This is a genomic window from Acinetobacter sp. OYA S30 (assembly GCF_033599315.1).
In the GTDB taxonomy this organism is placed as follows: domain Bacteria; phylum Pseudomonadota; class Gammaproteobacteria; order Pseudomonadales; family Moraxellaceae; genus Acinetobacter; species Acinetobacter baumannii.
Window position 1 is genome coordinate 57672 of sequence record NZ_JAWVAV010000001.1, and the last position, 57671, is coordinate 115342.

A 57671-nucleotide genomic window follows, 5' to 3' on the forward strand; every position below is an offset into this window, starting at 1 on the left:
ATGCCTTTACTAATCGGTCTGCGACAACCGGCTGGCAATGTAGGCCAGCAGGCGAAGGATAATCTGAGAGTTTAGAAGTGTCAATGTGGAATTTATGACAAGTTTTAAAAATTCTTATTATTTTTCATTAGATTAACTAAATTATTATTTTAGATATTATATCAAGTAGTATTTTATAAATTTAACCAAATATTTAGGTTAAACAAAATGAGCGCCTTGCGACTGAATCAGTTGCCCTACATTTACAGGCATACCCAACAAATAACCTTGGAACTGCTGACAGCCCAAGCGCGTTAAAATCTCAACTTGTTGCTGTGTTTCCACCCCTTCGGCTGTTACGGTTAAACCTAACTTTTTCGCCAAATGAATAATACTTTCTAAAATGACTTCTTCTTTTGAGCCTGGTTTTAAATCGACAATAAAACCACGGTCAATTTTAAGTTCATCAACTGGTAAATCTTTTAAATATAAGAAGCTTGAGTGCCCTGTCCCAAAGTCATCAATTGCCACCCGAATACCCATATCGCGCAGTCGTTCACAAGCACGAATGCTTAAGTCGATATGCCGCATTGCGGTTGATTCGGTAATTTCAATAATGAGGTGATGCGGCTGAATTTGGTATTTTTTTAATAAGCCTTCGAGAGTACTAAAGAGCTTTTTATTTTCGAACTGCAAGGCCGATAAATTGACTGCGATAGGATAAAACTGCGTATTGCTACGTTCCCATTCCTGAATTTGTTGGCAAGCTTGCTCAAGCGCCCAATATCCCATTGGAATAATTAAACCTGTTTTTTCCGCGCCACCAATAAACATATGCGGTGTCAGCATACCTAAAGACGGATGGTTCCAGCGAATGAGTGCTTCTACTCCACAAATCTCAAGATTGGTATTAAATTTTGGCTGGTAATAGAGAACAAATTGTTTTTCTTCGACTGCTTTGTATAAATCATTGATCAGTTTTGACTGACTTCTTGTTTCTTGTTGATGGGTAGAATAACTAAAGACGGTATAAGTATTGCGGCCCTGCTCCTTAGACATCAGCATGGCAGCATCGGCATTCATCAGCAGGTCTTGAACATTTTGCCCATGTTCAGGGAACAGTGCGATACCTAGACTTGCTGAAATATTAATTTCTTTACCGGAAATTTGGTAACTGTCTTGAATAAGATGTAATACTTTTTCAGCAAGTTGCATTGCCTCTTCAGTATCAGTGTTTTCAGCAATTAGTAAAAACTCATCCCCACCAATTCTAAGCAATTTACATTTTTCATTGAGTTGCCAATGTAAACGATTGGCCATTTGTATAAGCAGTTGATCACCAATGTGGTGTCCAAACGCATCATTTACCGATTTAAAACGGTCTAAATCAATATAGAGAAAAGCAATTTTTTGGTCTTTATAACGGTGATCTGACAGGAGGACTTCGGCGTAATCCACTAAATAAAGTCGGTTTGGTAATTTAGTTAAGTTATCTTGAATAGAAAGGTTGGCTAATTCTTTATTGGCTTTGCGCAGTTCTAGATTTCGCTGGTTCAGTCGTTGTTCCAGCACGGCAACAATAAAACTCGCGACCAGCACCAGACAGGTAACCAAAATAATTGTAAATAGCAGCAAGTCATGTTCAGCCTGATATTGGCTTACAAACTTATCGGTAATATTTGTCGAAATAAGTGCCGTATAGTGCATCCCCATAATACTTAGGGTCATCATCACTGCAAAGGCTAATTTTAAACTTATACGGTGACGTTCACTTTCTTTTAATTTATAGGCCAGCAAGAAAGCTAGCCCCGACCCGCTCATGGCAATTAAGACAGAAAATAAAATAAGAAAGGAAGTGTAGTCTTTCTTATAAATATCAATATTCCAGCCTAACATACTCACATAATAAGAAGCAGAAATTCCAATTCCCATAATGACTGAGCTTAAAATGAGTCTAAATATAGGAAGTGTAAAACGAGAAGTCAGCCAAATTGCGACACTTGAAAGTACAGCACTAATGCCAAAAGCCAGTGTAATTAAAGGAACGTTCGAGGAAGCTGCTTCAAATAAATGGTAAGCATGCATGCCGACAATATGGACAATACTAATCGCTGCTGCGAGTAATAATCCATTGAGTAATAAAATAAACGGCTCAATCTTTTTATAAGTTTGCTTAAATATTAACTGCTCCATGGAAATCACAATATAGCAAATAGCGCCAGCCGCAATAAAAGAGCCGACGATCAATGTGCTATCGTAATCAACATGACCCATATTGGACTTCCATGATTATTCAATACTTTTTTTTATTTTGTTCAACTCATTGCACAAAATACAATTAAACACGTTAAAGAAAAATTAGTAAATTCGACTTTTTTAGTCAGTTATAAACAATAACATTATCTAACATTTGGTCAAGTATTTTTTACTTTAGAAATCAATAAAGTAAACAAAAATTAAGCATCCAATTATATGAAAAATATAGGATTTCTTAAGTCTAGGTCAATTGACCTTAATGATGTTTTTTTAAACTTGTTTTAGGGGCTAATAAAATAAAAAACCCTGCATTTAGCAGGGTTCTTTTAAAAACAATAGAAAAGAGAATTAGTTTTTCTCTTTGTCTACGATCTTGTTCGCTTGAATCCAAGGCATCATCGCACGTAATTTAGCACCAGTTTGTTCAATACCATGTGCAGCATTTTGACGACGACGAGCTGTCATAGATGGGTAGTTCAATGCACCTTCTTGGATGAACATCTTCGCGTATTCACCAGATTGAATACGTTTTAATGCATTACGCATTGCTTCACGAGACTGTTCATTGATTACTTCAGGACCAGTTACGTATTCACCGTACTCAGCATTGTTAGAAACTGAGTAGTTCATGTCAGCGATACCGCCTTCGAACATCAAGTCAACGATTAACTTAAGTTCGTGTAAGCATTCGAAGTAAGCCATTTCTGGTGCATAACCAGCTTCAACCAAAGTTTCGAAGCCCATTTTCACAAGTTCAACTGCACCACCACAAAGAACTGCTTGCTCACCGAATAAGTCAGTTTCAGTTTCTTCACGGAATGAAGTTTCGATAATACCTGTACGGCCACCACCTACGCCAGAAGCGTAAGAAAGCGCAACATTACGTGCATTACCAGAAGCGTCTTGGTGAATTGCGATTAGGTCAGGAACACCTGAACCACGTTGGAATTCTGAACGTACAGTGTGACCAGGAGCTTTAGGCGCAACCATGATTACGTCTAAGTCTTTACGTGGAACAACTTGGTTATATAGAACAGAGAAACCATGAGCAAATGCTAAAGTCGCGCCTTCTTTGATGTTTGGCTCAATCACGTCACGGTAAAGTTGTGATTGGAATTCATCTGGAGTCAAAATCATTACGAGGTCAGCTTGCTTAACTGCTGCTGGGACTTCAGCAACTTTAAGACCAGCGTTTTCAGCTTTCTTCCAAGAAGCTGAACCAGCACGTAAACCTACAGTTACGTCTACACCTGAGTCTTTAAGGTTAAGTGCATGAGCATGACCTTGAGAACCGTAACCAATAATCGCAACTTTCTTGCTTTGGATGATTGATAAGTCACAGTCTTTATCGTAAAAAATTTGCATTTGTGTTCTCCGCTAAAATACTTTTTAAAAAATTAAATGGCTAAAACTTTTTCGCCACGGGCGATACCTGATACACCTGAACGAACGACTTCAAGAATGGTGTTTTCTGCAAGCGCATCGATAAAACCATCTAATTTTTCAGTTGTCCCTGCTATTTGAATGGTATAGGTCGTTGGTGTCACGTCTACAATTTGCGCACGGAAAATATCCGCAGTGCGTTTAATTTCAGCACGTGAAGCACCCAATGCTTTTACTTTGATTAGCATGAGTTCACGCTCAATGTGTGAACCTTCTGATAAATCAACTACTTTGACCACCTCAACAAGCTTGTTGAGCTGTTTCGTAATTTGTTCGATCTTATGGTCATCGCCATAAGTCGTTAACGTCAAACGCGATAATGTCGGATCTTCGGTTGGTGCAACATTAAGTGTTTCAATGTTGTAGTTACGTTGACTGAATAAGCCCACCAAACGAGAAAGCGCACCAGCTTCGTTTTCAACGAGTACAGAAATAATATGTCTCATTAAATGCGCTCCCCTTTAGAAATCCACATATCACGCATAGATTGACCTGCAACCTGCATTGGATAAACGTGTTCGCTACGGTCAACCATAACGTTGATAAATACGCATTTATCATTGATTGCCATTGCTTCTGCAAGCTTAGATTCAAGTTCATCGGCATGATTAATTTGAATGCCTACATGACCATAAGCTTCCATTAACTTGGCAAAGTCAGGTAGTGACTCAACATAAGAACTTGAATGACGACCTTCATAGTTCATATCTTGCCATTGTTTCACCATACCTAATGCACGGTTATTCAAGCACAAGATTTTTACGTTCAAGCCATATTGTTTACAGGTTGAAAGTTCCTGAATACACATCTGAATTGAAGCTTCACCCGTAATACAAACAACTTGCTGGTCTGGGAAAGCAAGCTTCGCAGCCATTGCATAAGGTAAACCAACACCCATGGTGCCAAGACCACCTGAGTTGATCCATTGGCGAGGACGTTTGTACTTATAATAAAGTGCACCAAACATCTGATGTTGACCTACGTCAGAAGTAATAATGGCATCGCCATTGGTCACTTTATATAAAGTTTCAACAACTTGCTGTGGCTTCATAGTGCCATCAGATGGATTTTCATATTTCAAACCATGAACTTTGCGCCATTCATTGATTTGAGACCACCAAGCTGCAATTGCTTCAGGATTTGGTTTAGACACATTTAATTGTTTTAACTGTGCCAACATTTCTTGAAGAACTGGCTCTACTGCACCAACGATCGGAATATGCGCCATAATCGTTTTTGAAATGGTTGCAGGGTCGATATCGACATGAATCACTTTTGAGTTCGGGCAGAACTTGGCTGGGTTATTTGTTACGCGGTCATCAAAACGCGCACCAATCGCCAAAATTACGTCTGCATGGTGCATTGCCATATTGGCTTCATATGTACCGTGCATACCTAACATGCCAATAAACTGTGGGTCATCGCCCGGGAATCCGCCTAACCCCATAAGTGTGTTAGTTACCGGATAACCAAGTAAATGTGCAAGTTCGGTTAATAACGCAGAAGCATTCCCTTGTACGACACCACCGCCTGTATAAATAACAGGACGTTTTGCAGTTAGTAATTCATCAATTGCTTTACGAATTTGACCAGAGTGGCCGCGTGAAGGTGGTTGATATGAACGCATCTTCACTTTTTCAGGGTATTCGTATGCAAACTTTTCTGCAGGGTTAGTCGCATCTTTAGGAATATCGACTACAACTGGACCAGGGCGCCCACTTGATGCGATATAGAATGCTTTTTTAATAATTGCAGGGATTTCACTTGCGTGGCGGACCTGAAAGCTGTGTTTCACGATAGGACGTGAAATACCAACCATGTCAGTTTCCTGGAAAGCGTCTTCACCAATCAGATGTGATGCAACCTGGCCAGACAAAACCACCATTGGGATTGAGTCCATATAAGCTGTTGCAATTGGAGTTACTGTATTGGTTGCGCCTGGACCAGAAGTGACCAGTACTACGCCAGTCTTACCTGTAGCACGCGAGTAGGCATCTGCCATATGACCAGCAGCTTGCTCATGGCGCACGAGGTAATGATTGATTTTGTCTTGTTGAAATAGCGCATCATAAATATGTAATACTGCGCCGCCTGGATAACCAAAAACATGTTCAACGCCTTCGTCCGCAAGAGCGCGAACGAGCATTTCACCACCAGATAAAAGTTCCAACGTGATTCACCCTAAAATCTTATATCACTATTTTATGGAAGGCATAAATAGTGTTTCATTCATTGAATTGTCTGCACTGTTATAGCACACATATTGTCTAGTTTTCGTTGCAATAGAAAAATTTCTGTTTTTCAGCCGTATAAGCTGTTTTAACATTAATAAAGCATGTCTGGATATACATACTTTAGTAAAATCAATCTCTCGGCTAGAGAGAATGTCTATTACAAAACATGACAGTTATTCGAAGGGTGATCGAGTAAATGCATATAAAACTAGAGAAAGCATTTTTGTTGTTTCTATATACAAAGTCAAGAATAAAGAAAAGGTTTTTCCATAAAAAAATTTAGCTGCTGCTTTTTTAATCTAATATTAAATCGTGAATTTACTCTTCTTAGCTCATTATTTATTAAAAATTCATTATTTTTATATAAAACGATCCATTCTAAATTGCTTATTTATAAAGTTTATTTAAATATAATCAGTTTACATTGGGGAAGAACTGATATGAATTTATCTTATTTAAAAACAAGCCCATATATAGCCGTTACAACAGCAATTTTACTTTGCTCGAGTCAAAGTCAGGCACAGCAATATTATAAATGGATGGATCAAAGTGGCTCGACACATTACACCATGACGCCACCACCTAAAGGAGCGAAACATTTGAACAAAGTTTCGACTTACGGCAGTCAACCATTGTTGAAAAATCCAACATCAAACTCAGAACATCCATCTCAGGATAAAGATAAAGTCGTGCAAGAAGTAACTAACGTAGCAGTGGAAAAAGGTGCACCTGCTGTCCAGGTCCCACCTGCCCCGTCTGTATCGGCACCAAGATAATTAAAATGAGAGTGGTGAATATTTTTACCACTCTTCGATTATTTAAAATAAACAAGAATAGATTGGGAAATTTTATAGCGCAGATTAAAAGATAAAATCCTGCTCTAAAAACTGACATTTTCCTCTATTTTGCGCTATGCTGTGCAGCAATCTTTCATTTCAATTTTCGTTGTATAGCTTACGTCTATGACTATTTCTCACATTGACCCAGAATATCAAGCAAACACGATTGAACCATCAGTCCAACAAGATTGGGAAAATCGTAAAGTCTTTAAAGTTGCCGACACTGTCGAAGGTAAACATCGCTACATCCTGTCAATGTTCCCTTACCCAAGTGGCAAACTGCACATGGGTCATGTGCGTAACTATACCATTGGCGATGTAATTAGCCGTTTTTACCGTTTAAAAGGCGAAACCGTATTACAACCTATGGGTTGGGATGCATTTGGTTTGCCAGCGGAAAACGCTGCAATTGCCCATAAAGTTGCTCCGGCAAAATGGACATTTGAAAACATCGCTTACATGCGTGACCAATTAAAAAAATTAGGTCTATCTGTAGATTGGGACCGTGAATTTGCAACGTGTACACCAGAGTACTATCACTGGGAACAATGGTTGTTCGTTCAGCTTTATAAAAAAGGTTTAATCTACCGTAAACTTTCAACAGTAAACTGGGACCCGGTTGACCAAACAGTTTTGGCAAACGAACAAGTTGAAAATGGTCGTGGCTGGCGTTCAGGTGCATTGGTTGAAAAACGCGATATTCCAATGTACTACTTCCGTATTACGGACTATGCACAAGAATTATTAGACGACCTAGACACTCTACAAGACGGCTGGCCTCAACAAGTGTTGACCATGCAGCGTAACTGGATTGGTCGTTCGACAGGTATGGAAATTACCTTCCCATCTGCCAATACTGAAATTTATGCTGACGGCTTAACTGTTTATACAACACGTGCCGACACACTTATGGGTGTGACGTACGTTGCCGTTGCAGCAGAACACCCTCTTGCGCTTAAAGCTGCTGAAAATAACCCTGAATTGGCTGCATTTATTGAAGAATGCCGCATGGGTTCAGTTGCAGAAGCTGACTTGGCTACAGCCGAGAAGAAAGGTATGGCAACAGGTTTGTTTGTAAAACACCCTGTAACTGGCGAAGAGCTTCCTGTCTGGATTGCGAACTACGTATTAATGTCTTACGGTTCTGGCGCAGTAATGGCTGTACCAGCACATGATGAACGTGACTTTGAATTTGCTAACAAGTTCAACTTGCCAATTAAGCAAGTCATTGATGCCAAAGGTGCTGACGATGCAGATTATTCTGCTACCGAGTGGCAAGAATGGTACGGTTCTAAAGAAGGTAAACTTGTTAACTCTGGCGAGTTTGACGGTCTAGAATTCCAAGCTGCATTCGATGCATTCCTTGCGAAATTAGAACCACAAGGTTTAGCAAATTCTAAAGTTCAATTCCGTTTACGTGACTGGGGTGTTTCTCGTCAACGTTACTGGGGTTGCCCAATTCCAATGATTAACTGTGATACTTGTGGTCAAGTCACAGTTCCTGAAGATCAACTTCCGGTTGTATTACCAACTGATGTTGTTCCAGATGGTTCAGGTAATCCACTAAATAAAATGCCTGAATTCTATGAAACTAAATGTCCTTGCTGTGGTGGCGATGCACGCCGTGAAACAGATACATTGGACACATTCGTAGAATCATCTTGGTACTACGCACGTTATGCATCTCCAGACTTTACTGGTGGTATGGTAAAACCTGAAGCAGCTAAAAACTGGCTTCCTGTAAACCAATATATTGGTGGTGTTGAACACGCGATTCTTCACTTACTTTATGCACGTTTCTTCCACAAATTAATGCGTGATGAAGGTGTTGTACAAGGTAATGAGCCATTTACCAACTTGTTAACTCAAGGCATGGTGCTTGCAGATACTTTCTATCGTGAAGCAGAAAATGGTAAGAAAACTTGGTTCAACCCTGCTGATATCGAATTAGAACGTGATGAGAAAGGTCGCATCATTTCTGCAAAATATTCAGGTGATGGTCAAGAAGTGATTATCGGCGGACAAGAAAAAATGTCCAAGTCGAAAAATAACGGTATTGACCCACAAGCCATTATTGATCAATACGGCGCAGATACAGCTCGTGTATTTATGATGTTTGCTGCTCCACCAGATCAATCTTTAGAATGGTCTGATGCAGGTGTTGAAGGTGCAAACCGTTTCTTGAAACGTGTATGGCGTCTGGTAGCAAGCTTCCTTGAAAAAGGAAACTCTGCAACAGCAATCGATAAAGCAAACTTGTCTAAAGATGCTCAAGATTTACGTCGTAAGACACACGAAACCATTCAAAAAGTAAGTGATGATATTGAGCGTCGTCATGCGTTCAATACTGCAATTGCTGCATTGATGGAATTGTTAAACGCAAGCAATAAGTTTGAAGCAAAAGATGACAATGACGTTGCTGTAGAACGTGAAGCAATCACCACATTGTTAACTTTACTTGCTCCATTTGCTCCGCATTTAAGCCAGACTTTATTGGCTCAGTTTGGTACGGACTTAACAGAAGCAACTTTCCCTGAAGTTGATGCTTCTGCATTAACCCGCAATACTCAAACGATTGTTGTACAAGTAAATGGTAAACTTCGCGGTAAACTTGAAGTTTCTGTTGATATTTCTAAAGATGAGTTATTAGCTCAAGCGAAAGCATTACCAGAAGTTCAGCAGTTCTTAACAGGACCAACCAAAAAAGAGATTGTGGTTCCAAACAAATTGGTTAACCTCGTGGTTTAATTACAGGTATTAATGAGAGGATCAAGCATGCACTTAGCCCAACGTTTAGCCGCTGTTGTTTTAACCTTAGGCCTTAGTGCAGGCTTAGTCGGGTGTGGTTTCCATTTAAAAGGAACCAACCCGACTGCGACTCCACTTGTTTATAAAAAATTAAGCCTTGAGTTACCGGCAAAAACCGATGACCTTGAAACACAATTAAAAGTGTATTTAACGGCAAATGGTGTTCAACTCAGCAATGACAACGACGCCTATGTTCTTCGTGTTTTAGAATACACGCCTCGTCGTCAGCTTCTAAATGGTAAACTTACAGAAGTGTTATTACGCTTGACTGTAACTTTCCAAATCGAAGATCGTCAAGGTAATAAAATTACAGAGCCGCGTACTTTAACCGCAGCTCGTAGTTATCAATATGATTTGGCAACGGTCAACACTGAGAACCAGCAAGAGAGTTACTTGCAACGTATTGTAATTGATGACCTTGCACAGCAAATTACTCGTCAAATTTCAGCCAATCGCTTACCAAAAGCTCAACCATAGACGTATCTTTTCTTAAGTAATGAAACTTGACTATTTACAAGCCCTCAAACGCATTCCGGAAGCTCGGGGTGCGTGGATCCTGCATGGACAGGAACCTTTATTAGAACAAAATTTACTCGACACTTTCCGCAAAAGCTGGCAGCAACAAGACATTGAAAGACAGCGCTACGATATTAGTAGTGTAAGTGACTGGAAAAATGTCTTTAATGCACTGAACAGCCTATCTTTATTTTCTCAGCAACTTGCGATTGAAGTTCACGGCAATATCAAGCCCGATGCCAATGGTTTAAAACAGCTAAAAAGTTATATCCAGCATAATGAAACTAACCTGCTGTTAATTGTTTTACCCAAACAAGACAGTAGCAGCTTAAAATCTGCTTTTTTCCAAGTTGTTGAAGCGAACGGTGTGGTGGTTGCCCTTACTGCTAACTATCCGCAAGACCGTCAACGAATATTAGCCGCTGAGGCTGAGAAGTTAGAAATTCAACTCGACAATGATGCTTGGCAGTGGCTCATGCAGCATCATGAGCATAACCTGCTCGCTGCTAAAAATAGCTTGATGCGGGTAAGAGATACTTTTCCAGACCAGAAACTAATTCAAATTGAACAGTTATATGCATGTCTACAAGATCAGTCTCGTTACACCACTTACGATTTAAGCGATGCGTTATTAGAAGGTAATCTTGCTCAGTCCATTAAGATCTTTCAATATTTAATCGGTTCCGGTGAACCGGAAAGCTTAATCTTATGGACATTAAGTAAAGAAATGCGTTTATTAATGCAGTTGTTTGAACAACCACATAATGCATTACAACTGGGTATATGGAAAACAAAAGTTAGCTTATACCAACAAGCATTAAGAAGACTCAATCCACAGCAATTTTTGGGATGGTCTGCCCTGCTTTTACAAATTGATGCCGCAATCAAAGGCATGTCCAATGAGAATGCCCAACATTTAATGCAACAAGCCATTGCCGAGCTGTGTGGAAAAACATTATTTATACATTAGGGCAGCCAAATCATTTGCCTGCTTTATTGAAATATCATAAAAATTCACGTTTTATCCTCATTTGACTCTTATACTAAGTTAAATTTTAGACTTTTCGACCTCTCGCCATGCCAAAAATAAAGCCAATTAAACTCGTAATTATTATCGTCTGTATCGCCATTATTGCTGTCTTAGCTTGGAAATTCTTAAAGCCTAAACAACAGCAACCTCAATATATTACAGCAGAGGTAACTCGCGGGGATATTGAGAATAATGTACTTGCAACCGGTACACTTGATGCAACCAAGCTTATTAGTGTGGGTGCTCAGGTATCTGGTCAGGTCAAAAAGATGTATGTACAGCTTGGTGATCAAGTAAAACAAGGTCAACTTATTGCACAAATTGACTCGACCACCCAAGAAAACAGTTTAAAAACATCTGATGCTAATATTAAAAATTTAGAGGCACAGCGTCTTCAGCAAATCGCTTCTTTAAACGAGAAACAACTCGAATATCGTCGTCAACAACAAATGTATGCTCAAGATGCAACACCTCGTGCAGATTTAGAGTCGGCTGAAGCTGCTTATAAAACAGCTCAGGCACAAGTTAAAGCATTAGATGCCCAAATTGAATCTGCAAAAATAACGCGTTCAACAGCACAAACTAATATTGGCTATACACGTATTGTTGCACCAACTGATGGTACGGTTGTTGCGATTGTGACTGAAGAAGGTCAAACGGTAAACGCAAACCAAAGTGCTCCTACTATCGTCAAAATTGCAAAACTTCAAAATATGACGATTAAAGCACAGGTGAGTGAAGCCGATATTATGAAAGTGGAAAAAGGTCAGCAGGTCTATTTCACGACCTTAGGTGATGAAACCAAGCGCTATGCAACCTTACGTCAAATTGAACCTGCTCCAGATTCGATCTCTAGTGAATCAAACAGCACCACAAGTTCAACAACAAGCTCAGCTGTTTACTACAACGCTTTATTTGATGTTCCAAATACGGACGGCAAATTGCGTATTGATATGACTGCACAAGTTTATATCGTATTAAATTCAGCAAAAAATGCCTTATTGGTTCCATCTTCTGCGTTAAGTAGCAAACAATTTTCTGGCCAAAGAAAACAGGGTCAATCGGCAGATAAAGCGAGTTCTACTCCAAGTGCAGAACGCAAGCATCAAGGTAATGGTGTTCGTTTAGAACGCTTAAATTTAACTCCTGAACAAAAACAACTTATTGAACAAGGCAAAGCAACACTAAGTGTAGTTCGCGTTTTACAAGCAGATGGTACGACTAAACCAACACAAATTTTGGTAGGTATTAATAACCGTGTAAATGCACAAGTACTTGCCGGATTAAAACAAGGTGACCAAGTTGTGATCGCTGATAGTTCAGAAAACTCTGCAGCTTCTGCAAACAGTGGTAATAACCGTCGCCGTAGCGGTCCAATGGGAATGTAAGCATGACAAAACAAGCTTTGCTTGAAGTCAGCAATCTGGTCCGGGAATTCCCTGCTGGCGAAAGCACGATTCAAATTTTAAAAGGCATTGACCTGACCATTTATGAGGGTGAGCTGGTTGCTATTGTTGGCCAGTCCGGCTCTGGTAAATCAACGCTCATGAATATTTTGGGCTGTCTGGACCGCCCAACAAGTGGTAGTTATAAGGTTAATGGTCAAGAAACCGGTAAGCTAGAGCCCGACCAGTTAGCGCAGTTACGCCGTGAATATTTTGGTTTTATTTTCCAGCGCTATCATTTACTGGGTGACTTATCAGCTGAAGGTAACGTTGAGGTTCCGGCTGTTTATGCTGGTGTTACTCCAGCAGACCGTAAACAGCGAGCTACTGCCCTGCTCACGGAGTTAGGTTTAGGTACTAAAACGCAAAACCGACCAAGCCAGCTTTCAGGTGGTCAACAGCAACGTGTATCAATTGCACGTGCCTTAATGAATGGCGGCGATGTGATCTTGGCCGACGAACCAACAGGGGCACTCGATTCACATAGCGGCGTTGAAGTGATGCGAATTTTGCGTGAACTCAACGCGGCTGGCCATACGATTATTTTGGTAACGCACGATATGCAAGTTGCAAAGAATGCAACGCGCATTATCGAAATTAGTGATGGGGAAATTATTAGTGACCGTCCTAATGTTCCAGACCAATCTTTAGAAGAAGTTAAATCTGATCCAGATGCAGCACCTGCTTTACAAAATAAGCAGAAAAAAGGCAAAAGTATTTCGGCTTGGCGTTCAACCCTAGATCGCTTATCCGAAGCCTTTCAAATGGCTTTACTGTCCATGAATGCCCACCGCATGCGTACTTTTTTAACTATGCTGGGGATCATTATTGGTATTGCCTCTGTCGTAACGGTGGTCGCACTGGGTAATGGCTCTCAACAACAGATTTTGAGCAACATTAGCAGTTTAGGCACCAACACAATTACGGTATTCCAAGGTCGTGGTTTTGGTGATAACTCCAAGACAGCCAATTTTAAAACGCTGGTTCCTGCCGACGCCGATGCATTAATGACACAACCTTATGTCAGTGCAGTCAGCCCGATGGTCAGTACATCCAAGACCATGCGTTATCAACAAAATGAAGCAAATGCGACTATTAACGGTGTAAGTAACGATTATTTCGATGTAAAAGGTCTAGTTTTTAAAGACGGCCAAACCTTTGATCAACGAAGTGTCCGCGACCGTTCGCAAGATGTAGTCATTGATACCAATACGCAAAAACAATTCTTTAGCGATGGTACTAACCCAATCGGGCAAGTCGTGTTACTGGGTAGCGTGCCAGCTCGTATTATCGGCATTGTAGAACCTCAGACCAGCGGAATGGGTTCGGATGACACGCTGAATGTATATATGCCTTATACCACGGTCATGAGCCGTATGTTAGGGCAAGCGCATGTCCGTAATATTATCGTACGTATTAATGATAAATACTCGACCAGTGCTGCTGAAAACGCCATCGTTAACTTATTAACCCAACGCCACGGTGCCCAAGATATTTTCACCATGAACAGTGACAGTATCCGACAAACCATTGAGAAAACCACAAGTACTATGACCCTCTTAGTATCAGCAATTGCTGTAATTTCTCTGGTAGTTGGTGGTATCGGTGTAATGAATATTATGCTGGTTTCGGTGACTGAACGTACGCAAGAAATTGGTGTGCGTATGGCTGTGGGTGCTCGACAAAGTGATATTTTGCAGCAGTTCCTGATTGAAGCAATTTTAGTATGTTTGATTGGTGGTGTACTTGGCGTACTGCTATCACTTGGCTTAGGACAACTGATTAATAAGTTTGCCGGTGGCAACTTTGCTGTCGCCTATTCAACCACGTCAATTGTTGCTGCGTTTGTGTGTTCAACATTGATTGGTGTCGTATTCGGCTTCTTACCTGCCAAGAATGCAGCAAAACTTGACCCTGTTGCAGCACTATCACGAGAATAAGGAAAACTGCATGTCTTTTTCTATGACTAAACTTAGCGCAGCACTTCTCCTCACTAGTTCTCTTGTGGGATGTGCCGCTGTAGTAAAAACACCTTACCAAGCACCAGCTGTACAAGTTCCGGGTAGTTTTCAGTACGATAAGGCTAAAGCTAAAACAGCATCGGTTGAGCAATATTCTGACCGTTGGTGGACATTGTTTAGAGATACACAGCTCAACCAACTCGTAACTAATGTTTTAGAGCGCAATAGTGATTTGGCTGTTGCGGGAATCACACTCAAGCAAGCACGCTTGCAAGCTGATTTAACCGCGAATAAACAAGGCTTACGGACCAACTCTAGTGTTTCTACAGGACATTCTTTCGACTTAAATTCGGGAGATGACAGCGCGAAAGGTTTATCAATGAGTGCTGGGGTGAGCTATGAACTTGATTTGTTTGGCAAGCTTGCTCGTCAAACTGAAGCAAGTAAATGGGAAGCCTTAGCAACCGAACAAGATCTTCAAGCTACTGGTCAAAGTCTGATTGCCACTACTGCGAAACTCTACTGGCAACTCGGCTATTTAAATGAACGTTATGCAACTGCGCAGCAAAGCTTAGCCACTTCGCAAAAGCTTTATCAATTGGTTCAAACTCAGTATAAAGCAGGTGCAGTTTCAGGCTTAGACCTTACGCAAGCCGAGCAGTCTGTTCAAAGCCAAAAAGCAAGTTTAAGCCAGATTGAGCAACAGCTTGTTGAAACGCGTACAGCCATTGCTGTGTTATTGCATGAGCCAGTACAGCAACTCAATATTCAAGAGCCACAGCGTTTACCACGTACAGCGCTGCCTGCTATTGGTGCGGGTTTACCAGCGGATATTTTGTCACGTCGCCCAGACTTGCAAGCAGCTGAGCTTCGCTTGAGAAAAGCACTAGCAACTAAAGATGCAACTAAAGCAAGCTACTACCCGTCAATTAGCTTAACCAGTAGTTTAGGTTCAAGCAGCACATCGTTAACGGAGTTATTACGTAACCCTGCCCTTACGCTTGGAGCGAGTTTAAGCCTACCGTTTTTGCAATATAACGATATGAAAAAAGATATCGCGATTAGCAACCTAGATTATGAAAAAGCGATTATTCAATATCGCCAAACGCTTTATCAGGCTTTTGCTGATGTAGAAAACGCGTTATCAAGCCGCACAGAACTCGACAAACAAGTAGCGTTACAAGAGCGTAATGTCGAACTTGCAGAAAAAACTGAACGTTTAACTGAAGTCCGCTACCGTTATGGCGCTGTTGCGTTAAAAACACTTCTTGATGCACAGCAAACTACACGTACTGCGCGCTTGAGTCTTGTTGAAACCAAACAAAGCCAATACAACGCTTATGTTACCCTTATGCAGGCATTAGGCGGTTCACCTGTAAAAGAACTGCCGCAATAACTTGCGCCCAGTAAAAAAGCCGTAGTCCTTCAACTACGGCTTTTTTTATGTCTGAATAAATCTTAAGACTTATTCATCATCCATCATAGATTGGCTCATACCTACAGTATTGAAACCAGCATCTACATATAGGATTTCACCAGTAATACCTGAAGCCCAAGGTGAGCATAGGAATAACGCTGCATTACCCACTTCTTCAATGGTTACGTTACGTTTTAATGGCGCAACTTTTTCGTTAGCATCTAGCATTTTACGGAAAGATTTAATACCAGAAGCAGCCAAAGTACGAATTGGACCCGCAGAAATTGCGTTTACACGGATACCGTCAACACCCAAACTTGATGCCAAGTAACGAACGCCAGCTTCTAAAGATGCTTTTGCCATACCCATTACGTTGTAGTTAGGCATAACGCGCTCAGAACCTTGGTAAGTCAAAGTTAATAAACAACCTTGGCGAGCTTGTAATAAAGGTTTTGCAGCACGTGCCATTGCAACAAAGCTGTATGCGCTAATGTCATGAGCAATTTTAAAACCGTCACGGTCAGTCACGTCAGTAAAGTCACCGTCAAGCGTGTGTGCAGGTGCAAAGCCGATTGAGTGCACAACACCGTCTACGCCGTCCCAATGTTTTGCAAGTTCCGCAAATGCATTATCAATTTCAGCATCAACGGCAACATCACATGGAAACACAAGCTTAGAACCGAATTGCTCAGCAAACTCATCTACACGTTTTTTTAATTTTTCGTTTGGATAAGTAAATGCAAGCTCAGCACCTTCACGGTGTAATGCTTGTGCAATACCATAAGCAATTGATAATTTACTAGCAACGCCTGCAATCAAAAAGCGTTTACCTGCTAAAAGTCCTTGTGTCATGCCGATCTCACTCAAAACAATTTTCAGCATAATGCCAATATTCAACGTTTTTCGAAATTGCATAATGCATCTTTTTTCAAAAATCGCACGAAAAAAAATCGCTCCGATTTAGGAGCGACTTTTTACCGACTCATTTCTAGTCGTCAGACAATAAGCCAAGTAAACGTAAGAAAGAGATATACATCCATACTAAAGTTGCAAGTAAGGCAATACCACACAACCATTCCATGAATTTTGGTGCACGATATGCTGCATTAGTTTCGATCAAATCAAAATCTAAAATTAGGTTCAGTGAAGCAATCACTGCAACAAAAGCAGCAAAACCAATACCTAACCAGTTGCTTTCAAAAATATAAGGAATGCTTGAGCCAAACGCTAAACGCATCACCATCTGCACGATAAATACAATAAAGATCGCCAGAGATGCAGAGATCACAACTGATTTGAACTTTTCAGTTGCGCGTATGATTTGAAACTTATATAGACCAAACATCACCAAAGTCGTGACGAAAGTTGCCAATAAAGCTTGAAGAGGAACGCCCGGATATTTCAACTGGAAAGTAAAAGAAATACCACCTAAGAAAGCCCCTTCAAATAAAGCATAAGGAATTGCCAAAGTTGGAGCAGTTGTTGGTTTAAAAGTCGTAATTAAAGCTAAAACCAAGCCGCCAATTGCACCCACAATTGAAGCCGCATAAGCAATACCAACATTTGCAGTAAAGGCTGCATAGAAAAATAAAGCGACACCCACTGCGGCTGCAATGATGGTCAACATCACAGATTTTTGAATCGCACCTTGCACGGTCATCGGTTGACTATAGTCACTGACCGTTTCAACGCGTGTCAGTATCGGGTTATTACTTTGCATAAATGCTCTCTTTTTATAATAAATAAACTTAAAACATCATTTTAAGCAAAATGAATATGAAAGCCAAATTCCCACTTGGCATTATTGTAACAATGTCCTTTAAACAATAAAAAAGGGAGCTTTCGCCCCCTTTTCTTCTTACTTGAATAACCTAATCAATCTTTACCGTCAGTATTCATAATGAAGAAGTATTCGCGGTAATACTTAAGCTCAGAAATAGAATCACGAATGTCATCCATCGCCAAATGTGATGCATTTTTTTTCAGACCACTCATAATTTCAGGACGCCAGCGTTTTGAGAGTTCTTTTACTGTAGATACGTCAAGATTACGATAGTGGAAATACTGTTCTAGTTCAGGCATAAGACGATGTAAGAAACGGCGATCCTGACAAATCGAGTTACCACACATTGGTGAAACTTTTGGATTTACCCATTTTTTTAGAAATTCTAAAGTCTGTAACTCAGCATCACGAGCTGTCAATTTACTACGACGAACTCGTTCAATTAAACCTGACTGGCCGTGCTGACGCGTATTCCACTCATCCATTGCATTTAAAATACGATCAGGTTGATGAATAGCCAAAACCGGACCTTCGGCAAGTACATTTAAATGATCATCTGTAATAATTGTTGCAATTTCAATAATCTGGTCGTTGTCGGTATCTAAACCTGTCATTTCCAGATCAATCCAAATTAATCGTGTATTTAAAGTACTGCTCATGAATGTACGTTCTAAAGTGCCGTAAAAACATCAATAGTAGCAAATTTCTTGCTTCTGCGCTGTAATTCCATACCAGCTTCGTGCTATTTTTGCGGTCTTCAAACAATGGTTTTTTTGGGATATGAATGGCTCTAATTCGTAAGCGTCGTTTAACTGAGCAACAGCAACGTCGTATTGAAAAACAGCATAAAACTCGCCAAGAAGAAGTCGATACTTCACAAGATCTAGATGGGCTGGTTGTACAGCACTATGGACGTCAACTTGAAGTACAGGCACTTTCTGTACCCGATCATCACCCAGAAAAACCGCAAGTCGCCGAAGGCGAACCAGAACCGTTTTGGAAACCCATTGAATTAAATAGCGTTTGGCGCTGTCACACCCGTACAAACCTTGAATTACTGGTCACTGGTGACCGAGTGAAGTGGCAAGCTGACCCTAATACAGGTTTAGGGATTATTACCGCAATTCATCCACGTACTTCATTACTTACACGCCCGGATCGCTATCACAAAGTAAAACCTGTAGCTGCGAATATCAGCTTAATCGTTATTGTTTTTGCCCCACTGCCAGAACCGGCACCTACTTTGATTGACCGCTACTTAGTGGCATGTGCAGATGCGAATATTCCGGCTCTTTTAGTGCTTAATAAATCAGATTTACTCACTGAAAATGATCCGATTCTCGACATGCTCAAAGAGTATGAAAATTTAGGCTATGAAGTCATGATTTGTCATTCTAAAGGTGACATCTCAGCATTGTCCCAGCGTCTTGATGGCGAGACAGTAGCTTTTGTAGGTCAGTCAGGAGTTGGGAAAAGCTCACTTATTAATGTGCTCATTCCAGATGCTGAACAAAAAACCAATATCATTTCTGAAAACTCAGCACTTGGACAGCACACCACGACTTCTACTCGTTTAATCAACTTTGGTAGAAATGGCGCCTTAATTGATTCACCGGGAATTCGCGAGTTTGGGCTTTGGCATCTCGATTTAGATAAAATTCGTATGGGCTTCCCTGAAATCGAAGCACATTTAGGTTCGTGTCAGTTCCGTAATTGCACTCATACTCATGAAAAGAACTGTGGCTTAAAACAGGCTGTTGAAGCAGGTGAAATTTTACCACGCCGCCTAGACAGCTTTTTACGTTTAATCGATGAGATTCAAGAAGCGCAGCAAAAAAACTAATTTTCTGCCCCATTTGCCCTTGAAGTGGTGATTTTGATCACCATCTATATACGCTATACTCTAGGTCAATTTTGTTTTTAATTTTTTAGGTGACTTGTGGAACGCTGGTTAGAGTTTATGGGGAATCACCCCATTTTGTTTGGTACACTCGGAGTCTTGATCGTATTGTTCTTCATTTTTGAAGGTCAACGTAACGGTCGTAAAATTTCTCCACAGTCGCTTGGTATTTTAGTGAAAGCGAAAAATGCCCTTTTGATTGACTTACGCGATAGCAAAGACTTCCGCGAAGGTCACATTAGTGGTAGCCGCAATATTCCTTATAGCCAAATTGCAAGTCATGCTGATGAATTAAAAGCAAGTGACCGTCCATTGGTATTTATTTGCAACCTAGGGCAAGTTGCTGGTAGCGCTTTACAGAAAGTCGCTCACCATGACAGCTATCGCCTTGATGGTGGTATCAGTAACTGGAAAGCTCAAGGCTTACCTCTCGTTAAAAGCAAACCAAAAGCTTAAGGAGAATTGTTATGGCAGCAAATGTCATTGTTTACTCAACTTCTGTATGCCCGTACTGCGTTCGCGCGAAACAATTACTTGAGCGTAAAGGTGTTGCTTACAAAGAAGTAAATCTTTCTGTTGAAGCGCCAGAAGTACGTGCTGAATTAATGCAACGTACAAATCATCGTACTGTTCCACAAATTTTTATTAATGATCAGTTTATCGGTGGTTTTGACCAACTTTATGCTTTAGAGCGTGAAGGTAAACTCGACGAATTATTGGCTTAACATCGCATCCATATTAAGGAAAAAACAATGAGCGAAGAACAACAAGTTCAACCACAATTAGCTTTAGAGCGTATTTATACAAAAGATATTTCTTTTGAGGTTCCAGGGGCACAAGTTTTCACTAAACAATGGCAACCTGAACTTAACATCAATCTTTCTTCAGCTGCTGAAAAGATTGACCCAACTCACTTTGAAGTATCTTTAAAAGTTGTGGTTCAAGCCAATAACGATAATGAAACAGCGTTCATCGTAGATGTAACTCAATCTGGTATTTTCTTAATCGATAATATCGAAGAAGACCGTTTACCTTACATTTTGGGTGCATACTGCCCGAACATTTTGTTCCCGTTCTTACGTGAAGCGGTAAACGATCTAGTAACAAAAGGTAGCTTCCCACAGTTACTTCTTACTCCAATTAACTTTGATGCAGAGTTCGAAGCAAACATGCAACGTGCTCAAGCTGCTGCTGTTGAAGGGCAAGCTTAATTTTATAGCTTACCCTAAACTCAAAAAACCGCGTAATTCGCGGTTTTTTTATGAGAGTAATTTAGATTTAACGGTCAAGTGAATGAATCTGAATAGAAGGAAACTGGAATCCACGGCATGATTGCTCTGAACGCCATGCGACTGTTAAGATCATATTACCTAACACAAAGTTTTGGTAGGCAAATGTCCCAATAAGCTCATGCGAACATAATCCGCCCTGATTTGTAGGATGTGCTTGGGTGTTTAAGGTATTTAAATCTAAACGTATACCCAGACCCGATGCTTTTAAAACAGCTTCTTTAGTCGTCCAGACTTTAAACCAATATTCTCTATCTTGTTCTAGACTTTGCCACGTTGCATATTCATCAGAATGAAAAGCATGTTGTGCCAGACTATCCAGACGTACTTTACGATCAAGCTCTTCAACATCTATACCAATATCTTTAATTCGCTCACTCAGCGCTAAAGCATAATATTGTTGGCTATGGGAATGATTAAAATGCAAAGTGTGATTCAATAAATAAGGTTTGCCATGTTCATGCTTGGCAAACTCCAATTCCGTTGAAATGAGTTGTAGTTTCTCTACAATCAGTCTATTTCTGATACTCTTTATTTGCTGTTTTTTATACTCATTAAATGTACGAAAGTCGGGAAAGTCGTGTTGTTTTCGTTTTAAAAAATCATTGAGTTTTCCTATATAAATGTCCACATGTTTACTATTCATTTTATTAATCCGAACCATCCATAATTCACTGCTAGCATTAAAACCTTACTGATACCTGATTAGACAATACAATAAAAAGCCCAAAGAAGACTTTGGGCTTTTTCAATTAAAAACAGATTAACGTTTAAATTTCTTTTCTGCTTTTTTGAATTTCTGAATATAACGACGACGACGTGCAGCAGTACGCTCATCGACCTGACTCTTACGGCCTTCAAACGGGTTTTCAGAAGTCTTAAATTCAATTTTAACCGGTGTACCTTCAAGCTTATAAACCTTACGGAACACATTCTCTAAATAACGGCGATAATCTGCCGGAGTCTTATCCACCTTGTTACCGTGAATCACAATAGTCGGTGGATTTTGTCCACCCATGTGTGCATAACGCATTTTAATACGACGACCTTGAACTGTCGGCGGCTGATGCTGATCAGTTGCATCATTCAAAATCTGCGTCAATTTCGCAGGAGATACCTTTAAGTTTGCAGACTCATAAGCACGGTGAATTGATGGATATAACTCACCCACCCCAGTACCATGTAGAGCAGAAATAAGGTGAATTCGAGCCCAAGGAATAAAGTCAAAACGGCGCTCAACATCAAGCTTACACTGCTTGCGGTCGTATTCACTCATGTTGTCCCATTTATTGATCGCAATGACCATGGCACGCCCAGCTTCCAGCGCATAGCCAATTAAATGTAAGTCTTGCTCAACAATACCTTCACGGGCGTCAACTACAACCACCACCACATGTGCATCTTTCATCGCTTGTAAAGTCTTCACAATTGAGAATTTCTCAATCATTTCATCAACTTTACCTTTACGGCGTACACCTGCTGTATCAATTAAAGTGTATTTACGACCTTCACGCTCGAACGGAATATAAATAGAGTCACGAGTTGTACCCGGTTGGTCAAACGCTACCACACGGTCTTCACCAAGTAAGCGATTTACTAACGTTGATTTACCCACGTTCGGACGACCAATAATTGCTAGACGCAATCCGGTATCTTTGTCATGCTCTTCAGGATTTTCATCTTCCGGAATATCTTGAAGCACATCCTCAAGCATTTGTTGTACGCCACGGCCATGGCTCGCTGCAACTTGTAATGGTTCACCCATACCAAGCTTGTAGAACTCAACTAAAGCAGCTTCAGCATGAACACCATCAACCTTATTGGCAACAAGATAAATTTTCTTGCCTAAAGTACGTAATTCACGGGCAATTTGCTCATCGGAAGCTAACAATCCGGCACGCGCATCTACCACAAAAATAATAATATCTGCTTCATTGATGGCTGTTTTCGACTGCTCGGCCATGTAGTTATCGATACCGCCTTCACTTTCACCAATACCACCAGTATCAACAACAATGAAAGACTTATTTTGATAAGTCGCATCACCATATTTACGGTCACGAGTCAAACCCGCGAAGTCGGCTACAAGTGCATCACGACTCTTGGTAATCTGGTTAAATAACGTTGATTTTCCGACATTCGGACGACCAATGAGCGCAATAACGGGTTTCATACAATAACCTTAATTCAAGACCAGCCATATCTCATGGCATGAGCATTAAAAACAGTACAGGAGATATATTTTAAGGTCAGATATGACCATAATAAAAGACGGGGCTTTGAACTGATTTAATTCAAACACCCCGATATTTTTAACAGCGTAATTTGTTAAGCGGCTATTTTAGCACAAGCGAACAAAATTAACGATTCTGCCAAATACTTAAATCGCCTTTTCGGGTCGAAACATAGAGCTGATTCTCAATCACACGTAATGTATTGACCTCACCACTTGTTTTAGAACGACCAATCAACTTACCTGTTGTCGGGTCGATTAGGTGTAAAACACCATCCAAATCACCAACAATAAGGTCCGATCCCAACACGACAGGATTACTTAAATGACGGTTTAAGAGACTATCATTTTGCCAAAGCTGTTCGCCTGTTGTTAAGTCATAAGCAGTAAGCTTGCCATCAGTTGACGAAACAAACACTTTATTATCATAAACTTCTGGACGCTTGGTGCTACTTGAATCTTCACTCCAAACCACACGTTGAGAAGCAAGATCAGTAACAGTTACTTGGCCTTGGAAACTAGTTGTTACCATGAGTTGACCCACAACAACCGGATCACCATCAATGTCAATTAAACGCTGAATATCAGAACGCCCTTCACTTACTGCAACACGACGTTGGAAGCGCGGAATACCACTAATCGTATCAATTGCATAAACATATGCATTTGCAGAAGCAATTAAAACAGTACGAGGGTCAAGACTCACTGGCGATGGCTGACCACGTAAACTGAACTGAACATTTGGCAATTTATATGCCCAAACTTGTTGTCCTGATGATACATCGTGTGCAAATACAGTACCGTCATTTGCAATTGTAATCACGCGTCCAGACTGAACTAAAGAAGGACTTAATAAAGCACCAGATAATTGTGCAGTCCATTTTTGTTCACCAGTTGCCTGATCTAAAGCAAATAACTGACCTTTACTGTTACCAACAACAACAATACCTTCAGCTGCTTCAACACCAGAGCTTAAGCCCAATTTACTAACTTTTTTCTCCCAAAGACGTTGTTTACCACGATATGCAGCAACTTCACCTTTAGGATCAAGGGTAAAAACGACACCTTCGCTAGCGTCAAGTTGTAAACGTAATGGATCTGCCTTATTCGTAGAAGAAACACTGCGTGAAAACACGGGCACCAAACTCTTATTTGACTCAGTCAATTTCGGTAGTGGATTTGGTTTTGCTTCTTTTACTTTGTTGCTAGAACATCCGACCAATACAGCCGATGCGATTGCAATTGCCAAAGGCAGTTTGAATTTCTGATTCATTAAGACTCTTCCACCTGTGTTTCCAAAATTGGGCGCTCAATCTGTGGATCTTCAACTAAAACGCCAACACTTTCGAGTTTAATTTGTAAAATTTGTCGCTCTTGTTTACGTTCCAGTAACGAATCCCATGCAGCTTGATATGCTTTTTTAGCAGAATCAATATCTTTCTTAGCAACAAAGATATCACCACGTAACTCTTCTACTGTTGCTTTAAATGCCGGATCGACATCACCAGACAAGGTTTTTAGAGCTTCATCATATTTGTTTTGCGCCAATTGTGCATCTGCTAAACGCAATTTTACAACCTGAATCAGTCCTTCATCTTTTACTTTTGAATTCTCAACTTTTTTCAAAGCTTTTTCAGCAGCAGCATAATCTTGTTTTTCATATGCAAGTTTTGCCAATACAAATTGAGTTTGTATCGCCTGAACTGAATCAATATCGTCTTTTACAATCTTATCTGCCGAAGCTGTTATTGAAGCTAAAGCATTTGGGTTATCAGCTGTTGCATTTGCTTCATCCATTAACTGCTGTACTTTTGCAGTTTCTGTCTGACTCGTTGCAAGGTTTCTTTTTTGCCAATATTCCCACCCGAAAAAGGCAATCAATGCAATGAGAATCCCGCTAATCATGGCAGAACCATATTTTTTGGCGAACGACTTTAAGCTGTCGAATTGTTCTTCATCACTTAAGCTCATGTGATTGTCCTTTTCCAGATGTTTCAGTTTATTTTGTAAATTTTTCAATTAAGAATGGTACGAGTTCAGCCAATGCAACTTGTGATTGCTCAGCCGTTGCCAACTCTTTTACAGCAAGCTGCTGTGCTTCCCACTCACGTTCACCCAAAATTATGGCGTAAACAGCCCCAGCCTGATCAGCTTTTTTCATCTGACTCTTCATGCTGCCTTGTGAACCAGTTTTAATGCGAATGTTACTATTCGCAGCTTCTAACTGGTCACGCAATTGTTCTGCTAGAACTAAAGCTTTAGAATGATAAGCAGGCTCCGCAACCAAGAACGCTTCACAGTCACGTACAATTTCAGCCTGTTCGACTTGCTCAAGTAGAAGCAATAAACGCTCCATCCCCATTGCAAAACCGACCGCTGGAACAGACTGATCAGCCTTACCTTTTAACTGGCCAACCAAACCATCATAGCGTCCACCTGCACATACTGTACCTTGCGAACCTAATGCTTTTGTTGTCCATTCAAAAACAGTTTTATTGTAATAATCTAGACCACGTACCAATTTTTGGTTAATTACAAATTTAATGCCTGCGGCAGTCAAATAATCTTGTAATTGCTGGAAGTGGCTTAAACTGTCTTCTTTTAAGAAGTCATGTAATTTCGGCGCATTTTCCAGAATTTTCTGAGTCGACTCAATTTTAGAATCTAAAATACGTAATGGGTTTGTTGTTAAACGGCGCTGTGAATCTTCATCCAAAGCATCTTTATGTTCATTTAAGAACGCAACCAAAGCATTACGATATTCCGTACGCTCATCTGTTTCACCCAAAGTATTCAACTCAAGTTGAACCATGTGATCAACACCCATACGTTTCCACAAACGGGCAGTCAACATAATCAATTCAGCGTCGATATCAGGAGTCGCTACACCAAAAGTTTCCACACCAAACTGGTGGAACTGGCGGTAACGGCCTTTTTGTGGTTTTTCATAACGGAACATAGGTCCCATATACCACACACGTGGCGTAGCACCACGCAACAAGTTATGTTCAACCAAGGCACGAACACAACCCGCTGTTCCTTCCGGACGTAAAGTCAGTGACTCAGGTGGGTTTCCTTTATCGAAGAATGTGTACATTTCTTTTTCTACGATATCGGTTGCATCACCAATAGCACGTTTAAACAGTCCCGTTTGTTCAACGATCGGCAAACGAATTTGTTGGTAACCATAAGCATCCATTAAAGATGCTAAATGCTGCTCGAGACGTCTCCACGCTGCTGTTTGCGTTGGTAAAACGTCATTAAAACCTTTGATTGCGACAATTGAACTCATGATGAACTACGAATAATTTCTTTAGATTTAGCTTCTTCAAGCTCTTGAACACGTTGACGAACCATAGTTTCGATTTCATCAACCAATTGATTGGTATCAATTAAATGGCTTTTCTCACCATTACGATAAACCAATGAACGAGGCGCAGCCCCAACAACCCCGATATCTGCTTCTTTTGCTTCACCTGGGCCATTTACCTTACAGCCAATAACCGAAACGTCCATTGGTGTACGGATATCTTCTAAACGCTCTTCTAAAGCCTGCATCACCTGAATCACGTTAAATTCTTGGCGAGAACAACTTGGACAAGCAATAAAGTTAATACCGTTAGAACGTAGGCCAAGCGATTTTAAGATATCAAAACCGATCTTGATTTCATCTTCAGGTTCAGCAGCAAGCGAAATACGCATCGTATCGCCAATGCCTTCCATCAATAACCCACCAAGAGCAATCGCTGATTTCACAGTACCTGTACGGTAAATACCAGCCTCGGTTACACCCAAGTGCAATGGATTATCAATTTGTTGTGAAAGCAAACGATAAGCATCCATGGTTAAAAACACATTTGATGCTTTTACACTGACTTTAAACTCATGGAAGTCAAGACGGTCTAAAATATCAATATGACGTAAAGCTGACTCAAGAAGTGCCTGCCCTGTAGGCTCGCCATATTTTTTCTGTAAATCTTTTTCTAGAGAACCCGCATTCACGCCAATACGCATAGAAATACCGTGATGACGTGCCGCAGCCACAACTTCACGAACTTTCTGGTCTGAACCGATATTGCCCGGGTTAATACGCAAGCAGTCCGCACCATAATCTGCAACTGCCAAAGCAATTCTATGGTCAAAATGGATATCAGCTACTAATGGAACTGAAACACGCTTACGGATTGCACCAAAGGCTTCAGCAGCTTCCATAGAAGGCACTGAAACACGCATAATATCTGCACCTGCATCAACACAACGCTCAATCTGAGCCACAGTTGCGTCAACATCGCAAGTTTCGGTATTTGTCATACTTTGCACACTAATAGGTGCATCGCCACCGACATAGACCGAACCAACACGAATTTTACGTGTTGGTCGACGTTTAATTGGGTTCTCTATCATTGTATCGCTCAACTCATGGTATTAGCGGGATAAACGGAATTCAGCTTTACCGTTTACCGTATATGGAGACAATGAAATCTGTTCTTGGTTTAGACTTAATGACACAGCCGTTGCATCATCAAGACGAATCTGGAATGGAGACTCACCATTTAAGGTTAAAGTCGATGCCTGACGACCCGTCGCTAAAACCTTCCCTGTTGCATCTACAATATGAACAGAAGTTGGACGGTTAAAGTTTAACACCAATTGGTCACCCACTGTTGCAGAGGCATTCCCTTTCATAGGTAAAACTTCAACATTAGACTGATTTGCTTTTGGCAGCTCAGCATCTTCTTTGTTTGAGGTCCATTTTTGGACACCCATCACAATTAATGACACGACAGCAATAATCAAAATTGCAAGCAGTGCGCGCTTTAACCATTTTTTGTTACGATCACTATTAGAACCCGGTAATTTACCCATGATTTTAATTGGTGAGTTGTTTAAAGCATGATTTGGCAAAAGCCCAGTATCGTTTGCATAAATCTCATCAAAACGCTGGATAATTGCAGTTGCATCAGTATTTAAATACTTCGCATAAGAACGATAATAGCCTTTGATAAAAGTCGCTTCTGGCAAAGATTTATAGTCGTCTTGCTCTAACGCATTAAGCGTTTTCAGCGGCATATTTAAATCTGAAGATACTTGCTCTAATTCTTTTTTCTGAGAAACACGAATTTGACGTAAATACTCACCAGGACGTTGAATATTTCCTAAAGCAGAAGTCGGTAAGCTTGAGCCAGTTGGCTGCTGTGAATTAGGATTTATTTCCATACGGCCTCAGTACTATACTGTAATTGCAAATAACGTTGATATTCTGGACTTTCCGGGAATAAAGCACGTAACTGGTTTACTAAAACTTGCATTCCCATTTTATCCGCATTGGCTCGAGCCACTCTTAAACCAATCCAAAGTGCGCGTGCACCCTGATTTTTCTGCCCCACTGTACGAACATATTGTTCATACATTTGTGTAGCAGCCGGAATCTGCTGCTGCAAATAAAAAATTTCTGCTAACTCTAACATTGAAATGTAAGAGTCGCGGTTAGCAAGAAGTGCTTGTTTGAATGTTTTTTCAGCACTCGCAATATCGCCTAGTTTTAAATAAATTCGCCCCAGATTTTCTAAAGCCTGGTAACGTTGATCATAGCCTAATGTTGCACCAGCAATACGAAATTGCTCAATAGCATCATTATAACGCTCCATTTGGTACAAATACGTACCATAATTATTACGTGCCTGAGCATTGTCTGGTTCAGACGAAATTGCACGCTTAAAGTAATGTTCCGCTTTTTCTAAATTGGATTTACTGCCTTCTTGTTGCAATAAAATACCCATCATCATATTTGCCGTTGCATCACGACTATCGACACTTAACGCTTGGTCAAGAGAACGCTTTGCAGAATCCAAGTCACCAGAACGAATGTATTCGGCAGCAAGCTGCGTACGCACTTTTACTGCTTTTTCCGGGTCCTTTTTAACCGTTTGCGAAGTCTGGCAACCACTTGCCAAAAGTGCAACAGCAACCCCCATACATAACATGATCTTCAACTTCGGAGTACTCAAAGTCTGCCCTCAATATTATCCTTGTGTACGTAAAATCTCTTGTCGTTGAGCCACTTTCTTTTGCCACTGCTCAGCACGACGCGTACGGTCAGCAACTTGGCCGACCAATTGTCCACATGCGGCATCAATATCATCGCCACGTGTTTGACGAATCGTACACACAAATCCTGCATCAGACAAAGTTTTTTGGAAAGAGATGATACGATTTCGACTTGAGCGTCCATATGGCGCATGAGGGAACGGATTAAATGGAATCAAGTTAATTTTACTTGGTAAGTTTTTAAGTAATTTAAGCAACTGCTGTGCATGTTCAGGTTGGTCGTTCACACCTTCTAACATGACATATTCAATGGTCACATGTTTACGTGCGCTTTCATTACCATCTTTGGCAATATAACGCTGACATGCCGCAATCAACTGAGCCAATGGATATTTTTTATTAATAGGCACAAGTTCATTACGCAATTCATCATTTGGCGCATGCAGGGAAATTGCTAAAGCAACATCAATATCTTTCGCAAGTTGGTCAATTTTTGGCACAACACCTGACGTTGACAAAGTCACACGACGTTTTGACATACCATAAGCAAAGTCATCGAGCATAATGTGCATTGAGCTTAATACAGCATCGTAGTTGAGCAATGGCTCACCCATACCCATCATCACGACATTGGTCACTGAACGCTCGCGCTCAGCAACAGGCACTTCTTCCATATAAGAATAGTTTGCCATCCAAAGTTGCCCAATAATTTCATCTGGCGTTAAATCGCGCTGGAAACCTTGCTTACCTGTTGAACAAAATGAGCAGTCCAATGCGCAGCCCACTTGTGAAGAAATACACAAAGTTTTGCGTGAACCTGTTTTATCTTCGGCAGGAATTAATACAGTTTCTACTAAAGAGCCAGAACCTTCACCTACGCGAAACACCCATTTACGTGTTCCGTCTTTTGAATAATGACGGTGTACCACTTCAGGGGCTTTAATTTCACAAATTTGTTCAAGCTTTGCACGTAACTTACCTGAAATATTGGTCATTTCAGCAAAATCAGTAACAAAGTATTGATGAATCCATTTCATAACCTGACCGGCACGAAACTTTTTCTCACCAATATCTTCAAAGAATTTTTCTAATTCAGCACGTGACATGCCGAGTAAATTCACTTTTTCGGCAGCAGGCGATGCTGGCGTGGACGAAGATTGCTGCTGTCCATCAAGATTTTCAGATGAAACGACCACTGCAGAACTCATGTGTATTTACCTAAACCATGTCAAAAAAAGAATATATTGTTCAAGAATCAAACAATATGCTCTTGAGAGAATAAAAAAACCAGATAAGTAGTATACCACTTATCTGGTTTGAATGCTTTCGATTAACGAGTGCGTGGGCAGATCTCGTTGTCAGCAAAGAAGTAAGCAATTTCACGCTCTGCAGAAGCAACTGAGTCAGAACCGTGAGCAGCATTTTCGTCGATGCTTACAGCGAAATCAGCACGGATAGTACCAGGAGCCGCTTCTTTAGGGTTTGTAGCACCTAAGATTTCACGATGAGCAAGAACTGCGTTTTCACCTTCAAGAACAGATACAACAACTGGACCAGAAGTCATGAATGCAACTAAGTCACCAAAGAAACCGCGTTCTTTGTGCTCTGCATAGAAACCTTCAGCGTCAGCTTGAGAAAGGTGTTTCATTTTAGTCGCAACAATTTTTAAACCCGCTTTTTCGAAACGAGCAAAAATTTCACCGATGTGGTTTTTAGACACAGCATCTGGCTTTACGATAGACAAAGTACGTTCAATTGCCATGAGTGGCTCCTTTATTTTAAGATTTAAACTTTAAAAAATTTGCCGCATTATACCGATGTCATAGGCAATAATCAGCTTTGAATGTGTAAAAGTTGCGATTTTTTCTACTGTTTTTAGCGAACTTCATCCAACCAAGCCATTTGGATAGCTTCTAGCAATCCTTCGGTTGATTTATTTGGGTCATCACTAAAGTCTGGTAACGCACAAACCCATGCATGTAAATCGGTAAAACGAATCCATTGCGGATCAACTTCTGGATGTGCTTCTGACAATTCAATGGCAATATCAATCGTATCTGTCCAACGTAAGCCCATAGCGGCTCCTATCTGTTTAATCTGCTAAATCAAGAACTGTGTACTTTAGCAAATCCACAAACCTAATCGATAGCTTAAGCTGATAAAAATTACTGTTCGTTATAAAGCAATGCCCAATAATGGCGCGACAAAAATAATCAGACTTGCTACTGCTGCACCAATAAGTGCGCCCACAATCACATCACTCGGATAGTGAAGTCCAAGTACCATACGAGACAATGCCACAAGCACCATGAACGGCAACATCGCTGCAAGCAACACAGGTTGGATATACCCCAACACAATTGTCACCATGACAGCATGTAACGTATGACCTGATGGAAAACTAAAGTGATCGAGTGGTCTTTCACCGAGAACAATCACCTGATGTACTTGGTAAGGACGTGGACGCGTGGTTTTATGTTTTAAGAATTTATAAATTGCTGTTCCAACCGAACCACCAAGTAGCAAATAGATAATTTGCAAGCTATAGGTAATGCCCTGCATTCCCCATACAATCGCCAACATGAGGTACCAAAAAGGTCCGTCACCAGCACGGCTAATAATTTTGAAGAATAATGCCACACGCTGTGAATGAGAGAAATTATTGAGATATAAGCAGCCTCGTAAATCGAGATCGAGTATTTTTATTTTTGCATTCTTAAATTTCATGGTTGTTCTCCTATTTTAGGATACTTAGGTGAAGTCCGCCGAGGGTTCCTTCACTACCTGATAAAATGCCTGTTCTAATTGCTGTACCGGAAGTTGCCAACCGCTTTGCTGTACTTTATGACAGGCTTGTATGCCCATTTCTCTAAGTTGTTGTATTGAAGGAAGCTGATAAATTTGTTGTATAAAATGGTTCTTATGCCCAAGTGGGCTTAACCAACCGTTTACGCCATGTATTAAATACTGGTGTGCACATGCATAATCATACGCGATAACTGGCAAACCGCTCGCCATTGCTTCCAAAACTACGTTACCAAACGTTTCAACTTGGCTTGCAAATACAAAGACATCAGCACTTGCATATGCGACTGCCAAATCGTGCCCGCGCAAACTACCCGTAAAAATAACATTTTTCGCTTCAGGTAGTGCTTTTAATCGAGCAAGATCCGGGCCATCTCCCACCACAACCAGTTTAGTTTTCTGTTGCTGAATGTTTTGCATAGCTGCATAACTCTCAACGATCAGCTGGACTTCTTTTTCCGGTGATAAACGACCTACATACAACATGACACGTGTATCGGAATCAACGCCCCATTGCTGGCGTAAGTTTTCTGAGCGATGTTTTGGTGAAAACCGAGTAGTATCCACTCCTCGCCCAACAACGACTAGAGGACATGTAATGCCAAAACCGCGTAAAGCCTCTTCCGTATCTTTACTTGGAACACAGGTCACTTGAGTATTGTTATGGAACCAGCAAAGGTATTTTTGAATCGGCTTCACCAAAAAGGCCAAATCGAAGAACCTGCTAAAATCTTGAAACGGCGAATGAAAACCACTAGAGACCGGAATATCTTTGGCTTTTGCGGCTTGCATGGCTGTTAAACCTAACGGTCCTTCAGTCACAATATGTACGACATCTGGCACAAATTTTTCAAAAGCTTTTGAAACTTTTAAATATTGAGGCCAGCCAAATTGCAAAGTTGGATATTTTGGAATCGCTTGTGACATGACCAGACATTCTTGTTCTGGCAAAAAATCATGACATTTGGCTTTTTGCTCAGGTCGAACAAGTAGAATTTTATGCCCTTGTTTCTGTAAACCTTGGCATAACTGCAACAAAGAGAGTGCTACACCATTAATTTCAGGTGGCCATGTTTCTGTCACAATCGCAATTTTTAAACGAGGACGAACCAACTCGTGAAGTTGGTGCAATTCCTGAGTATTAGACAAATGCTGTTTTTGTTTAAAATAGAATTGGAAGCTTTCAGGAAGTTGCTGTTGTTTTAATAGTGCTGTCGCGTATGAGCCTTGCATAGCGCCATCCATCAGTATATTTATTTTCATGCTTAAAGATTAAGCAGCTTTCTTGACACTTTGATGATAAATGCATGACAGTTTACTGACATAAAAATTCAAAAAGCACGCTGAGAACAGCATGCTTTTTTATAAAACAGACAAGAGAACTTAACGGTTCTGCAATTTCGCATAATCCATCAATACATTCGCAGCTTCATTTACGAACGTTTCTTCTTCTGGCAACGCAGGACGTTGATTAGCTTTCATTTTGGCACGAGATTCAGCTAGAGCATCTAAAGAAGCCTGATAGCTTTCCCAGTTAGGGAAAGGTTTTTGACCTGTTGCTATACGACGTTCATTTTCAGCATCTAAAGTTTGCTTTTCTAAACTCAAAAGCTCTGCACGGCGCTTATCAATATCAAGCACAACTTGTTTCTGATCACTCGTAACCTTCGCAATTGCTGTACGTTTATTTAAATACTTAAACTGTGGATCAACAGCAACGCGTTGTTCCGAAAGTTGAGACAGCTTCGCTACATATGGCTGCACTGAACCTTCACGCTTAAATGGTGCAGTCGGAATCGTATCCCACTTCAACGCATTTTTCGATTTACGCTCACCAAACTCTTCGTTATAGATATCAACAAGCTTAATATCTGGCACTACACCTTTGTTTTGCGTACTACCACCAGTTACACGGTAGAATTTACGCTGAGTTAAGGTTGCTTGACCATATGCCAAAGTATCGAGTTGGACCTGAGCTGTACCTTTACCTGTGGTTGTACTACCAATGATAATGCCACGCTCATAATCTTGAATTGCAGCAGAGTAAATTTCACTTGCAGATGCTGATGCCAAGTTCACCAATACAGCGAGTGGACCTGTATAGATTTGCTGACCACCATCATTGTCTTCAAACACACTTACGTTGCCATTGCCATCACGAATTTGCACAACTGGACCTGACTTAATCACTTGTCCGAGCATACGTGCAACTTCTTCTAATGAACCACCTGGGTCATTACGCAAGTCAATAATAATACCTTCTACTTTCTTAGCTTTTAATGCCTCAAACGCATTTGCAGTATCTTCAGAAACTGAGCGATATTGCTGACCAGCACGACGTGAACGATAGTCAAAATAGAACGATGGAATTTCAATCACACCTAATAGATGCTTTTTACCATCACGTGTCACTTCAACTGTACGTGAACGAACACCGGCATCTTCTTCTTGAATAACATCACGTACCAAAGTCACATTGCGTGCTTGACTCATTGATGCACCAGCACCAAGAAGCTTCAACGTTACTTTTGTACCGCGCTTACCACGAATCAACCCAACAATTTCCGAACTCGACCAGCCGACCACATCGATCATTTTGCCGCCCTCTTGAGCGACACCAACGATTCGGTCTCCTGATTTCACTTGACCAGACTTACTTGCAGGACCACCTTCTACAATAGTTTCAATCTTGGTGTAATCTTCATTACCACGTTCTGGGCGAATCGATACCCCAATACCTTCAAGTTGTAAGGTTGTTTGGCGGTTCAGCTCTATCGCATCAATTGGCGGATAATAGTTACTGTGCGGATCATAAGTTGCCAACATTGCATTTAATGTTTTATCCAACACATCGTCGCTTTTCACACGACTAATTCTTTCAAGCTGACGCGTATAACGCTTAGTCAAAGTCTGAGCTGGCGTTAAATCTTCTGGGCCTGTTAAGTCTTGACCATCAGCAAGTGAAGGGTTTTCTTTTAACGCCTTTTGTTTCGCCTGCTCTTCTTCACGGCTAATCGTTAAATTAATTAACTGAGAAACCAGCATTTTACGCCAGTGATTTTGCTGTTCAGCTGACGTTTTAAAATACGGTGCTTTTTCGCGATCTACTTCAATAAAAGTATTTGGCTGTTTTAAATTTTGTGGTTTCTTCAACTCAGCAAGCATGAACTCATAAAACTGTTTTAAACGCTCACGATATTGCTGGTGAATAGCAAATGGCCCAGTTAAATTCCCCGCTTTTAATGAAGCACCAAAATTTGAACCATAGAGCTTTTTATAGTTTTGAACTTCAGCGTCTAAAAATAATGAGTGGTCCGGATCAAGACTGTCTAAGTACATATCAAGAATACGGTTAGATGTGTTCGCATCCAGACGCATATTTAAATAATGTTGGCGGTCTACTAAAGTTGCCAGTTGACGAGCCACCAAGGCTTGCTCTTGCGTTGGCTGGATCGATTGAGAAACAGCAGCAGTATTGGTTGCTGCTCTTGCTTCGTTCATCGTATGAGAGAAGAATAAACCGCCAGTCGCGATTGCTACTGCACAAGCTATAGTTTGAAGTTTCATAAATTCTTAATACTTCCTTGGGTGTTCGTATCTTACACGCTCTGTTTTCGATATGAACTAAGCAGATTCAACATCTTAACCAACTAAATTGTTTATACCGTGTAGTTTTATCATATTCTGTACTGACAAAATGTAGCAAATCATTGCAAAATTCGCTTATTGTTTTTCAATCAAAATTCAAATGGAACCAATATGATTGGCGCGTTGATGCTGGACATAGCCGGCACAGAACTTACTCAAGAAGATATTGAACTATTACAAGCTCCGCAAGTCGGTGGCATGATTTTATTTGCACGAAATATTGAATCACCACAACAAGTCCGTGCTTTAACCGACCATATGCGCCAAGTTCGCCCAGATATTTTGATTGCTGTCGACCAAGAAGGTGGTCGCGTTCAACGTCTAAAATCTGGCTTTACATTATTGCCAGCCATGGGCCGTTTTGGCGAGCTCTATATCACTCAACCTCAAAAAGCACTTGAATTAGCTGAACAGTGCGGCTGGTTAATGGCGACTGAAGTGCTTGCAGTCGGTATCGATTTTAGTTTTGCACCGGTTCTAGACCTCAATGCGATTAGTGATGTGATTGGTGACCGTGGCTTCTCTAAAAATATCGAAGATATCGCTCCACTTGCTGGTGCATTTATGCGCGGTATGAAAAAAGCCGGCATGGCAAATACCGGTAAGCACTTCCCTGGTCACGGTTCGGTAAAAGCCGATTCACATGTCGCAGCTGCAATCGATAGCCGTAGCTATGACGAAATTTATAATCATGACATGCAAAGCTTTATTAAGCTTATGCCTGAGCTAGATGCGCTCATGCCGGCACATGTGATTTACGATCAGGTTGATCCAAACCCTGCTGGTTTCTCATCTTTCTGGATTCAAGAAGTCCTTCGTAATCGCTTGAAGTTTAATGGCGTACTTTTCTCCGATGACTTAAGCATGCAAGCTGCTTGTGTGGCTGGTGGTGCAGATGCGCGTATTCAAGCGGCTCTGGCAGCAGGCTGTGATATGGGGTTAGTGTGTAATGACCGTAGTGCAGCATGTACAGCACTTGAAGGTATTACAAACTTAGAACTACCAAACCAAGAGCGTTTAGAACGTATGCGTGGTCGAATTCCACAAATCCAAGTTGGTGAAACTTTATCGCTTGGAAATGAATGGCAAGCTGTCAAAACAGCCATTGAAGAATTTAAAAATTCGATTTAAGTTAGTAAAAATTTTAATTGGCTACAAAAACCTATTCACTATCTGATACGCGGTTAAGTCATACGCAACCTGCTCATCTGCTGAAGGATATTGATTGCTTCAATATATTTGATAGATGCAGAAAGTGAACAGGTTTTGCGTATGACAATGGTTTTGGTTACTTTTCCCGAAAGAAAAGTAACTCCAACTAAAAGTTTATCTCAGAATGCCAACCTAATTGACAGGACTCCGTCATGCAGGTTCATTCACCATCAATGCATTAGAACCTCTTCATTGTTATTAATAATGAAGATCACACAAAAACAATAAATCGAGTTCAGGACGAATGACACAACACCTTTCAAAACACCGCCATATCTCTTTTACAGCCCACTATACGGGTTATATTTGGTATCAAATGGGGATCTCACATGAAGCACTTGCCACCAGCAAAGGCAAATCACTGGCATATTTAGTTCACCCATTAGAGTCTTGGGCAGAGAAATATGTGGGCGGCAGCATGCGCACGACGCTTAAACAGCGCCATACCATGCTTGATCATGATTTAGAGAAGTTAATTCAAGAAAATTCTGATTTACAAGTTCTTGAAATCGCTTGTGGTTTATCACCACGTGGCTGGTGGTTTAGGCAGCATTATCCTTCCATTAGCTATCGAGAGCTTGATTTACCCGATATGGCACAAACCAAACAAAATGCATTACAACAAATTGAAAAAAATGCACCTGAGGTTTTATCAGTCGATTTATTTACCGAAGCCTTTGCTCAAGCATTTGAAGTGTTTGACTCTAATCGCCCACTAGTTGTAATCAGTGAAGGTTTAATCAACTATTTTGATAAAGACTTATTAAAGCAACTGATCCAATCCATTGCCCACTATGGTGCTTCCTTTAAAAAGCTTCATTATTTAACCGACCTGTATCCTGAACCCGTTAAAAATAAACTCGCAAGTATTATTTGGAACAGTAGTAAATTACTTAAACTTATGTCTCGAAGCTCATTTAGTTTTCATTTTAAGACTCCACTAGAAGTGAAAGACTTTTTTAAAGATGCAGGCTTTAGTCAAGTTAACGTTGAACAACCGCAAATATTCTTTGGACAAGTTTCTAAAGAGAGAAGTGAAGAACATTTAGGTGACTTAGTTTGGACCATTCATGCCCAAACAAAATAATAAATATAAAAAAATGGAAGCTCGAAATAAACGAGCTTCCATTTATAAAAACCTAATTAAGCAGTTTGTTTTTGACGGACAATAAAACGACTTAAACGATCAGCAAGCTCAAAACTGCCATGCTTAAATAAAGCACGGATTCCTTGTTCAGTAGCTTCAAAGATTAAACATTCAATCGAGAAAGGGCCTTCCTCATCTTCTAGATGCAGAGTCAGATCCCGTGGATGTCCATTTACAAAATCGAGCTGTGTCACATCATCTAACTTCAAATACATCCCAAAGAAAGTCACGTCAACAATTGTTACTGGCACCTCTGTTTCACATTCACGATGGCTCAGTTTCGTTTTAGGCTGGAGAACTGGTATACGCTCTTCACCTCGGCGTTCCATGTTTTGCATTTGCTCACGCGTCATTGGAATAATGCCATCCAGATTTTGGATAGATTCACCTTTCAAAAATGAAGTGAACAAACTCATAGTTTCTTTACGGCGCTGGAGCTGCGGCACATGGTCGGCGTTAGCAATCAGAGCAAATTCCATATCCGGACATTGCAAAGCAAAATTGGCATTTTCATGAGGCAAAGTAAAACTATCGTACTGCCCTGCTGCGACCAGTGTCTTACATTCTGGAATAGGTACATCTGTTAAACGCAAAAGGCGATTACAGTTAATTTCATAACGCTCTCGTTCAGTACCCGTAAATTCTGCCATTTGCCTAAAAAATAATTTTTTAGCTGTAGGCGACATACGTGTTTTATCTAATTTGGCATGATTCACCAAATATAAAATTACCGCTTGCCCAAACTCTTCCATACGATTTTCTTGCATGAGTTTGAGCGACTCTTCCAGAATCATCCGCCAGCTTTTACGGGTCTTTTGCATGACACCCATTAAAATCATGCGGTCCATCAAATCTGGACGATGATAAGCAAAACAAGAAGCAACAACTGAACCCAACGACATTCCCATTACAGAAACTTTTTGAATTCCGACGATATCTAGCCAACGTCCTAACATTTCCGACAAATCGGGAAGCTCTAATGTTCCAGCAGAAATTCCGGTATTTCGATTGGTAATTTGTTGATTTGCGCCCATAGATGGCAAGTCGATTAAAATCACTGGGCCACTTTCAAATAGTTGTTCAACACAATATTTATACGAGTTAAAATTTTGAAAAGCACCGCCAACAATCACAATCGGTGTTTTGTGAATCGTTTGTGGGTCTGCAATCGCCATGTATTCAATTTTCCAACCGTCAATCCATGTGGTACGAGCTGGCTGTTTAAAACTATCTCTATGGTAGATATCGAAAAACCCAAAACCGGCATAAGCTTGGTTTATCTCCGAATCCATTTGAATAATGGAATTCATATCCTTGCTTCCTCCTTGCTGTAATTTTTTTATGCTGCAAGAGTTCCTTCTTGAACACGTAATCTTTTATGCACAAATCTTTAAAATTTGTATTTGTTTGTATTGCACAATAACATTCTAAACAATTGTCTGAAATATACGCAATCGCTGAATTGACCGCTCATCCTGTTTAAGCCGCGAATAGTTTGCAAAATATTTAAATGTTTTTTTATAGCGGTCACATTTTTGAAAAAAAGCCATTCATTGTTCCGCATTTGACTGCTACTATCGTAGTCATTGGTAAATGATTAAAAAATGCTATGCAAGATTCAATTGAACAATATATGCAAAAAGTTGGGCAACAAGCACGTGATGCTTCACGCGTCTTAACAAGTGCTTCTACCTCACTTAAAAATCATGCACTCTCTGCTATTTATACTGCTTTGGAAAACAACCAAGCAGCTATCTTGGCGGCGAATCAAATCGACATGGAAAAAGGCCGTAGTAATCAGCTCGACAGTGCGTTACTTGATCGTCTTGAGCTTACGCCCGCACGTTTTAAAGGGATGTTGCAAGGTTTAAAAGATGTGATCGCGCTTGTCGATCCAATTGGGGAAATTACGGATCTTGCATATCGCCCCACAGGCATTCAAATTGGGAAAATGCGTGTACCTCTAGGTGTCGTTGGTATGATTTACGAATCACGTCCAAATGTCACACTTGAAGCTGCATCTTTAGCAATTAAATCAGGCAATGCTATTATTTTACGTGGTGGCTCAGAAGCACTTGAGTCAAATAAAGCAATCGCAGAAGCGGTGAAGCATGGCTTAAAAGTTGCTGGTTTACCCGAGCACTCAGTACAAGTGATTGAAACTTCTGACCGCGCAGCGGTTGGTCACCTCATTACTATGGCTGAGTATGTAGATGTTATTGTTCCACGTGGTGGTAAAAGCTTAATTGAGCGTGTAACCAACGAAGCTCGTATTCCTGTGATTAAGCATCTTGATGGTAACTGTCATGTGTTTGTGGAAGCACAAGCAGACTTACAAAAAGCCTTACCAATTACCTTGAATGCTAAAACACATCGTTACGGCGTTTGTAATGCAATGGAAACTCTGCTAGTTGATGAAAAAATTGCAGAAGTTTTCTTACCACACATTGCTGAGCTTTATGCTGAAAAACAAGTTGAGTTACGTGGTTGCCCAGAAACACGTCGTATTTTAGGAAGCTCTGTAAAACCTGCGACAGAAGAAGATTGGTATACCGAATATCTAGGGCCGATTCTTGCAGTTAAAGTGGTGAGCGGTATTGATGAAGCAATTGACCATATCAACAAATATGGTTCACATCATACCGATGCAATTGTGACAGAGAACTATACTTTGGCACGTCAGTTCCTGGCTCGCGTAGATTCAAGCTCCGTCGTAGTTAATGCATCAACTCGTTTTGCCGATGGCTTTGAATATGGTTTAGGTGCTGAAATTGGTATCTCAACAGATAAGATTCATGCACGCGGCCCTGTTGGCTTAGAAGGTTTAACTTCTCAAAAATGGATTGTGTTAGGTGACGGTCAAATTCGTCAATAAGCTTCCTACTTAAATAAAAACGCCTGATCCATATCAGGCGTTTTTATTTTGTTATTTCCCATAAAAAAGCCAGCCCGAAGGCTGATTTTTTAACCATAGATCAATTAGAAAATAAAGTCGGTATTCACAAATTTAGAATAGTGCTCAGACACCATAGAAGCCAGCATACCTTTACTGTCATCCGTCTGTTTAGCCGCAATCATAGAGCGGATCGAGAATGCACGAAGCGCATCATGCACAGAAAGTGTACCTTCTGCAGAATCTTTACGACCACCAAATGGGAATACATCAGGACCACGTTGACACTGACAGTTGATATTTACACGACAAACTTGATGTACGAGTGTGTCTACTAAATGGCCAATTTGCGCTGGGTCACTACCAAAAATACTCACCTGCTGACCATGATCAGAAGTAGTGACATAATCCAATACAGTTTCAATATCATCATAAACAGCAACTGGTACCACTGGACCAAACTGTTCTTCGCGATACAGTCTCATCCCCTCAGTCACTGGATAAACTACGGCCGGATAGAACATGGTTTTGCAAAATTCACCACCTTCCGGATTAACCACTTTTGCTCCTTTTGCCACTGCATCTTCAATCACTTCAGTCATGTAGGCTGTACGATGCATACCTGGTAGCGGCGTAATAGAGACACCTTTTTCCCACGGCATACCTACTTTCAACTTAGCCAGCTCAGTCGTTAAACGGTTAACAAACTCATCGGCTATCGAACGGTGCACCATCAGCATTTTTAAAGCTGTACAACGCTGACCATTGAATGACAATGCACCCAACAGGCACTCTTTCACTGTCAGGTCCAAATCAGCATCTGGCAAAATGATAGCTGCATTCTTCGCATCCAACCCCAAAATCGCACGCAGACGGTGAGATTTAGGATGTTGCTTTTTCAAGTGGTCGGCCACTTTACTAGAACCAATCAGTGCCAGTACATTAATTTGCCCAGATGCCAGCAAATGCGGCACCACTAGAGAACCTGGTGCATAAATGGTATTGATCACCCCTTTTGGAAATGAATCACGAAATGCCTCTAGCAGTGGTTCAAATAGTAAGGTTCCAAATTGAGGTGGTTTAAAAATAATAGTATTACCCATCAGCATAGCCGGGATCAGGGTTGCAAAGGTTTCGTTTAGCGGGTAGTTGTATGGTCCCATACACAACACAACACCTAATGGAGTACGACGAATTTGACCAATGGTGCCTTCAGCAATTACAAAGCGGGAGTTAGCATTATCCAGATCTTTCAGGGCATCAATGGTTTGACGCATGTAAGTGATAGTACGATCAAACTCTTTCTCTGAATCGGCCAAGCTCTTACCAATTTCCCACATGATCAGCTTAATAATCAGATCTCGTTGCTCTACCATGCGCTGAATGAAATTTTGCATACATGCAATACGCTCACTAACCTTCATCATTGGCCATTCGCCACGACCATTGTTATAAGCTTGTACCGCTGCTTCTAATGCTTCATCGCTTTCTTTTTCGCCCATGACTGGATAACTACCAAGTTCAACTTGCTCTAGGCTACCGTCAGGCTGCTGAATCCAGATTGGAGATAATGTTTTCTTGGTTGCACCAGCCCATAACTTCAACTCACCATCCACGAGTGAGACACGCTGATGAATTTGAGATGGCAAACGTACACTTTCAGGAATACCGTCCACTACTGGAAATTTATGCTGTAAATTATTTAACTGATTCATTCTTCTTAATACCTTATTATTTGTATGTCTTTATATATCCCCGAACCGTACACTGTAATCAGTTCTTCTTCGGATCAATACCACTATTATTATCAGTACTCACCTTGCTTGAACCGTAGACCACAAGGTGAATTCTTAAAGCATGGATAGTTTCGATATTTTCTAGATGAATTTACCCCCGACACACACTATCAGTTACCCCTAGCTTCTGGATAACTTGTTCAATGATCTGTTCTGGTGTGAGAGCAATATCAATAGCAATTGCTTCATTCACATCAGGTTCCTCTAATGTATCTAGTTGGGTTTGTAACAATGCCGGATCAAAAAAATGACCAGATCTTTCTGCAAGTCTTTGCTGTAATAGTTCATAAGAACCTTTTAGATATACAAACTTAACATTTTGGTCCTGCCCTCTTAAAATATCGCGATACATCCGCTTTAAAGATGAGCATGTAAACACAGCCGTTTCACCATCTCTTTGTTTTGCTTCAATTGCCTGACGAATAGCTTGCAACCACGGCAAGCGGTCTTCATCGGTTAAAGGGATACCTTGGCTCATCTTACTTTTATTTGCAGCTGAATGAAGCGTATCGCCATCAAGAAACTCACAAGCCAAACGCTCTGATAACAACTCACCAATAAGGGTTTTCCCTGTGCCACAAACACCCATTGCTATCACTATCATGGATTACCTACCTCTAATTACAAAACAGCACTAAGCAACAATGTGAAAGACAAACCAAGTACCGAAATAATTGTTTCCAGTACAGACCAAGTCTTCAGTGTCTGCCCAACTGTCATTCCAAAATATTCTTTGATTAGCCAGAAACCAGCATCGTTTACATGCGAGAAAATTAATGATCCAGAACCTGTCGCTAATACTAAAAGTTCAGGTCTAACGACTACACCTGCTGCTGCCGCAATAGGTGCCACAATGCTACAAGCCGTGGCCATCGCAACAGTAGCCGAACCTGTTGCCAGACGTATGAGAGCAGCAACAAGCCATCCTAATAACAATGGTGAAAGGTTTGCTTTTAAAGCAGTAGAGACGATTTCATTAGAAATTCCACTGTCTCTTAAAATACCGCCGAAACCGCCACCAGCACCAACAATCAGCAAAATACCCGCAATTGAAGCTAGACATCCACCACAGAATTTTTCAATTTGTTCACGGTTAAAACCCTGCATGGTGCCAAAAGTAATAAAGCTGACCAAAACAGCAATAAGCAATGCAATATCAGAAGTACCAATAAAGCGTAATAACTCATTTGGGAACGTTTTTGGTGCAAAGAAAACATCTGCCCAACTACCAACTAGCATCAATGCAACCGGTAGCATGATCGTAAATAAGGTAATCCCAAAGCTCGGCAATTCACGTGTGTTGTTAGCATCTGCTTCAACAAACTGCTTTGCTAAAGGATTATTTTCAGGCAATTTGACATATTTGTTGATCCATAATGCATACAATGGACCTGCAACAACCGCCGTCGGGACGCCAACCAATAAACTGTACATAATGGTTTTACCGATGTCGGCATGGTAAGCCTGTACCGCAAGCAAAGCGGCTGGATGCGGCGGAATCAACCCATGTACGACCGATAAACCCGCAACCATAGGTAAACCAACAATTAATAATGATTTACCTGTACGTTTGGCAATATTGAATGCAATTGGAATAAGAAGTACAAAACCAACTTCAAAAAATACCGGAAGCCCTACAATTAACGCAATGAACATCATAGCCCAGTGAATATGTTTTTCACCAAACCATTTAATTAAAGTAATTGCTATTCGTTCTGCACCACCTGACTCAGCCATCATCTTGCCAAGCATGGTTCCCAACGCAATCACAATCGCAAGGTGACCTAGTGTTTTACCGGTACCCGCTTCATATGATTTAACAATCCCGTCCATTGGCATGCCAACTGCAAGAGCTAAACCAAGAGAAACAATAATAAGAACTAAAAAGGGGTAAATTCTAAACTTCGCGATCATGACAATCAAAGCAACGATCGCAATTAAAGCATAGACAAGCAACATGCCACCCTGAACCGTCTCCATGTGACACTTTCTCCTTGGAATAATGTTATCTAGGCACTGCCTAAATAAAGGTCTTCAACCAGAGATATACTCATTGTTGAAGCACTCATTTTTTATATTTAGTATGACTGGCAACCGCCAGTCACAGCATCACAAAAAATCTAAAGCACCTAAAAGACACTTTAGATTTTTAAACCACAATTACTTTCGTAAAACTCACAACTGACTTGCAATTTGGGCTAAACGGGTAATTTCAGCCCAATCTTGTGCAGCGACAACAGGTTTAGGCGTTAACCATGACCCACCTACACACACCACATTAGGTTGCTTTAAGAAATCTGGAGCTGTCTCTGCTGTAATTCCACCTGTTGGGCAGAAACGTAAGTTTGGAAATGGACCATAAAATGCTTTTAGCATCTCAACCCCACCTGCCTGTTGAGCAGGGAAAAACTTCACAATGTCGTAGCCCAACTCAATCGCTTGAATGAGATCACTCGGTGTCATTACGCCTGGTAAAAGAGGTAAACCTGCATCTTGTGCAGCCAAATGCAAGTCTTTGGTTAAACCAGGTGATACCCCAAATTTAGCACCAGCTTTTTTAGCTTGCGCACAATGCTCAGGCTTGGTAATTGTTCCCACACCCACCACAATGTCATCTGCTAACTGAGATGCACGTTCAATGGCAGCAAGCCCAGCAGCTGTACGTAAAGTAATTTCCAGTACCTTTACACCACCAGCATGCAACGCACGTGAGACATGTTCACCTTGTTCGGCAGAGTCAAAAGCCAACACCGGAATTACTGGACCTAATTTGACAACATCTTCAATCTTGCTCATTACTTTGTAATTCCTTTGTCTTAAATCTGCCCTTGTGGCTCTTCGCCAACAAGTGCACCAAACACAGATGCACCATGTTCAGCAGGCGCTGCTGCCGCACGGAACACACCAAATAATTCACGGCCAAAACCAACTTCGTTTTCTGCCTGATGTTCTGGTTGAGCAACAGGACGTGACTGCCAAGTCTGCTCATCTAACTCAATATCGAGTACACCAGCTTCAGCATCAATGATTAACATATCTCCGGTTTGAACTTTGCCAATCGGACCATTCAATAACGCTTCTGGAGACAAATGAATGACTGCCGGTACTTTGCCTGAAGCACCAGACATACGGCCATCGGTTACTAATGCAACATGGAAGCCTTGATCTTGTAAAACACCCAACACAGGAGTCAAGCGGTGCAACTCAGGCATACCATTAGCACGCGCACCTTGGAAACGAACAACCGCAATAAAGTCTCGGTGCAATTCACCACGATCAAACGCTGCCTGTACCGCTTCTTGCGAGTCAAAAACAATTGCCGGTGCTTTCACTTTACGGTGCTCTGGCGCAACCGCAGAAATCTTGATAACACCACGGCCAAGGCGACCTTGCATTAAGCGCAAGCCGCCATCTGGCTGAAACGGCGCATCAATGCTACGGAGTACTTTGTCATCAAGGCTTTGAACTACCCCGTCAACCCAAGTAAGCTTACCGTCAATCAATTTCGGTTCTTTGGTGTAATGCTGTAAACCTTTACCAGCGATGGTCGTCACATCGTTATGTAACAAACCAGCCTCAAGTAAGTTACGAATAAGGAATGCTACCCCACCCGCAGCTTGGAAATGGTTTACATCGGCCTTGCCATTTGGATAGATTTTTGCGAGCAATGGAACAACAGCAGACAACTCATCAAAGTCATCCCAGTCAATTAAGATGCCAGCCGCACGTGCAATCGCAATCAGATGTAACGTATGGTTGGTTGAACCACCTGTAGCCAGTAAAGCCACAATACCATTAATAATGGCTTTTTCATCAATAACATGGCCAATCGGCGTGTAATTGCCTCGCTCGGCAGTTAAGTCAAGTACACGTTTAGCAGCTTCGGCAGTGAGCGCATCACGTAATGGCGTATGAGGATGAACAAATGCCGCACTTGGCAAATGCAAGCCCATCACTTCCATCAACATTTGGTTACTGTTCGCAGTACCATAGAATGTACATGTGCCCTGACCATGATAGGCAGCCGATTCAGCTTCAAGTAAGGCATCGCGTCCTACTTGACCTGTCGCGAATTGCTGGCGGATTTTGGCTTTATCATCATTCGACAAACCGCTACTCATTGGCCCCGCAGGTACAAAAATGGTTGGTAGATAACCAAACTGCAAAGCACCAATCAGCAAGCCCGGAACAATCTTATCACATACCCCGAGACACAATGCGGCATCGAACATGTTATGGGAAAGTGCAATCGCAGTCCCCATCGCAATGGTTTCACGTGAAAATAGTGATAATTCCATACCGGCATTACCTTGAGTAATACCATCACACATTGCCGGTACACCGCCCGCAAACTGTGCAACACCACCATTTTCACGTGCAGCTGTTTTTATAATGTCAGGGAATGTTTTATATGGGGCATGTGCTGAAAGCATTTCATTATATGAAGACACAATGCCAATATTTGGTTCACGGCCAACTTTAATAATTAATTTTTCATTATCTTCCATGCCAGCAAAACCATGAGCCAAGTTGGCACATGAGAGTGCACCACGAGCTGGGAATTTGCCTTGGGCATGTTCAATACGTTGTAAATATGCAGAACGAGTTTTTTGGCTACGCGCAATTACACGTTCAGTAACTTTTGCCAATACTGGATTCGGCAAGTCCATGCTGGACGCTCCTGTACAACCGGATAAGCCGGAACATAAAAATAGACCAAATGATATATTTCATCATCATTTGATAAGGGGGAGGAACAATATTATTAAGGCAAAAAGCGACATGCAAGCCCTAGTCAACTTTACGGTAATACTCGAGCATCGGTATTAAATACAAATTATGTTTAAGTTTTAAACGAGAAGCTGGTTTTATTTTTGACTATATTTATTGGTAAATCTGCCTCTATTAACTATGAGAAAATTCTCATAATATCAAAGCAATAAATTATTCTTATAAATGTATTAATACCGACTTTTTTATACTAAGTTTTATATTAAAAATGTTTATGATTTATTCATTTTAACCTATATATAAACGATTAAAATTTAATTTCATTTACGTATATTATTTGTAATACTCCCCTCTAGTTTGATTAAAATAACAGCACTTCTTTTTTCTTAAAAAATTTATCCCAAATATTTGAAAAATACATTAAATAGAAATCTAGCTTTCATAAATATATACAAAAAACTGTTTAATTCTTCTACAAAAAAACAATAAATACAGTGGTTAAGCTTTATACTGAGCGAATATTAGTTATAAAAAATTTAATGGTCGATAGTGCTTAAGTCTAATGGGCTAAAGTCTATCTTGGACAGAAAAACAACACATGTTAAAACATCACAACCTGCTCTTAATGCATCACACAATTAATGCCTTTTGATCAGGAAGTTAGGAAAACTATTTTTATATCAGGACTTGGGTATTTCAACGTGGCTACATCAGTATTAGTTATTAATTGCGGTTCTTCATCTATTAAATACGCACTGGTTTCAGAGCGTCGTGAAGATCGTATTTACGGTTTAGCAGAAAACTTAGGGGCAGCTGATGCTCGTATTAAAGGGATTACCGTCGGTGGAGAACCGCTAGAGCTTTCAACTCCTTATGCTGACCACGCCAAAGCTTTAGAAACTTTACTTGCACGTCTTGCAAACTATAAACCTCAAGCAATCGGTCACCGTGTCGTACATGGTGGAAGCCTTACCAAAGCTGAACTACTCACCCCTGAAATTGTAGAACGTATTCGTGCAGCCACTCCGCTTGCACCGCTTCATAATCCTGCTCACTTAATCGGGATTGAAGCAACGATGCGCCTATTCCCTGAATTACCTCAAGTTGCCGTATTTGACACCGCATTTCATCAAACTATGCCTGCGCATGCATACCGTTATGCAATCCCTAAGTTTTTATATACAGAACATAATGTTCGTCGCTATGGTTTCCACGGTACAAGCCATGCTTATGTGTCTGACCGCGGCAGTGAACTGGCAGGAAAATTCCAAAAAGGCGGTTGGTTAACAGCACACTTGGGCAATGGTAGCTCGACTTGTGCAGTGTGGAATGGACAAAGTGTTGATACTTCTATGGGCCTTACTCCACTTGAAGGTGTTGTAATGGGAACACGTAGTGGTGATGTCGATCCAAGCTTACACAGCTTCCTTGCTAAAAATCTTGGCTGGGACTTAGCAAAAATCGATAAAGTTTTAAATAACGAAAGTGGATTACTTGGCTTATCACAACTCTCTAACGATATGCGTACAGTGATTGAAGCTGCTGAAAATGGCAATGAAGATGCTTGCCTTGCGATTGAAGTATTTAGCTATCGCCTTGCAAAATCACTTGCTGCCCTAAGTTGTGGTTTACCAAGTATTGATGGCTTGATCTTTACAGGCGGTATTGGTGAGAACTCAGCTTATATACGTGAAAAAACTCTAGCTTATTTACCTCATTTCGGTTTACAGCTCGATAAAGACCAGAACAACAATTTAAAACGTGGTACAGAAGGCCGTATTGATAGCGGCACAGGTCCACAAATCTGGGTGATTCCAACCGATGAAGAAGGCCGTATTGCCAAAGAAACTCGTCAGGTTGTAGAGGTTTCACAAAATACATCTCCTGAAGTTAGCCTTGCTTAATTACAGAAGTAAAAAACGCTATTCATTTATTTATAGGTTTATATGAATACAATTTTATTAATTCCTACAGGTGAAGGGGTTGGTTTAACCTCTGCCTGCTTAGGTATGATTTATGCACTTGATTGTAATGGGATTAAAGCAGGCTTTTTAAAACCGTTCTCTCAGGTAGATCAAGAAAATTTAGACCGAACTACCTCTTTATTTGGTCATTTATTTCAAAGCAAAACTGTTCAATCCATTTCTCATGAAAAGCTAACCCAACGCATTGCGGCTGGTGAAGTCGATGAGTTACTTGAAGAAGCAGTAAGTCTTCATCGCAGTATCGCAGCAGATAATAATGTGATTATTGTTGAAGGCTTATTACCCAATGGGCAAGACCATTTTGCCAGTGAACTTAATGCAAGCCTTGCACAAGCGCTTGATGCTGAAGTGGTTTTAGTCAGTACAGCAGATATTCAAAACCCACGTAAAACAGCAGAGAAAGTTGAAGCTCACTTACGGCAGTTTGGCGGTGCAACCTCTAACCGAACAGCGGGCGTACTCTTTATGCGTACACGCGGGTTGTCTGAAGAAACAGCTCAAATACCTGTCGCATTTGACCCGTCGTTACGTCCAACCGAAGACATCGCAAAATTTACGGCAGAATTGCAAAAATATAACCGCTACTTTGGATCAAGCGATTTACCAATTATTGGTCTAGTTCCGTTTAGTAATACCTTAAGTGTACCTAGAACATTAGACATCGCGAGCGTGATTGATGGCCAATGGGTAAATCAAGGCGAAGCAAAAACACGTCGTATTTTGCACTCAAGTTTAATTGCTTCAAGCATTGAATATGAACTGAATAAATTCATTGCTGGCGAACTGATTATTAGCGCTTCTGAACGTACCGATGTATTACTGGCAAGTAGTCTCGCCACCAGTAATGGCATTCCACTGGCAGGCTTGGTGTTGACTGAGCGTGAAGCTCCTGCTCCCAAGCTTTTAGAGTTTTGCCAAAGTGCTATCAAACAAGGGTTGCCAATTTTACACACCCATTTAAATACACTAGAAACTGCGCAGCGCCTATCCGATTTTGGTAATGAAATTCCAACCGATGACACTGAACGTGCCGAGCAAGTGACCCGATTTGTTTCCAGTCACATAGATGTCGAATGGCTTAAACAGCATAGTAATAACGGTGCTACACCACGCCTTTCCCCTTCTGCATTCCGTCATGAACTGGTACAAAAATCGATTGCAGCTAAAAAACGGATTGTCCTTCCAGAAGGTGATGAGCCACGCACTATTGAAGCTGCTGCTATATGTCAGGCTCGTGGTATTGCGCATTGTATTTTGTTAGCAAAACCAGAAACTGTACATGACGTAGCAAAAGCACGTGGTATCGAGTTACCAGCCGGGTTAGAAATTATTGATCCAGATCAGATCCGTGACCAATATATTGCACCAATGGTTGAACTCCGCAAAGGCAAACTCAACGACCTACAAGCTAAAGAGCAATTACAAGATACTGTAGTTCTCGGCACCATGATGCTAGCTCTAGATCATGTGGATGGATTAGTTTCAGGGGCAGTTCATACAACCGCCAATACAGTGCGCCCAGCGTTCCAACTGATTAAAACCGCTCCAGCATACTCACTGGTTTCATCCATTTTCTTTATGCTTTTACCGGATGAAGTCTATGTCTACGGTGACTGTGCAATTAACCCGGACCCTACAGCCGAACAGCTTGCCGAAATTGCGATTCAGTCTGCTGACTCTGCAAAAGCGTTTGGAATTGACCCACGTATTGCCATGATCAGCTACTCAACTGGTACATCTGGAACGGGTGCTGATGTTGAGAAAGTACAGCAAGCGACTCAAATTGCACAGCAACGTCGCCCTGATTTACTGATTGACGGTCCACTACAATACGATGCGGCTTCAGTTGAAAGTGTAGGACGCCAAAAGGCGCCAGACTCACGCGTTGCTGGCCGTGCCAATGTGTTTATTTTCCCTGACTTAAATACAGGCAACACAACCTATAAAGCAGTACAACGTGCAGCAAATGTAGTTAGCGTTGGCCCAATGCTCCAAGGCCTAAATAAGCCAGTCAATGACTTGTCTCGTGGTGCTTTAGTAGATGACATCGTCTTTACTATTGCATTAACAGCCATTCAGGCCGAGCAGCAAGCTGCTGCCAAATAATTAATATCATTTAATCTTTTCTACCTCTCGCCATTTGATATCCACTCAAATGGCTTTTTTTATTTTTAAAAAATAAGCCTGATTCTAGGTTGTTCTTAATTTTAAATAACTTAGCCTTTGTGTTATTCGACTTTCGGTCAAAAGATCAACCAATCCCCCACAAGATTGTCTTTTTGTCATATAATTTAGCCCGCTAGCTAACAGCCCGCTCAAGAGATTTTTTGGTATGACAACGATTATCAAACAAGATGACTTGATTACATCAATCAAGGACGCCCTACAGTTTATTTCGTACTATCACCCGCAAGACTTTATCCAAGCGATGAGCCGTGCTTATGATCGCGAAGAAAACAAAGCTGCAAAGGATGCAATTGCACAGATTTTAATTAACTCTCGCATGTGTGCGGAAGGTCATCGTCCAATTTGCCAAGATACTGGTATTGTTAACGTTTTCCTTGAAGTGGGCTTAGATGTTAAATTTGATTTAACAATGAGCTTAGACGATGCAGTAAATGAAGGTGTTCGCCAAGGTTACCTTGAAAACAGCAACGTTCTTCGTGCATCTGTTCTTGCTGACCCTGCATTTGGTCGTAAAAATACAAAAGATAACACCCCTGCCGTTATTCACTACAAACTCGTACCAGGTAACAAAGTAGATATTACTGTTGCTGCTAAGGGTGGCGGTTCAGAAAACAAATCTAAACTTGCGATGCTTAACCCATCTGACTCGATTGTTGACTGGGTTCTTAAAACCGTTCCAACTATGGGTGCAGGCTGGTGTCCTCCTGGTATGCTCGGTATCGGTATTGGTGGTACTGCTGAAAAAGCCATGATGCTTGCGAAAGAAGCACTCATGGAAGAAATCAACATGGACGAATTACTTCGCCGTGGACCAGAGAACAAAATCGAAGAACTTCGTATCGAAATCTTTGAAAAAGTAAACGCTCTTGGTATTGGTGCACAAGGTCTTGGCGGTTTAACGACTGTTCTTGACATTAAAATCAAAGACTACCCATGTCACGCTGCTGGCAAACCAGTAGGTATGATTCCTAACTGTGCTGCGACTCGTCACGCCCACTTCCAGCTTGATGGTTCAGGTGTAGCTCATATTCAAGCACCAAAACTTGAAGACTACCCATCTGTAACTTGGGATGCTTCACAATCTAAACGTGTAAACCTTGATACCATTACTCAAGGAGAAATGGACTCTTGGAAACCGGGCGACACATTACTTCTTAGCGGTACAATGTACACAGGTCGTGATGCTGCACACAAACGTATGGTTGAAATGATCGACAACGGTGAAGAATTACCGGTTGATCTTAAAGGTAAGTTTATTTACTACGTTGGCCCTGTTGATCCGGTACGTGATGAAGTGGTTGGTCCTGCCGGTCCTACAACGGCTACACGTATGGACAAATTCACACGTAAAGTACTCGAGCATACTGGTCTATTCGGTATGATCGGTAAAGCTGATCGTGGTCCTACAGCAATTGAAGCAATCAAGGACAACAAAGCAACTTACCTTATGGCGGTGGGCGGTGCAGCTTACCTCGTATCTAAAGCTGTTCGCGAAGCTGAAGTGGTTGCATTTGCAGACTTGGGTATGGAAGCAATCTACAAATTTGTAGTGGAAGATATGCCTGTATCTGTTGCAGTTGATGTAAACGGTACATCAATTCACGCAGTAGCTCCAAAAATCTGGCAAGCGAAAATTGGTAAAATTCCAGTAATCGATGCCGCAGCTGGCTAATCAAGAAAAGCACCGGATTCGGTGCTTTTTTTATGCCTTTTAATATTTTTTTGAAATTGAAAAGAATTGTAACAATTGGTTCACCAATCTGTGCTATTAATGAATATACCCACCCGCCTACACTGCATATAGGTCATTTCATGACTATTCGCCCTATTCTTAAAAATCTTTCAATCAGTCTCTGTCTAAGCTGTATTACCACGAGCTTATTTGCTTCTCCTGCCAAGTTAAGTTCAGTAAAAGAACTCATGCAAATGAGCCAAATTGATTATCTATTGAAAGAATCAATCAATGAGTTAACGCCTTACTATGATCAACAAGCTGAACAGATCATTAGCAATATTACGGGCATCAAAACTTTAGGCCCGAAAGAAAAAGAGGCAGCGAAAAACTTAGGCTTACTTTTAAAAGATTCGAGTAACCAGCTGATTAGCAGCCCTAAAACGACTCAAGCCTTACAAGATATTTATTTAAAAACGTATACCGAAGAAGAAATCCAAGCAAATTTAAAGTTTTTGAAAACCCCAGAAGGCCAATCAATTACCCGTAAAAATGTACAGATTATGGGGCAAATTTCAGAATATATGATGGAATTGGGACAGCAAACTTTTAATGACCCTAAAGCACGAGATCATATGCAAGAAGAAATGCTAAAAATTATTGCACCATTAATGAAAGATAAAGAAAAGTCTTAACTTTTCTTTATCGACCTCAAATTGTTACCAAGTTAAAGGGTTCCACAATTTAAATGGTTTTATCAGATGTACATCTGACTTTTCATTATATTTAGCAGGTTTTAATTCTTGGGGTTTATGACGTATTTTTCCTGAAGCATCTTCAGCAACAAAATTATAGCTAGAAGATTTAAGCTCGGTAAATGCAATTTCTCTACGACCAATATTATCTTGCATTAACATGAATGGACCCGTGTGCTCACTACGGTCCATTTTATTTTCTTCATCATACTTCAAATAATAAGATACTCCTGCATCTACCGTAATATCGATATATTTAGGTTCTTGAAAATGAATCCCCAACAAAGGACGGCTCGCTGAAATACGGTAAGTTCCTGCTGGCAGTTCAATCCAGTAATAATGGTTATGCAATAAACTTGGAATTCGTTTTCCATTCACAAATAAATTGATGGCTGCAATTTCCTGACGATTCCATTTCGTGTCTGGCCGGTAAAGATAGACAACTGCTGCCTGCTCATTTTGGGGTTTAACTGGCGCAAATGTCTGACCTAACTTTTGATTTACCCATCCCCCTACAGTGAAGCCACCTAAACGATATTGATCCAATAAACCGGGTTCTTTATCAACATCAACTTTAGGTAAAGTGGCAGTCAGCTCACCTGAATTCTTTTCTAAGTGTGATGAACTTTGGCAACCTGCAAGTAATGCGGCACAACTTAAAGCAATAATTAAATAACGCATGACATCCCTCAAAGCGTTTTCTTTTGATTTTTCTATATCGCAAAACTATGCGTATTTTGTTTTTTTAGATTAACACCACCTACATGAATTGAAAACAAAAAAAGCATGAATCACCGAGGCAATTCATGCTTTTTAGATGAATGAAATCTAAGCAGACTTCGAATCAATTACTTTTAAATCTGCCTTAGCAACACTTTCATGTGTTACAGCTTCTTTAGGCTGACGTTCTGACTTGTAGACAGGTTCAGCTTCACCATTAATAACTGCTTCATTAATGAAAACTGTTCCTACATCTGTACGGCTTGGCAAGTCATACATCGTTTCAAGTAGAACATTTTCCAAAATCGAACGTAGGCCACGAGCTCCGGTATTACGCTCAAGCGCTCGCTTAGCCACTGCACGTAAAGCTGAATCTTCAAATACGAGGTCAACATTTTCCATATTGAACAGGTATTGATACTGACGAGTTAATGCATTTTTCGGTTCAGTCAAAATTTGCATTAACGCTTCTTCATCAAGCTCTTCAAGCGTTGCAATCACTGGTAAACGGCCAATGAATTCTGGAATTAAACCAAATTTAACTAAATCAGTTGGCTCAACTTGACGGAATAATTCAGCAAGTTTTTTGGTTTCATCTTTGTTTTTAACATCAGCTGTAAAGCCAATTCCGCCTTTCTCTTGACGCTGTTGTACAATTTTTTCCAGTCCAGCAAACGCACCACCACAAATAAATAGAATATTTGAGGTATCAATTTGAATGAACTCTTGCTGTGGATGCTTACGTCCACCTTGTGGTGGAATTGAGGCTACCGTACCTTCAATCATCTTAAGCAAAGCTTGTTGTACACCTTCACCAGACACGTCACGAGTAATCGACGGATTTTCAGATTTACGTGTAATCTTGTCGATTTCATCAATGTAGATAATGCCCTTTTGAGCTTTTTCTACATCGTAATCTGCTTTTTGCAAAAGCTTTTGTACGATATTTTCAACGTCTTCGCCAACATAACCCGCTTCAGTCAAAGTAGTCGCATCTGCCATTGCAAACGGCACATCTAACAAACGAGCCAATGTTTGAGCAAGTAATGTTTTACCTGAACCGGTAGGCCCAATCAGTAGAATGTTACTTTTAGCAATTTCCACATCTTTAGACACATGACCAGATTGCCCGACTTTCAAACGCTTATAATGGTTATAAACGGCAACAGATAATGTCTTTTTGGCAAGATCCTGACCAATCACATATTGATCAAGCGCAGCACGTATTTCATGTGGTTTTGGCAATGCCTTGCTCGCCCAGTCACCTGCTTCAACCTGTTGGCTGGTTTGTACAAGGTCTAAGCAGACATCTACACACTCATTACAAATATATGCGTCCTCGCCCGCAATCAGTTTCCCGACTTCAGACTGCGTTTTACCGCAAAATGAACAATGTTTTTGTCCTTGAGGATGTTCGGACATATTCTCTCCACAAATAGAATCTTAAATATGAGGGCAAGCGATAGGGTTAAATGACTATATGGAGGCGTTTTCCAACAACTCAAGCCACTTAATATTTTCCCTTATGGACGCTTACTTAATACCTGATCGACCAAGCCATATTCTTTTGCTGCTTGTGCAGTCATAAAGTTATCACGATCGGTATCACGAGCAATCGTGTCATAGTCTTGACCACTGTGTTCTGCCATCAAACGGTTCAAGCGCTCTTTAATAAATAGAATTTCACGAGCATGAATTTCAATATCTGATGCTTGACCACGGAATCCACCTAATGGTTGGTGAATCATTACACGTGCATTTTCAAGGCAATAGCGTTTACCTTTAGCACCAGCATTTAATAAGAATGCGCCCATAGATGCAGCCTGCCCCATACAGTATGTCACTACATCAGGTTTAATAAATTGCATCGTGTCATAAATCGCCATACCAGCAGTGACCGAACCGCCTGGCGAGTTAATATAAAGATGGATATCTTTATCTGGGTTTTCAGCTTCCAAGAACAACATTTGGGCAACAATTAAATTTGCCATGTTGTCTTCAACTTCACCAGTTAGAAAAATGACGCGCTCACGTAAAAGTCGTGAATAAATATCAAAAGAACGTTCGCCGCGAGAAGATTGTTCAACCACAACAGGAACTAAAGCATTTTCAATTGTTGGAACATACATACGTTATTTATTCCTAAATTTTTTGTGACTTAACCTATGGCAACAATATGCGGGATAATTTCTCAAATTGCAAAAGGTTCGCACTGAAATATTATATTATTTATACCTAAGTACTTAAGACGTACTCAAATTAACCATATACCTAAAAATGAAAAAGGCGCCTAAAGCGCCTTTTCCTGACTTCTCAAAAGATTAGCCCATACGGCGAGCTTGTTGTTCTTTCAATAAATCTTCATAAGATACTGCTTTGTCAGTCACTTTAGCAGAAGCTAAGATGTGATCAACAACTTGATCTTCTAACACAACAGCTTCAATTTGAGCGCGTTGTTGAGCATCATTTTTGAAGTATTCAATCACTTCAGTTGGATCTTCATAAGAAGAAGCCATGTCGTCGATGTAAGCATCAACACGTGCTTGGTCAACTTCAAGTTTAGCATCAGCTAATACTTTGCTTACCAATACGCCAAGCTTAACAGAACGTTCTGCTTGTTCTTTGAACAATTCGTCAGGAAGCATGCTCTTGTCAAAAGATTGCGCGCCTGCACCACCAAATTGTTGAGTGAACTGTTGAACCATTTGTTGACGTTGACGGTCAATTTCTTGAGCAACCATTGCAGCTGGAACTTCAATTTCGTTAGCAGCAACAAGAGCATCAAATGCAGCTTGTTTAACTTGGTTACGTAAACCATTGCGAACTTCACGTTCCATGTTTTTACGAACGTCAGCTTTTAATTTTTCAATGCCTTCTTCTTCAGAAACACCGAAGATTTTTAAGAATTCAGCATCAATCTCTGGAAGTTTAGGCTTTTC

49 protein-coding genes (1 of these 49 only partly in view) are annotated in these 57671 nt (G+C 40.8%); 18 read left to right on the plus strand and 31 right to left on the minus strand.

The genetic code is table 11. From position 1 onward, the window contains the following. Positions 1–198: 198 nt before the first annotated feature. The 4 genes from R5R67_RS00290 to R5R67_RS00305 form a co-directional block, all read right to left on the minus strand. On the minus strand, positions 199–2253 hold the full coding sequence (locus R5R67_RS00290) for a GGDEF domain-containing phosphodiesterase (protein WP_000510211.1): 2055 nt from the start codon (positions 2251–2253) through the stop codon (positions 199–201). Between the two features lie 330 nt (positions 2254–2583). Beyond that, entirely contained in the window at positions 2584–3600 is a 1017-nt protein-coding gene (gene ilvC / locus R5R67_RS00295; RefSeq protein ID WP_001165443.1) for a ketol-acid reductoisomerase, read from the minus strand. Between the two features lie 32 nt (positions 3601–3632). Next, positions 3633–4124: an acetolactate synthase small subunit gene (gene ilvN / locus R5R67_RS00300; protein WP_001215920.1), complete on the minus strand. Its 492-nt coding sequence runs from the start codon at positions 4122–4124 to the stop codon at positions 3633–3635. Beyond that, complete coding sequence (locus R5R67_RS00305) at positions 4124–5848, minus strand: acetolactate synthase 3 large subunit (RefSeq protein ID WP_000422094.1); 1725 nt, start codon at positions 5846–5848, stop codon at positions 4124–4126. The genes ilvN and R5R67_RS00305 overlap by 1 nt, the downstream gene beginning before the upstream one ends. 504 nt (positions 5849–6352) lie before the next feature. Between R5R67_RS00305 and R5R67_RS00310 the strand changes: the two genes are divergently transcribed. From R5R67_RS00310 to R5R67_RS00340, 7 genes are all read left to right on the plus strand, one after another. After that, positions 6353–6688, plus strand: coding sequence for a DUF4124 domain-containing protein (locus R5R67_RS00310; protein ID WP_001054480.1), 336 nt, complete (start codon positions 6353–6355; stop codon positions 6686–6688). Positions 6689–6874: 186 nt separating this feature from the next. Beyond that, positions 6875–9499, plus strand: coding sequence for a leucine--tRNA ligase (leuS, locus tag R5R67_RS00315; RefSeq protein ID WP_000155773.1), 2625 nt, complete (start codon positions 6875–6877; stop codon positions 9497–9499). Between the two features lie 27 nt (positions 9500–9526). Continuing rightward, positions 9527–10036, plus strand: coding sequence for an LPS assembly lipoprotein LptE (gene lptE, locus R5R67_RS00320; RefSeq protein WP_000549819.1), 510 nt, complete (start codon positions 9527–9529; stop codon positions 10034–10036). Between the two features lie 19 nt (positions 10037–10055). Beyond that, a complete protein-coding gene (gene holA, locus R5R67_RS00325) occupies positions 10056–11045 on the plus strand; it encodes a DNA polymerase III subunit delta (protein WP_000762831.1) in 990 nt (329 codons plus the stop codon). Positions 11046–11152: 107 nt separating this feature from the next. Further along, positions 11153–12493 (plus strand): MacA family efflux pump subunit, encoded by a 1341-nt coding sequence (locus R5R67_RS00330; RefSeq protein ID WP_001124207.1) that lies wholly within the window; start codon positions 11153–11155, stop codon positions 12491–12493. Positions 12494–12495: 2 nt separating this feature from the next. Continuing rightward, positions 12496–14490: a MacB family efflux pump subunit gene (locus tag R5R67_RS00335; protein WP_000165904.1), complete on the plus strand. Its 1995-nt coding sequence runs from the start codon at positions 12496–12498 to the stop codon at positions 14488–14490. Between the two features lie 22 nt (positions 14491–14512). Further along, positions 14513–15907 (plus strand): efflux transporter outer membrane subunit, encoded by a 1395-nt coding sequence (locus R5R67_RS00340; RefSeq protein WP_168079880.1) that lies wholly within the window; start codon positions 14513–14515, stop codon positions 15905–15907. 69 nt (positions 15908–15976) lie between these two features. Here R5R67_RS00340 and R5R67_RS00345 read toward each other — a convergent pair whose 3' ends face one another. From R5R67_RS00345 to orn, 3 genes are all read right to left on the minus strand, one after another. Next, positions 15977–16780 carry an enoyl-ACP reductase gene (locus tag R5R67_RS00345; RefSeq protein WP_002027450.1) on the minus strand — a complete coding sequence of 268 codons (804 nt, stop codon included), beginning with the start codon at positions 16778–16780 and terminating at the stop codon, positions 15977–15979. Positions 16781–16916: 136 nt separating this feature from the next. Then, positions 16917–17648: a Bax inhibitor-1/YccA family membrane protein gene (locus R5R67_RS00350; RefSeq protein ID WP_001191562.1), complete on the minus strand. Its 732-nt coding sequence runs from the start codon at positions 17646–17648 to the stop codon at positions 16917–16919. A gap of 155 nt (positions 17649–17803) precedes the next feature. Then, positions 17804–18370, minus strand: coding sequence for an oligoribonuclease (gene orn / locus R5R67_RS00355; protein WP_000099436.1), 567 nt, complete (start codon positions 18368–18370; stop codon positions 17804–17806). Between the two features lie 125 nt (positions 18371–18495). On the opposite strand from orn, the gene rsgA reads away from it, so the two are divergent. The 4 genes from rsgA (at position 18496) to secB (ending at position 20822) form a co-directional block, all read left to right on the plus strand. Next, positions 18496–19554: a ribosome small subunit-dependent GTPase A gene (gene rsgA, locus R5R67_RS00360; RefSeq protein ID WP_001174001.1), complete on the plus strand. Its 1059-nt coding sequence runs from the start codon at positions 18496–18498 to the stop codon at positions 19552–19554. Between the two features lie 96 nt (positions 19555–19650). After that, complete coding sequence (locus R5R67_RS00365; protein ID WP_000443006.1) at positions 19651–20067, plus strand: rhodanese-like domain-containing protein; 417 nt, start codon at positions 19651–19653, stop codon at positions 20065–20067. 11 nt (positions 20068–20078) lie between these two features. Beyond that, positions 20079–20336 (plus strand): glutaredoxin 3, encoded by a 258-nt coding sequence (gene grxC, locus R5R67_RS00370; protein ID WP_000729828.1) that lies wholly within the window; start codon positions 20079–20081, stop codon positions 20334–20336. 27 nt (positions 20337–20363) lie between these two features. After that, positions 20364–20822 carry a protein-export chaperone SecB gene (gene secB / locus R5R67_RS00375; protein ID WP_001288260.1) on the plus strand — a complete coding sequence of 153 codons (459 nt, stop codon included), beginning with the start codon at positions 20364–20366 and terminating at the stop codon, positions 20820–20822. Between the two features lie 67 nt (positions 20823–20889). Here the strand turns inward: secB and R5R67_RS00380 are convergent, their stop codons facing one another. The 14 genes from R5R67_RS00380 to R5R67_RS00445 all read right to left on the minus strand — a co-directional run bounded on the left by R5R67_RS00380 (position 20890) and on the right by R5R67_RS00445 (position 35553). Continuing rightward, positions 20890–21546 (minus strand): 4'-phosphopantetheinyl transferase family protein, encoded by a 657-nt coding sequence (locus R5R67_RS00380; RefSeq protein ID WP_001085071.1) that lies wholly within the window; start codon positions 21544–21546, stop codon positions 20890–20892. Positions 21547–21663: 117 nt separating this feature from the next. Further along, the gene (der, locus tag R5R67_RS00385) at positions 21664–23073 is read right to left on the minus strand and encodes a ribosome biogenesis GTPase Der (protein WP_000805592.1); all 1410 of its coding nucleotides are present in this window, start codon (positions 23071–23073) and stop codon (positions 21664–21666) included. 187 nt (positions 23074–23260) lie between these two features. Beyond that, the gene (gene bamB, locus R5R67_RS00390) at positions 23261–24406 is read right to left on the minus strand and encodes an outer membrane protein assembly factor BamB (protein ID WP_001072122.1); all 1146 of its coding nucleotides are present in this window, start codon (positions 24404–24406) and stop codon (positions 23261–23263) included. Then, entirely contained in the window at positions 24406–25104 is a 699-nt protein-coding gene (locus R5R67_RS00395) for a YfgM family protein (RefSeq protein WP_000058788.1), read from the minus strand. Before R5R67_RS00395 ends, bamB begins: the two co-directional genes overlap by 1 nt. A 28-nt stretch (positions 25105–25132) precedes the next feature. Beyond that, on the minus strand, positions 25133–26425 hold the full coding sequence (hisS, locus tag R5R67_RS00400; protein WP_318754727.1) for a histidine--tRNA ligase: 1293 nt from the start codon (positions 26423–26425) through the stop codon (positions 25133–25135). Continuing rightward, complete coding sequence (gene ispG / locus R5R67_RS00405; RefSeq protein WP_000572095.1) at positions 26422–27537, minus strand: flavodoxin-dependent (E)-4-hydroxy-3-methylbut-2-enyl-diphosphate synthase; 1116 nt, start codon at positions 27535–27537, stop codon at positions 26422–26424. Before ispG ends, hisS begins: the two co-directional genes overlap by 4 nt. A 21-nt stretch (positions 27538–27558) precedes the next feature. Beyond that, a complete protein-coding gene (locus R5R67_RS00410) occupies positions 27559–28350 on the minus strand; it encodes a helix-turn-helix domain-containing protein (RefSeq protein ID WP_000405161.1) in 792 nt (263 codons plus the stop codon). Further along, a complete protein-coding gene (gene pilW / locus R5R67_RS00415; protein ID WP_001984465.1) occupies positions 28341–29141 on the minus strand; it encodes a type IV pilus biogenesis/stability protein PilW in 801 nt (266 codons plus the stop codon). The genes R5R67_RS00410 and pilW overlap by 10 nt, the downstream gene beginning before the upstream one ends. 15 nt (positions 29142–29156) lie before the next feature. Continuing rightward, a complete protein-coding gene (gene rlmN / locus R5R67_RS00420; RefSeq protein WP_000093084.1) occupies positions 29157–30389 on the minus strand; it encodes a 23S rRNA (adenine(2503)-C(2))-methyltransferase RlmN in 1233 nt (410 codons plus the stop codon). Positions 30390–30511: 122 nt separating this feature from the next. Further along, positions 30512–30943, minus strand: a complete 432-nt coding sequence (gene ndk, locus R5R67_RS00425) for a nucleoside-diphosphate kinase (protein WP_000963851.1) — start codon at positions 30941–30943, stop codon at positions 30512–30514. Between the two features lie 113 nt (positions 30944–31056). Further along, on the minus strand, positions 31057–31257 hold the full coding sequence (iscX, locus tag R5R67_RS00430) for a Fe-S cluster assembly protein IscX (protein WP_000524329.1): 201 nt from the start codon (positions 31255–31257) through the stop codon (positions 31057–31059). A gap of 99 nt (positions 31258–31356) precedes the next feature. After that, on the minus strand, positions 31357–31908 hold the full coding sequence (locus R5R67_RS00435) for a phosphatase PAP2 family protein (RefSeq protein ID WP_000669565.1): 552 nt from the start codon (positions 31906–31908) through the stop codon (positions 31357–31359). Positions 31909–31932: 24 nt separating this feature from the next. Next, positions 31933–33231, minus strand: a complete 1299-nt coding sequence (locus R5R67_RS00440) for a glycosyltransferase family 4 protein (RefSeq protein ID WP_085940557.1) — start codon at positions 33229–33231, stop codon at positions 31933–31935. 138 nt (positions 33232–33369) lie between these two features. Continuing rightward, a complete protein-coding gene (locus R5R67_RS00445; protein WP_000776302.1) occupies positions 33370–35553 on the minus strand; it encodes a carboxy terminal-processing peptidase in 2184 nt (727 codons plus the stop codon). Positions 35554–35745: 192 nt separating this feature from the next. Between R5R67_RS00445 and nagZ the strand changes: the two genes are divergently transcribed. Continuing rightward, complete coding sequence (gene nagZ / locus R5R67_RS00450; protein WP_000578592.1) at positions 35746–36765, plus strand: beta-N-acetylhexosaminidase; 1020 nt, start codon at positions 35746–35748, stop codon at positions 36763–36765. Positions 36766–37090: 325 nt separating this feature from the next. After that, the gene (locus R5R67_RS00455) at positions 37091–37933 is read left to right on the plus strand and encodes a class I SAM-dependent methyltransferase (RefSeq protein WP_000191941.1); all 843 of its coding nucleotides are present in this window, start codon (positions 37091–37093) and stop codon (positions 37931–37933) included. A 56-nt stretch (positions 37934–37989) separates the two neighbouring features. Here the strand turns inward: R5R67_RS00455 and R5R67_RS00460 are convergent, their stop codons facing one another. Beyond that, positions 37990–39303: an alpha/beta fold hydrolase gene (locus R5R67_RS00460; RefSeq protein ID WP_001084493.1), complete on the minus strand. Its 1314-nt coding sequence runs from the start codon at positions 39301–39303 to the stop codon at positions 37990–37992. A 299-nt stretch (positions 39304–39602) separates the two neighbouring features. On the opposite strand from R5R67_RS00460, the gene R5R67_RS00465 reads away from it, so the two are divergent. Continuing rightward, on the plus strand, positions 39603–40868 hold the full coding sequence (locus R5R67_RS00465; protein WP_001154158.1) for a glutamate-5-semialdehyde dehydrogenase: 1266 nt from the start codon (positions 39603–39605) through the stop codon (positions 40866–40868). A 104-nt stretch (positions 40869–40972) separates the two neighbouring features. Here the strand turns inward: R5R67_RS00465 and R5R67_RS00470 are convergent, their stop codons facing one another. The 5 genes from R5R67_RS00470 to edd form a co-directional block, all read right to left on the minus strand. Beyond that, entirely contained in the window at positions 40973–42601 is a 1629-nt protein-coding gene (locus R5R67_RS00470) for an NADP-dependent glyceraldehyde-3-phosphate dehydrogenase (protein ID WP_001072696.1), read from the minus strand. 172 nt (positions 42602–42773) lie between these two features. Beyond that, complete coding sequence (locus R5R67_RS00475) at positions 42774–43286, minus strand: gluconokinase (RefSeq protein WP_001978744.1); 513 nt, start codon at positions 43284–43286, stop codon at positions 42774–42776. Between the two features lie 17 nt (positions 43287–43303). Next, a complete protein-coding gene (locus R5R67_RS00480) occupies positions 43304–44662 on the minus strand; it encodes a gluconate:H+ symporter (RefSeq protein ID WP_009518791.1) in 1359 nt (452 codons plus the stop codon). Positions 44663–44857: 195 nt separating this feature from the next. Beyond that, entirely contained in the window at positions 44858–45478 is a 621-nt protein-coding gene (gene eda, locus R5R67_RS00485; RefSeq protein WP_000034283.1) for a bifunctional 4-hydroxy-2-oxoglutarate aldolase/2-dehydro-3-deoxy-phosphogluconate aldolase, read from the minus strand. Between the two features lie 20 nt (positions 45479–45498). Then, positions 45499–47352 carry a phosphogluconate dehydratase gene (edd, locus tag R5R67_RS00490; protein ID WP_000365482.1) on the minus strand — a complete coding sequence of 618 codons (1854 nt, stop codon included), beginning with the start codon at positions 47350–47352 and terminating at the stop codon, positions 45499–45501. A 762-nt stretch (positions 47353–48114) separates the two neighbouring features. Here edd and R5R67_RS00495 point away from each other — a divergent pair. The 4 genes from R5R67_RS00495 to R5R67_RS00510 all read left to right on the plus strand — a co-directional run bounded on the left by R5R67_RS00495 (position 48115) and on the right by R5R67_RS00510 (position 53952). Next, positions 48115–49317 (plus strand): acetate/propionate family kinase, encoded by a 1203-nt coding sequence (locus R5R67_RS00495; protein ID WP_000246002.1) that lies wholly within the window; start codon positions 48115–48117, stop codon positions 49315–49317. A gap of 42 nt (positions 49318–49359) precedes the next feature. After that, positions 49360–51504, plus strand: a complete 2145-nt coding sequence (gene pta, locus R5R67_RS00500; protein WP_001092294.1) for a phosphate acetyltransferase — start codon at positions 49360–49362, stop codon at positions 51502–51504. A gap of 226 nt (positions 51505–51730) precedes the next feature. Next, the gene (locus R5R67_RS00505; protein ID WP_000207470.1) at positions 51731–53257 is read left to right on the plus strand and encodes a fumarate hydratase; all 1527 of its coding nucleotides are present in this window, start codon (positions 51731–51733) and stop codon (positions 53255–53257) included. A 140-nt stretch (positions 53258–53397) separates the two neighbouring features. After that, positions 53398–53952, plus strand: a complete 555-nt coding sequence (locus R5R67_RS00510; RefSeq protein ID WP_002040513.1) for a DUF2059 domain-containing protein — start codon at positions 53398–53400, stop codon at positions 53950–53952. Positions 53953–53976: 24 nt separating this feature from the next. On the opposite strand, the gene R5R67_RS00515 is transcribed toward R5R67_RS00510, so the two are convergent. The 4 genes from R5R67_RS00515 to tig all read right to left on the minus strand — a co-directional run. Continuing rightward, positions 53977–54693, minus strand: coding sequence for a DUF2846 domain-containing protein (locus tag R5R67_RS00515; protein WP_001269738.1), 717 nt, complete (start codon positions 54691–54693; stop codon positions 53977–53979). A 147-nt stretch (positions 54694–54840) separates the two neighbouring features. After that, positions 54841–56154, minus strand: a complete 1314-nt coding sequence (gene clpX, locus R5R67_RS00520; protein ID WP_001289250.1) for an ATP-dependent Clp protease ATP-binding subunit ClpX — start codon at positions 56152–56154, stop codon at positions 54841–54843. A 101-nt stretch (positions 56155–56255) separates the two neighbouring features. Continuing rightward, positions 56256–56861: an ATP-dependent Clp endopeptidase proteolytic subunit ClpP gene (clpP, locus tag R5R67_RS00525; protein WP_000289452.1), complete on the minus strand. Its 606-nt coding sequence runs from the start codon at positions 56859–56861 to the stop codon at positions 56256–56258. Positions 56862–57053: 192 nt separating this feature from the next. Continuing rightward, on the minus strand, positions 57054–57671 hold the 3' end of the coding sequence (gene tig, locus R5R67_RS00530) for a trigger factor (RefSeq protein ID WP_001198432.1). It continues 717 nt past the right edge of the window; only the last 618 of its 1335 coding nucleotides appear in the window; the start codon falls outside the window, past its right edge; it ends in the stop codon at positions 57054–57056.

What these genes read in the sequence shown, in the direction of transcription:
- rlmN (WP_000093084.1), bottom strand. Translation starts at nt 30,389, where the DNA reads ATGAGTTCTGCAGTGGTCGTTTCATCTGAAAATCTTGATGGACAGCAG.
- edd (WP_000365482.1), bottom strand. Translation starts at nt 47,352, where the DNA reads ATGGACTTGCCGAATCCAGTATTGGCAAAAGTTACTGAACGTGTAATT.
- R5R67_RS00335 (WP_000165904.1), top strand. Translation starts at nt 12,496, where the DNA reads ATGACAAAACAAGCTTTGCTTGAAGTCAGCAATCTGGTCCGGGAATTC.
- ispG (WP_000572095.1), bottom strand. Translation starts at nt 27,537, where the DNA reads ATGATAGAGAACCCAATTAAACGTCGACCAACACGTAAAATTCGTGTT.
- R5R67_RS00345 (WP_002027450.1), bottom strand. Translation starts at nt 16,780, where the DNA reads ATGACACAAGGACTTTTAGCAGGTAAACGCTTTTTGATTGCAGGCGTT.
- R5R67_RS00330 (WP_001124207.1), top strand. Translation starts at nt 11,153, where the DNA reads ATGCCAAAAATAAAGCCAATTAAACTCGTAATTATTATCGTCTGTATC.
- R5R67_RS00435 (WP_000669565.1), bottom strand. Translation starts at nt 31,908, where the DNA reads ATGAAATTTAAGAATGCAAAAATAAAAATACTCGATCTCGATTTACGA.
- R5R67_RS00510 (WP_002040513.1), top strand. Translation starts at nt 53,398, where the DNA reads ATGACTATTCGCCCTATTCTTAAAAATCTTTCAATCAGTCTCTGTCTA.
- R5R67_RS00515 (WP_001269738.1), bottom strand. Translation starts at nt 54,693, where the DNA reads ATGCGTTATTTAATTATTGCTTTAAGTTGTGCCGCATTACTTGCAGGT.
- R5R67_RS00395 (WP_000058788.1), bottom strand. Translation starts at nt 25,104, where the DNA reads ATGAGCTTAAGTGATGAAGAACAATTCGACAGCTTAAAGTCGTTCGCC.
- R5R67_RS00440 (WP_085940557.1), bottom strand. Translation starts at nt 33,231, where the DNA reads ATGGATGGCGCTATGCAAGGCTCATACGCGACAGCACTATTAAAACAA.
- der (WP_000805592.1), bottom strand. Translation starts at nt 23,073, where the DNA reads ATGAAACCCGTTATTGCGCTCATTGGTCGTCCGAATGTCGGAAAATCA.
- R5R67_RS00340 (WP_168079880.1), top strand. Translation starts at nt 14,513, where the DNA reads ATGACTAAACTTAGCGCAGCACTTCTCCTCACTAGTTCTCTTGTGGGA.
- iscX (WP_000524329.1), bottom strand. Translation starts at nt 31,257, where the DNA reads ATGGGCTTACGTTGGACAGATACGATTGATATTGCCATTGAATTGTCA.
- bamB (WP_001072122.1), bottom strand. Translation starts at nt 24,406, where the DNA reads ATGAATCAGAAATTCAAACTGCCTTTGGCAATTGCAATCGCATCGGCT.
- ndk (WP_000963851.1), bottom strand. Translation starts at nt 30,943, where the DNA reads ATGGCAATTGAACGTACTTTGTCTATCGTAAAGCCAGATGCTGTGTCT.
- R5R67_RS00455 (WP_000191941.1), top strand. Translation starts at nt 37,091, where the DNA reads ATGACACAACACCTTTCAAAACACCGCCATATCTCTTTTACAGCCCAC.
- R5R67_RS00470 (WP_001072696.1), bottom strand. Translation starts at nt 42,601, where the DNA reads ATGAATCAGTTAAATAATTTACAGCATAAATTTCCAGTAGTGGACGGT.
- R5R67_RS00465 (WP_001154158.1), top strand. Translation starts at nt 39,603, where the DNA reads ATGCAAGATTCAATTGAACAATATATGCAAAAAGTTGGGCAACAAGCA.
- leuS (WP_000155773.1), top strand. Translation starts at nt 6,875, where the DNA reads ATGACTATTTCTCACATTGACCCAGAATATCAAGCAAACACGATTGAA.
- holA (WP_000762831.1), top strand. Translation starts at nt 10,056, where the DNA reads ATGAAACTTGACTATTTACAAGCCCTCAAACGCATTCCGGAAGCTCGG.
- R5R67_RS00445 (WP_000776302.1), bottom strand. Translation starts at nt 35,553, where the DNA reads ATGAAACTTCAAACTATAGCTTGTGCAGTAGCAATCGCGACTGGCGGT.
- rsgA (WP_001174001.1), top strand. Translation starts at nt 18,496, where the DNA reads ATGGCTCTAATTCGTAAGCGTCGTTTAACTGAGCAACAGCAACGTCGT.
- grxC (WP_000729828.1), top strand. Translation starts at nt 20,079, where the DNA reads ATGGCAGCAAATGTCATTGTTTACTCAACTTCTGTATGCCCGTACTGC.
- ilvN (WP_001215920.1), bottom strand. Translation starts at nt 4,124, where the DNA reads ATGAGACATATTATTTCTGTACTCGTTGAAAACGAAGCTGGTGCGCTT.
- R5R67_RS00350 (WP_001191562.1), bottom strand. Translation starts at nt 17,648, where the DNA reads ATGCAAAGTAATAACCCGATACTGACACGCGTTGAAACGGTCAGTGAC.
- clpP (WP_000289452.1), bottom strand. Translation starts at nt 56,861, where the DNA reads ATGTATGTTCCAACAATTGAAAATGCTTTAGTTCCTGTTGTGGTTGAA.
- R5R67_RS00310 (WP_001054480.1), top strand. Translation starts at nt 6,353, where the DNA reads ATGAATTTATCTTATTTAAAAACAAGCCCATATATAGCCGTTACAACA.
- eda (WP_000034283.1), bottom strand. Translation starts at nt 45,478, where the DNA reads ATGAGCAAGATTGAAGATGTTGTCAAATTAGGTCCAGTAATTCCGGTG.
- R5R67_RS00460 (WP_001084493.1), bottom strand. Translation starts at nt 39,303, where the DNA reads ATGAATTCCATTATTCAAATGGATTCGGAGATAAACCAAGCTTATGCC.
- hisS (WP_318754727.1), bottom strand. Translation starts at nt 26,425, where the DNA reads ATGAGTTCAATTGTCGCAATCAAAGGTTTTAATGACGTTTTACCAACG.
- pta (WP_001092294.1), top strand. Translation starts at nt 49,360, where the DNA reads ATGAATACAATTTTATTAATTCCTACAGGTGAAGGGGTTGGTTTAACC.
- secB (WP_001288260.1), top strand. Translation starts at nt 20,364, where the DNA reads ATGAGCGAAGAACAACAAGTTCAACCACAATTAGCTTTAGAGCGTATT.
- R5R67_RS00505 (WP_000207470.1), top strand. Translation starts at nt 51,731, where the DNA reads ATGACAACGATTATCAAACAAGATGACTTGATTACATCAATCAAGGAC.
- clpX (WP_001289250.1), bottom strand. Translation starts at nt 56,154, where the DNA reads ATGTCCGAACATCCTCAAGGACAAAAACATTGTTCATTTTGCGGTAAA.
- R5R67_RS00480 (WP_009518791.1), bottom strand. Translation starts at nt 44,662, where the DNA reads ATGGAGACGGTTCAGGGTGGCATGTTGCTTGTCTATGCTTTAATTGCG.
- ilvC (WP_001165443.1), bottom strand. Translation starts at nt 3,600, where the DNA reads ATGCAAATTTTTTACGATAAAGACTGTGACTTATCAATCATCCAAAGC.
- R5R67_RS00410 (WP_000405161.1), bottom strand. Translation starts at nt 28,350, where the DNA reads ATGGAAATAAATCCTAATTCACAGCAGCCAACTGGCTCAAGCTTACCG.
- R5R67_RS00290 (WP_000510211.1), bottom strand. Translation starts at nt 2,253, where the DNA reads ATGGGTCATGTTGATTACGATAGCACATTGATCGTCGGCTCTTTTATT.
- nagZ (WP_000578592.1), top strand. Translation starts at nt 35,746, where the DNA reads ATGATTGGCGCGTTGATGCTGGACATAGCCGGCACAGAACTTACTCAA.
- R5R67_RS00380 (WP_001085071.1), bottom strand. Translation starts at nt 21,546, where the DNA reads ATGAATAGTAAACATGTGGACATTTATATAGGAAAACTCAATGATTTT.
- R5R67_RS00475 (WP_001978744.1), bottom strand. Translation starts at nt 43,286, where the DNA reads ATGATAGTGATAGCAATGGGTGTTTGTGGCACAGGGAAAACCCTTATT.
- lptE (WP_000549819.1), top strand. Translation starts at nt 9,527, where the DNA reads ATGCACTTAGCCCAACGTTTAGCCGCTGTTGTTTTAACCTTAGGCCTT.
- orn (WP_000099436.1), bottom strand. Translation starts at nt 18,370, where the DNA reads ATGAGCAGTACTTTAAATACACGATTAATTTGGATTGATCTGGAAATG.